Annotated in this window: 51 protein-coding genes and 3 pseudogenes (2 of these 54 cut by a window edge); 28 read left to right on the forward strand and 26 right to left on the reverse strand. The window is 61.5% G+C overall.

The features are described from left to right. Nucleotides 1-408: the 5' portion of a hypothetical protein gene (locus ACM6IP_RS01985; protein WP_182344408.1), read on the reverse strand. 237 nt of this gene lie to the left of the window's left edge; 408 of the gene's 645 nt are visible here — the first part of the coding sequence; it begins with the start codon at nt 406-408; its stop codon lies off the left edge, out of view. Nucleotides 409-774: 366 nt separating this feature from the next. Between ACM6IP_RS01985 and ACM6IP_RS01990 the strand changes: the two genes are divergently transcribed. From ACM6IP_RS01990 to ACM6IP_RS02040, 11 genes and pseudogenes are all read left to right on the forward strand, one after another. After that, nucleotides 775-1776 carry a helix-turn-helix domain-containing protein gene (locus ACM6IP_RS01990; protein ID WP_414860846.1) on the forward strand — a complete coding sequence of 334 codons (1002 nt, stop codon included), beginning with the start codon at nt 775-777 and terminating at the stop codon, nt 1774-1776. 374 nt (nt 1777-2150) lie between these two features. After that, nucleotides 2151-3062: an NmrA family NAD(P)-binding protein gene (locus tag ACM6IP_RS01995; protein ID WP_414860847.1), complete on the forward strand. Its 912-nt coding sequence runs from the start codon at nt 2151-2153 to the stop codon at nt 3060-3062. 88 nt (nt 3063-3150) lie between these two features. Then, on the forward strand, nt 3151-4506 hold the full coding sequence (locus ACM6IP_RS02000; protein ID WP_159996671.1) for a DUF1329 domain-containing protein: 1356 nt from the start codon (nt 3151-3153) through the stop codon (nt 4504-4506). A gap of 21 nt (nt 4507-4527) precedes the next feature. After that, nucleotides 4528-6390 (forward strand): DUF1302 domain-containing protein, encoded by a 1863-nt coding sequence (locus ACM6IP_RS02005; RefSeq protein WP_414860848.1) that lies wholly within the window; start codon nt 4528-4530, stop codon nt 6388-6390. 67 nt (nt 6391-6457) lie between these two features. Continuing rightward, a complete protein-coding gene (locus tag ACM6IP_RS02010; protein ID WP_414860849.1) occupies nt 6458-8818 on the forward strand; it encodes an efflux RND transporter permease subunit in 2361 nt (786 codons plus the stop codon). A gap of 14 nt (nt 8819-8832) precedes the next feature. Beyond that, nucleotides 8833-9804, forward strand: a complete 972-nt coding sequence (locus ACM6IP_RS02015) for a YCF48-related protein (protein ID WP_414860850.1) — start codon at nt 8833-8835, stop codon at nt 9802-9804. 738 nt (nt 9805-10542) lie between these two features. Continuing rightward, nucleotides 10543-10629, forward strand: a pseudogene (locus ACM6IP_RS02020) (LysE family translocator); the annotation flags it as partial. Nucleotides 10630-10638: 9 nt separating this feature from the next. After that, entirely contained in the window at nt 10639-11373 is a 735-nt protein-coding gene (locus ACM6IP_RS02025) for an SGNH/GDSL hydrolase family protein (protein ID WP_320332505.1), read from the forward strand. Continuing rightward, complete coding sequence (locus ACM6IP_RS02030; RefSeq protein WP_095170735.1) at nt 11366-11794, forward strand: nuclear transport factor 2 family protein; 429 nt, start codon at nt 11366-11368, stop codon at nt 11792-11794. Before ACM6IP_RS02025 ends, ACM6IP_RS02030 begins: the two co-directional genes overlap by 8 nt. A gap of 104 nt (nt 11795-11898) precedes the next feature. Continuing rightward, nucleotides 11899-12510, forward strand: coding sequence for a DNA-3-methyladenine glycosylase family protein (locus tag ACM6IP_RS02035; RefSeq protein WP_414860851.1), 612 nt, complete (start codon nt 11899-11901; stop codon nt 12508-12510). Beyond that, complete coding sequence (locus tag ACM6IP_RS02040) at nt 12507-12770, forward strand: Ada metal-binding domain-containing protein (RefSeq protein WP_414860852.1); 264 nt, start codon at nt 12507-12509, stop codon at nt 12768-12770. Before ACM6IP_RS02035 ends, ACM6IP_RS02040 begins: the two co-directional genes overlap by 4 nt. Here the strand turns inward: ACM6IP_RS02040 and ACM6IP_RS02045 are convergent, their stop codons facing one another. The 12 genes and pseudogenes from ACM6IP_RS02045 to ACM6IP_RS02100 all read right to left on the reverse strand — a co-directional run bounded on the left by ACM6IP_RS02045 (nt 12771) and on the right by ACM6IP_RS02100 (nt 27177). Continuing rightward, nucleotides 12771-14465 (reverse strand): BCCT family transporter, encoded by a 1695-nt coding sequence (locus ACM6IP_RS02045; protein ID WP_414860853.1) that lies wholly within the window; start codon nt 14463-14465, stop codon nt 12771-12773. It lies immediately after the preceding gene. A 241-nt stretch (nt 14466-14706) separates the two neighbouring features. Beyond that, nucleotides 14707-15951 (reverse strand): MFS transporter, encoded by a 1245-nt coding sequence (locus ACM6IP_RS02050; RefSeq protein WP_414860854.1) that lies wholly within the window; start codon nt 15949-15951, stop codon nt 14707-14709. A 39-nt stretch (nt 15952-15990) separates the two neighbouring features. Then, nucleotides 15991-16362 (reverse strand): ethanolamine utilization protein EutQ, encoded by a 372-nt coding sequence (locus tag ACM6IP_RS02055; RefSeq protein ID WP_401126861.1) that lies wholly within the window; start codon nt 16360-16362, stop codon nt 15991-15993. Further along, nucleotides 16359-17687, reverse strand: a complete 1329-nt coding sequence (locus tag ACM6IP_RS02060) for an FAD-binding oxidoreductase (RefSeq protein WP_320332507.1) — start codon at nt 17685-17687, stop codon at nt 16359-16361. Before ACM6IP_RS02060 ends, ACM6IP_RS02055 begins: the two co-directional genes overlap by 4 nt. A 10-nt stretch (nt 17688-17697) precedes the next feature. Then, nucleotides 17698-18942 carry an FAD-dependent oxidoreductase gene (locus tag ACM6IP_RS02065; protein WP_414860888.1) on the reverse strand — a complete coding sequence of 415 codons (1245 nt, stop codon included), beginning with the start codon at nt 18940-18942 and terminating at the stop codon, nt 17698-17700. Continuing rightward, nucleotides 18931-19095: pseudogene (locus ACM6IP_RS02070) on the reverse strand (rubredoxin); the annotation flags it as partial. The gene ACM6IP_RS02065 and the pseudogene ACM6IP_RS02070, both read right to left, overlap by 12 nt. Nucleotides 19096-19100: 5 nt before the next feature. Further along, on the reverse strand, nt 19101-20546 hold the full coding sequence (locus ACM6IP_RS02075) for an aldehyde dehydrogenase family protein (protein ID WP_414860855.1): 1446 nt from the start codon (nt 20544-20546) through the stop codon (nt 19101-19103). A gap of 12 nt (nt 20547-20558) precedes the next feature. After that, entirely contained in the window at nt 20559-21746 is a 1188-nt protein-coding gene (locus ACM6IP_RS02080; protein WP_174244582.1) for an aromatic ring-hydroxylating oxygenase subunit alpha, read from the reverse strand. A gap of 239 nt (nt 21747-21985) precedes the next feature. Continuing rightward, on the reverse strand, nt 21986-22903 hold the full coding sequence (locus tag ACM6IP_RS02085) for a LysR substrate-binding domain-containing protein (RefSeq protein ID WP_095170751.1): 918 nt from the start codon (nt 22901-22903) through the stop codon (nt 21986-21988). A 164-nt stretch (nt 22904-23067) separates the two neighbouring features. Continuing rightward, nucleotides 23068-24312, reverse strand: a complete 1245-nt coding sequence (locus tag ACM6IP_RS02090; protein WP_095170753.1) for a saccharopine dehydrogenase family protein — start codon at nt 24310-24312, stop codon at nt 23068-23070. A gap of 27 nt (nt 24313-24339) precedes the next feature. Next, nucleotides 24340-25437 (reverse strand): carboxynorspermidine decarboxylase, encoded by a 1098-nt coding sequence (locus ACM6IP_RS02095; RefSeq protein WP_095170755.1) that lies wholly within the window; start codon nt 25435-25437, stop codon nt 24340-24342. Between the two features lie 702 nt (nt 25438-26139). Then, nucleotides 26140-27177 carry an Ldh family oxidoreductase gene (locus ACM6IP_RS02100; RefSeq protein WP_095170757.1) on the reverse strand — a complete coding sequence of 346 codons (1038 nt, stop codon included), beginning with the start codon at nt 27175-27177 and terminating at the stop codon, nt 26140-26142. Nucleotides 27178-27307: 130 nt separating this feature from the next. Here ACM6IP_RS02100 and ACM6IP_RS02105 point away from each other — a divergent pair, with 130 nt between their 5' ends. The 7 genes from ACM6IP_RS02105 (at nt 27308) to ACM6IP_RS02135 (ending at nt 33151) form a co-directional block, all read left to right on the forward strand. Further along, nucleotides 27308-28183: a MurR/RpiR family transcriptional regulator gene (locus ACM6IP_RS02105; protein WP_401126848.1), complete on the forward strand. Its 876-nt coding sequence runs from the start codon at nt 27308-27310 to the stop codon at nt 28181-28183. A gap of 13 nt (nt 28184-28196) precedes the next feature. Continuing rightward, nucleotides 28197-28952: a transporter substrate-binding domain-containing protein gene (locus ACM6IP_RS02110; protein WP_095170761.1), complete on the forward strand. Its 756-nt coding sequence runs from the start codon at nt 28197-28199 to the stop codon at nt 28950-28952. Nucleotides 28953-29063: 111 nt separating this feature from the next. After that, on the forward strand, nt 29064-29783 hold the full coding sequence (locus tag ACM6IP_RS02115; RefSeq protein WP_095170769.1) for an ABC transporter permease: 720 nt from the start codon (nt 29064-29066) through the stop codon (nt 29781-29783). After that, a complete protein-coding gene (locus tag ACM6IP_RS02120) occupies nt 29780-30490 on the forward strand; it encodes an ABC transporter permease (protein ID WP_095170771.1) in 711 nt (236 codons plus the stop codon). Before ACM6IP_RS02115 ends, ACM6IP_RS02120 begins: the two co-directional genes overlap by 4 nt. Before the next feature lie 51 nt (nt 30491-30541). Next, complete coding sequence (locus ACM6IP_RS02125) at nt 30542-31783, forward strand: NAD(P)/FAD-dependent oxidoreductase (RefSeq protein ID WP_095170773.1); 1242 nt, start codon at nt 30542-30544, stop codon at nt 31781-31783. A 17-nt stretch (nt 31784-31800) separates the two neighbouring features. Next, entirely contained in the window at nt 31801-32589 is a 789-nt protein-coding gene (locus ACM6IP_RS02130; RefSeq protein WP_414860856.1) for an amino acid ABC transporter ATP-binding protein, read from the forward strand. A gap of 109 nt (nt 32590-32698) precedes the next feature. After that, the gene (locus ACM6IP_RS02135) at nt 32699-33151 is read left to right on the forward strand and encodes a hypothetical protein (RefSeq protein WP_414860857.1); all 453 of its coding nucleotides are present in this window, start codon (nt 32699-32701) and stop codon (nt 33149-33151) included. 11 nt (nt 33152-33162) lie between these two features. On the opposite strand, the gene ACM6IP_RS02140 is transcribed toward ACM6IP_RS02135, so the two are convergent. Then, complete coding sequence (locus ACM6IP_RS02140; protein WP_095170777.1) at nt 33163-33324, reverse strand: DUF2986 domain-containing protein; 162 nt, start codon at nt 33322-33324, stop codon at nt 33163-33165. A gap of 288 nt (nt 33325-33612) precedes the next feature. Here ACM6IP_RS02140 and ACM6IP_RS02145 point away from each other — a divergent pair, with 288 nt between their 5' ends. From ACM6IP_RS02145 to proC, 8 genes are all read left to right on the forward strand, one after another. Further along, on the forward strand, nt 33613-35037 hold the full coding sequence (locus ACM6IP_RS02145) for an FAD-binding oxidoreductase (protein WP_414860858.1): 1425 nt from the start codon (nt 33613-33615) through the stop codon (nt 35035-35037). A gap of 67 nt (nt 35038-35104) precedes the next feature. Beyond that, nucleotides 35105-36187, forward strand: a complete 1083-nt coding sequence (locus ACM6IP_RS02150; protein WP_095170782.1) for an ABC transporter substrate-binding protein — start codon at nt 35105-35107, stop codon at nt 36185-36187. A gap of 66 nt (nt 36188-36253) precedes the next feature. Continuing rightward, nucleotides 36254-37363 (forward strand): ABC transporter ATP-binding protein, encoded by a 1110-nt coding sequence (locus tag ACM6IP_RS02155; protein ID WP_095170784.1) that lies wholly within the window; start codon nt 36254-36256, stop codon nt 37361-37363. Further along, complete coding sequence (locus ACM6IP_RS02160; RefSeq protein ID WP_320332519.1) at nt 37360-39129, forward strand: ABC transporter permease subunit; 1770 nt, start codon at nt 37360-37362, stop codon at nt 39127-39129. Before ACM6IP_RS02155 ends, ACM6IP_RS02160 begins: the two co-directional genes overlap by 4 nt. A 32-nt stretch (nt 39130-39161) precedes the next feature. After that, nucleotides 39162-40079, forward strand: coding sequence for a 4-hydroxy-tetrahydrodipicolinate synthase (gene dapA / locus ACM6IP_RS02165; RefSeq protein WP_095170788.1), 918 nt, complete (start codon nt 39162-39164; stop codon nt 40077-40079). 98 nt (nt 40080-40177) lie between these two features. Next, entirely contained in the window at nt 40178-41008 is an 831-nt protein-coding gene (locus ACM6IP_RS02170) for an IclR family transcriptional regulator (protein ID WP_095170790.1), read from the forward strand. A gap of 102 nt (nt 41009-41110) precedes the next feature. Then, the gene (locus ACM6IP_RS02175; RefSeq protein WP_414860859.1) at nt 41111-42316 is read left to right on the forward strand and encodes an alpha-hydroxy acid oxidase; all 1206 of its coding nucleotides are present in this window, start codon (nt 41111-41113) and stop codon (nt 42314-42316) included. After that, nucleotides 42313-43101 (forward strand): pyrroline-5-carboxylate reductase, encoded by a 789-nt coding sequence (proC, locus tag ACM6IP_RS02180; protein ID WP_414860860.1) that lies wholly within the window; start codon nt 42313-42315, stop codon nt 43099-43101. The genes ACM6IP_RS02175 and proC overlap by 4 nt, the downstream gene beginning before the upstream one ends. Nucleotides 43102-43781: 680 nt before the next feature. Here proC and ACM6IP_RS02185 read toward each other — a convergent pair. The 7 genes from ACM6IP_RS02185 to ACM6IP_RS02215 form a co-directional block, all read right to left on the reverse strand. Then, on the reverse strand, nt 43782-44585 hold the full coding sequence (locus tag ACM6IP_RS02185) for an IclR family transcriptional regulator (protein WP_401126834.1): 804 nt from the start codon (nt 44583-44585) through the stop codon (nt 43782-43784). 124 nt (nt 44586-44709) lie between these two features. Then, nucleotides 44710-46263, reverse strand: coding sequence for an AMP-binding protein (locus ACM6IP_RS02190; RefSeq protein WP_414860861.1), 1554 nt, complete (start codon nt 46261-46263; stop codon nt 44710-44712). Nucleotides 46264-46266: 3 nt separating this feature from the next. Further along, nucleotides 46267-47970 (reverse strand): ABC transporter permease subunit, encoded by a 1704-nt coding sequence (locus ACM6IP_RS02195; RefSeq protein ID WP_401126830.1) that lies wholly within the window; start codon nt 47968-47970, stop codon nt 46267-46269. Beyond that, a complete protein-coding gene (locus ACM6IP_RS02200) occupies nt 47967-49037 on the reverse strand; it encodes an ABC transporter ATP-binding protein (protein WP_414860862.1) in 1071 nt (356 codons plus the stop codon). The genes ACM6IP_RS02195 and ACM6IP_RS02200 overlap by 4 nt, the downstream gene beginning before the upstream one ends. 12 nt (nt 49038-49049) lie before the next feature. Next, complete coding sequence (locus ACM6IP_RS02205; RefSeq protein ID WP_095170803.1) at nt 49050-50111, reverse strand: ABC transporter substrate-binding protein; 1062 nt, start codon at nt 50109-50111, stop codon at nt 49050-49052. A 156-nt stretch (nt 50112-50267) separates the two neighbouring features. Then, nucleotides 50268-51032 carry an enoyl-CoA hydratase/isomerase family protein gene (locus ACM6IP_RS02210; protein ID WP_401126827.1) on the reverse strand — a complete coding sequence of 255 codons (765 nt, stop codon included), beginning with the start codon at nt 51030-51032 and terminating at the stop codon, nt 50268-50270. Nucleotides 51033-51235: 203 nt separating this feature from the next. Then, nucleotides 51236-51715, reverse strand: coding sequence for a VOC family protein (locus tag ACM6IP_RS02215; protein ID WP_166591996.1), 480 nt, complete (start codon nt 51713-51715; stop codon nt 51236-51238). A 300-nt stretch (nt 51716-52015) separates the two neighbouring features. Here ACM6IP_RS02215 and ACM6IP_RS02220 point away from each other — a divergent pair, with 300 nt between their 5' ends. Then, a complete protein-coding gene (locus ACM6IP_RS02220; RefSeq protein WP_414860863.1) occupies nt 52016-54142 on the forward strand; it encodes a TonB-dependent receptor family protein in 2127 nt (708 codons plus the stop codon). 35 nt (nt 54143-54177) lie between these two features. On the opposite strand, the gene ACM6IP_RS02225 is transcribed toward ACM6IP_RS02220, so the two are convergent. From ACM6IP_RS02225 to ACM6IP_RS02240, 4 genes are all read right to left on the reverse strand, one after another. Then, entirely contained in the window at nt 54178-54417 is a 240-nt protein-coding gene (locus ACM6IP_RS02225) for a DUF2188 domain-containing protein (protein ID WP_414860864.1), read from the reverse strand. Nucleotides 54418-54699: 282 nt separating this feature from the next. Further along, nucleotides 54700-55089, reverse strand: coding sequence for a hypothetical protein (locus ACM6IP_RS02230; protein WP_414860865.1), 390 nt, complete (start codon nt 55087-55089; stop codon nt 54700-54702). Beyond that, nucleotides 55086-56048 (reverse strand): hypothetical protein, encoded by a 963-nt coding sequence (locus tag ACM6IP_RS02235; RefSeq protein WP_414860866.1) that lies wholly within the window; start codon nt 56046-56048, stop codon nt 55086-55088. Before ACM6IP_RS02235 ends, ACM6IP_RS02230 begins: the two co-directional genes overlap by 4 nt. Nucleotides 56049-56500: 452 nt before the next feature. Then, nucleotides 56501-56644 (reverse strand): hypothetical protein, encoded by a 144-nt coding sequence (locus ACM6IP_RS02240; protein WP_414860867.1) that lies wholly within the window; start codon nt 56642-56644, stop codon nt 56501-56503. A 210-nt stretch (nt 56645-56854) separates the two neighbouring features. Here ACM6IP_RS02240 and ACM6IP_RS02245 point away from each other — a divergent pair. Next, nucleotides 56855-57037: pseudogene (locus ACM6IP_RS02245) on the forward strand (hypothetical protein); the annotation flags it as partial. 30 nt (nt 57038-57067) lie between these two features. On the opposite strand, the gene ACM6IP_RS02250 reads toward ACM6IP_RS02245, so the two are convergent. After that, nucleotides 57068-57256 carry the final stretch of an ACP phosphodiesterase gene (locus ACM6IP_RS02250; RefSeq protein ID WP_414860868.1) on the reverse strand. It continues 390 nt past the right edge of the window, so 189 of the gene's 579 nt are visible here — the last part of the coding sequence; its start codon lies off the right edge, out of view; its stop codon occupies nt 57068-57070.

A 57256-nucleotide genomic window follows, 5' to 3' on the forward strand; every position in this document is an offset into this window, starting at 1 on the left:
GCAGAAGATTAAAAAGAGTACAGCTGCCAACATCGAGGCGACCGGTAGTGCCGCCCGCATGAAGTCCAGCGTTTCAAAGCCATAACTGAGAACAAGCGCGACGACAAAAACCAGAACCTCCTTACCTTTGGACAATTCAAAGTTATGCGTCACTTTCATTAAGCCGATGGCACCAATAACGGTAACACCAAATAGTTTTGAAAACGTATCCAGGTAATGCCAGACATAGGCGGAAAATTCAAAGACACCGGCCTTATCTAAAATCACGTTGGTTGCAGACACGGCGAGAAAGAACCACTCGTAGCCCAACATATCGTTTTTCAACTTGAGAAAGCGGTATCCGTAATAAAAGCCGACCCACACCAGGGACGAAACAGCCGTGTAAATCATCATATCTCTGCTAGACATTGCCGCTGTCCTTTTTGTTTTTTCGGGGAGTACTTTGATTACCCACCGCCACTGCAGCCTATGGGCTGGCTTAAGCAGCGCCAGCGCAGGTCATTGGCCTCATCGGCCAACGGGAATAACCTGATGGCCGTAGTGTCAGATCAACGCCCAGCCAGGTGTTACCCAATATCCGCATTGAGTAAATTGCGTTTATTGGCTAACGCTGGCACTGCCAATCGCTTAGGCTGCGCGAGACCGATCGTCAGTGCACTTTCAGCACGATGGGCGATTACAGGAGTAGTGGTGATACGCGCCGCATGGGATAAAGGCGCCTAGTGCTCGGCGGAGTAACCGCCAGGAATCATATGTTGTCCAAGGAGATTGCCAGTGAATACCAGCGGCGGCCTTTACTCCCCTACTCCATTGATCGCGACTAATCCCGTCGTCGTCAGCGTTGCAGAACTGCATGACGTTGATGACTATGGCGCGACCCTGCCTGGCTGGTCCAGTGAGGTCCAGCAGTTGAGCAACGGCTTCTTTGCCGGGCGCTGCAGCCTGGTAAGCTTTGCCGGCATGCAACTGTTTCGCGAAATCACCTCCCAGCGCATGTGCGTTAAGTTCGCCACCAAAGCTAATTCGCGCTCCATTGCCCTGCCGCTGTCGTTGTCCCAGCCTGCCCTGTTCAGTGGCACCGAAGTCAATCACCGGGAAATCGTCTGCTTTGCCGAGGATGAAACCTTTACCTATTACACAGCACATTCAAGCGACTTGCTGACCCTGAGCTTCGATACTGACGTCTTCGCTGCCTATGCCGATCAAATCAAAGATGCCGATGTCGCTCGCAGCCTTGATAAAACGGCCTTTCTAAAAGTCATGCCAGATCAGGCTGCTCAGCTGCAAACATTCCTGCAAACCGTGCTGACCGTTTTGCTGAACAATCCTGGCGCCTTGCAGCACCAGCATGCACAGGACTCGCTGACCGAATCGATTTACACACAGGTGCTCAAGCTGCTCGGCAACGGCGACAAACTGTGCGCATTCGCCATGCCCAAACATCGCTATGCCCTGGTTGCGCGAGCGCGTGAATATCTGTTTCACGACCCCCTGGGTGAGAGCTTCACCATTGCCAGGCTTTGTCACTACCTGGGAGTTGGCTCACGCACCCTGGAATATGCATTCCAGGACGTCCTGGGCATGACCGCAGTGGCTTACTTACGCGCATTACGACTCAACTATGTGCGACAGGACATCAAGTCTGGCGGCCCACAGAGTTCCGTGCTGGATATTGCTGCGCGCTGGGGTTTTTGGCATCCGTCGCATTTCAGCGCAGATTACAAGCGCCTGTTCGGCGATCTGCCATCCGAGACGCGCCGACGTTATGCCAGTTAACGTGATGTTGCTCCTGACTAACCAGCCCGCTACTCCAGTGCACTAACCTTTCGCCCAGTAATGCCCCTTTCGAATACATAGCTATTTATCAAATGAAGATGAGCGCTGGAACACTCACTGGCCGGCGCTAATTCTGCACGCGCGCAACACGTGTCGCCGAAGCATCGGTTAAGTGCGCCCGGCAATAATTCAAACATCGTAAACACTGCGATTTTTGGCTAACGCCTGCGCCACAACCACACAAATAATCGAACCAACGCATTGCAATGCACATTGAGACTTGATGCACCACTACAACTTGCGCGGGGGGCAGTGGTCATTCCATCGTTACCGGCAAGGCTGAATATTTAATCAATCATCAGGACTTATTGACTGTGAACAAAACAAACAGAGTGCTCATTCTGGGTGCCACGGGAAATATTGGTGGACTAACCGCTCAAGCGCTGGCGGTAAAATATCCATCTATAAACTTACGTCTGACCAGCAGCCGCGACGCCGGCTGCGATTTACTGCGTGCCCTGCATCCACAGGCTGAAGTACTTAAGGCCGACTGGTACGACCCCGGTAGTCTGCCCGCCGCTTTTACCGACGTAGACAAGGTGTTTATTGTCTCGCCGGATTTTTACACCGACGAAAATATTGTCACCCCCAACCTGATTAACGCCATTCAGGAAGCCGGCTGTGTTGCCCAGGTACTGCGCTTGATCTCCCTCCCGCCAGGGCTGACGGCTGATCAATTGGAGCCGGACATTCTGGCCACCCGATGTGGGGCCAACCTCTCGGTTGTCGCGAAGCCACTGTTTGATGCCAGTGGCTTACCCATGACCTACCTCAATGTTGCCAGTTGGCTGATGTTCAATGTGCCCTGGTTCCTGGCTGCCGAGATTAAACAACACCGGCGCCTGGCCATGCCGCAGGCCACCCATGCATCACGCCTGTGGTTGTCTGAGTGCGACGTTGCCGCAGCCGCCGCCAGGATCCTCGCAAGCGATGCCGCTCTCCATGTGGGTCACGAGTATCTGCTTACCGGCACTGAGCGCATCGACTTTACCCAACTCGCCGAGCTACTGGGCGAAGTGATCGGTGAGCCGGTCACGATGGTGGACGATGACCAGCCCCTGCGCACCGCCACCGGAGAGGCCTTCGATTTACTCATGACCTACTTCCGACATGAAACCCGCGATTACCTCGACATTCCTGTCACCGACAGCTTTGCGCAGTTGACCGGTCGACCTCCCATGGCCTTGCGCGACTATCTGATAGCCAATCGAACCCTGTTTATCTGATTCACTGGCGCCGCTGGAAAGCTGTGCGAACGCCGCCCAGCCCTGCGCTCCGACCTCTAACAATAATAGGAGACACCTCGTGAATAGCATGTTCAAACGGACTTTGCTGTTTAGCGCCCTGCTTGCATGCTGGGGCCTGAGCACGGCACAGGCGGCCACTTCAGCTGAACTGGAGCAACTCGGCAAAAAACTCACCCCCTTCGGTGCGGAGCGGGCTGGCACCGTGGATGGCAGCATCCCGGCCTGGGAGGGAGGCCTGGCCCGTGCCCCGGCTGGCTGGGAGCCCGGCCATGGTGACCCCTATGGGGCTGACAAGGTGCTTTTCAGCGTCAATGCACAGAATCTCGCTCAACATCAGGCAAAGTTGCCCGCCGGACAGATTGAACTGATCAAGGCCTATCCCGGCTACCGCGTGGACGTTTATCCGACCCATCGCAGTTGCACCTTCCCGGACGCCGTGGCGCAGCGCACCAAACAATTCGCCGCACAGAGCAAGGTTGGCGCTGACGGTTGGCAGTTGGAAGCCGCGGCCGGCGAAGCGATTCCGTTTCCGCTACCGGCCAGCGGTGTCGAGGCGATGTGGAACTACAAATTGCGCTACATCGCCAAGGGTCGGCAATTCGATGCCGCGTTTCTGATGCGGGACAAAGGGGGGACGCTGACACAAGTCGAGCAAAAATCCTACGAGTTCTACCCCTATAACGACCCGGCCGTAAAAGCCCCGGCAGATACCGGCAATATCGAAGCCAAGCTGATGTATGACCTGCTTTCACCCTCGTCCCGGGCGGGGGAGATGTACCTGGTGCATGCACAATTGGATAAGCCGCAGGATGCCTGGATCTACTTCCCTGGCCAACGCCGCGTGCGGCGTGCCCCCTCCTTTGCCTACGACAACCCGATTGCTGGCTCCGACAGCCTCTACTACGTTGACCAGATCAATATGTACACCGGTGCGCTCGATCGCTACGACTACAAGCTGGTCGGCAAAAAGGAAATGATTGTTGCGTACAACTCTTACAAATTGGTCGATAAGTCGAACCGCTATGAGCAGTTGATCGGTCAGGACTACCTCAATCGTGACGTGCAGCGTTACGAGCAGCACCGGGTCTGGGTGGTGGAGGCAACGGTGAAAGCTGACAAGCGTCACTCCCTGGCCAAGCGGGTGTTCTACTTCGACGAGGACAGCTGGGCATTGCTGCATGTCGATATGTTCGACGCCAAGGGCAATCTTTGGCGTGCCCAGGAAGGCAGCGTCTGGGCCAATCCACAGATCCAGGCATGCACCTCCATCGAGTACGTCAGCTATGACCTGATCGCCCGTCGCTACATCGCCGACGGCTTTACCCAGGAAGGCAAGGTGCTCGACCTGACCGCAGGCCTCGAAGGCCGGGTCAACGACAAGATGTTCAACTCCGACGAACTGCGTCGCCGCGGCGAACGTTAAGTCCGACCTGAGGAAAAGCTCATGCATAACAAAAATAAAGGCGCGGCCCCTGCCGCGCCGGGCTTCCCGCGTGTCAAAAACAACCTGACCCTGCTGATGATGGCGGCCTGCGGCCTGGTCTGGAGCGCGCCGGGCCACGCGTTTCGCTTCGGCTCGGACGCGGGGATATCCGGCAGCCTGGATTCGAGTCTGTCCTATGGCTTCGCGCAGCGCCTGGAGTCGCAGGACTGCCATATCCTCGGCGGCGATAGCGGTGGCTGTAACAACGGCACCCAGACTCAGACCGGGCGCTTCTACAATCTGAGCAAAGGGAATGGCTACGCCAACGCCGATATCAGCTACAGCAATGCTGACGATGGCAACCTCAACTACAACAAGCACGATGTCTTCTCGCACGTGATCAAGGGCAACCATGAGTTGAGCCTGAAACTCGGTGAGGGTTGGAGCGCACTCGGCCGGGTCGCCTGGGCGAAAGACTTCAAGATGGATGACACCCGAAACACCGAACTGGATGACGACGCCAAGCGGGAAGCCACCGAGCGCCTGGAGTTGCTCGACCTCTGGGTGGCGAAGAGTTTCGACCTGGGTGAGATGCCAGCCAAGGTCAAGGTCGGCAACCAGGTGATCAGCTGGGGCGAGGAAATCTTCGTGACCGGTGGCATCAACCAGATCAACGCCATCAACCTTGCGAACTACCACACCCCCGGCACCCAATTGAAGGAGGTGTTCATCCCGGCACCTATGGCTTCGTTCAACCTCGGGCTGAGCGAGACCCTCAGCGTTGAGGCCTACTACCAGTTCAAGTGGAACGCCTATGGCATCGACCCGGTGGGCACCTACTACTCGGGGAGCGATGTGGTGGGTGAAGGCAATCTGCCGATCTACCTCTCGACCAGCTTCGTCAACAATGTCTACAGCCCCTTGCTCGGCCTGACTTGCGCCGACCTGACGCCCACGGGACGCTGCGGCGCGCCAGGCATCAGCGGCCTGAGCGACGAGCAGATGTTCGCCACGGGGCTGGCGATTCCCTACGCCGGCAGGCATGAAGCGAAAAACAGTGGGCAGTACGGCATCGCCCTGCGCTGGACGGCGGAGGAGATCGAGACCGAGTTCGGCGTGTTCTACCAGCGCTACCATGACAAGTTGCCCTTCGTCGGCTACACGGCCACCCGCTCCCCCGATACCCTGCTGGTCGACAACTACTTCATCAACTATGGCGAAGACAAGAATCTGTTCGGCCTGTCGATGAACACCATGGTCGGACCGGTAGCGGTCGGCGCGGAGCTGTCCTACCGGCCGAACGACAGCGTCAGCATCGACCCTCTGGTCCCCTTTGGCGCGGCCTTCACCGGCCGGTTCAATGAATTCAGCGTGTACGACAACGGCGTCAGCAAGGGCTATGTCGAAGAGAAGAAATGGCAGGCACATGTGAATGCCGTCTACAGCTTCTCGGCTAGCGACCCGCTGGGTTTCATTCCAGGGAGCCTGGGCGCCTCCGACGGCTTCCTGCTGACCGAGGCGGTCGTCACCCACTACCCGGATCTGGACACCTCGGGCGAGACGCCATACCTGCTCCCGGACTATTCACTGCCGGACAAAACCTCCTGGGGCTACGTCGCCGAGATGGGCATCAACTACCCGAATGCGTTCGGTAGCGGTATCACCCTCACGCCGCAGCTGGACTTCTACCACGACGTCAACGGCACCACGCCGAACGCATCGCCGTTCGTCGAGGGCCGCAAGTCGCTGACCAGCGCCTTGCTGTTCAACTACCGCGACCGTTGGAAGGGTGGCCTGCAGTGGGTGCAGTACTGGGGCGGCGGCGACAACAACCTGATGACTGACCGCGATTTCATCAGCGGCAACATCTCCTACTCGTTCTGACCGCCGGCGCAAGGCGGGCCAGTCCCGCCCTGCTCCGTTCGCTTGGTAATTTCAGGAAGGCATAACCATGCTGACTTCCCTGGTGCTCGGCCTCGAGCGCTTCTTCTTCCGTCATCGTCTTGCCACCCTCGGCGTGCTGGCCTTGATTACCCTGGTGATGGGCGGCTTCGCCGCGCAGCTGCGCATGTCTGCCGGCTTCGACAAGCAGCTGCCGCAGCAGCACGAGTTCATCAAGACCTTCAACCAGTACCGCGACGTGCTGTTCGGCGCCAATCGCATCATCGTGGTGCTGCACGCCAAGGACGGCGATATCTGGAACAAGGAGGCGCTGACCAAGCTTAACGACCTGACCCAGACCCTGTTCTTCATGCCCGGCATCGACCGCCGCACGGTGACCTCGCTGTGGACCCCGAACACCCGCGCGGTACAGATTACCGAAGAGGGCATGAAGGCCGAGGATGTGGTGGGGGGCGACGTCACCGTGGCCACTCTGAACGACCAGGCCATCGCCGGCATTCGTGAGCGCACCCTGGTCGGCGGCTTCGTCGGCAGCCTGGTGGCCAACGATTACTCCGGGGCCATGGTGCTGGCCGAGCTGGCCGATCCTGACCCGCAGACCGGCCAACGCCTGAACTACCTGGAGTTCAGCCAGCGCCTGGAGGACGAAGTGCGGGCCAAGTACGGCGACGACCAATACGAGGTGCAAATCATCGGTTTCGCCAAGCAGATGGGCGACATCGGCGCTGGCGCCACGTCGGTGATGGGTTTCTTCGCCCTGGCGTTCCTGCTCACCGTGCTGGCGGTCTATTGGTACACCCGCTCCTGGGCGTTGACCTTCCTGCCGCTGTGCTGTTCGCTGGTGTCGGTGGTCTGGCAATTCGGCACCATCACGCTGCTCGGCTTCGGCCTCGACCCGCTGGCAATCCTGGTGCCTTTCCTGGTGTTCGCCATCGGCGTGTCCCATGGCGTGCAGCAGGTCAACTTCATCTCCAAGGAGATCTGCGCCGGCGCCGATGGCATGACCGCCGCGCGCCGCAGCTTCTCCGGCTTGCTGATTCCCGGCACGCTGGCGCTGATCACCGCCTTCGTCGGCTTCGCTACGCTGGTGCTGGTGCCAATCCCAATGATTCGCGAACTGGCGATCACCGCCTCGGTTGGGGTGGCCTACAAGATAGTCACCAACCTGATCATGCTGCCGGTGCTGGCCAGCTATTTCCGTTTCGATCAGACCTATGTGACACGCGTCGATCGACTTCGCCGCGGGCGTGACGGCGCCATGCTCAAGCTCGGGCGCATCGCCGAGACGCGTAATGCGGCAATCGGGGCGGTGCTGTGTCTGGTGCTGCTGGTCGCCGCCGTGTGGCAGAGCCAGGGTCGGCATGTTGGCCATGTCCTGCCGGGCGCGCCGGAGCTGCATATCGACTCGCGCTATAACAAAGACGTGGAAAGCGTGGTCAGCCATTTCGGTCTCGGCCTGGATCTCTTCACAGTCGCGGTGGAAACGCCGAAGAACAGCTGCTATCAGCACGAGGTGATGGCCTACATCGACCGGCTGACCTGGTACCTGGCCAATGTGCCGGGTGTTCTCTCGGCGCAGTCGTTGCCTGTACTGACCAAGCTCTCGGCCTCCGGAGTCAACGAGGGCAATCCGAAATGGGTGGCGCTACCGGCGGATGAGCTGTCACTCGGTGAAGCGGTACGCCAGGTACCCGAGGGGCTGCGGCTGTACAACGCAGACTGCAGCTTGCTGCCGGTCAACCTGTATCTGGCCGACCACAAGGCCAGCACCCTGAAAAGCGTGGTGGAGGCCGTTCAGCAATACCGCGCCGAGCACCCAATGGTGGGGGTAAACGTGCGCCTCGCCAGTGGCAATGCCGGGGTGCAGGCGGCCACCAACGAGATCGTCGAAAGCTCCGAGCTGCCGATGATGCTCTACGTCTACCTGACCATCGTGCTGCTGGTCTTTGTGGTTTACCGCGACTGGCGAGCGATGGTCGCCTGCTGCCTGCCGCTGACCTTGGCCACCTTTCTCGGTTACTGCTTCATGAAGGCCCTGGATATTGGCCTGACTGTCGCCACTTTGCCGGTGATGGTGCTCGCGGTCGGCATCGGCGTGGATTACGCCTTCTACATCTATAACCGTCTGCAGTTGCACCTGGCTGAGGGGCTGGACATCGCCAACGCCTTCAAGCTGGCGCTGCGCGAGGTCGGCGTGGCGACCATCTTCACGGCCATCACCCTGTCCATCGGTGTGGCCACCTGGTCGTTCTCGGCGCTGAAGTTCCAGGCTGACATGGGGCTGCTGCTGACCTTCATGTTCATGGTCAACATGCTGATGGCGATTACCCTGTTACCGGCCATCGCAGTGATGCTTGATGTGCTGATTCCGCGTCGGGGGCCGGTTTGCGCGCCTCTGGTTGCGCACTGATTGGAGGACACGAAATGCCCAAGAGAGACTTCACTCCCGTGCGTTTGCTGCTGGTTTGCGCCTTGCTGGCAGGCGCCAACATGGTCCTCTACAGCCGTGCCGCTGAACGGACTCCCGCCATGCGCCAAGCCCAAGCACAACACGCCCCGCTGGTGGCGGTGAGCCAGGCCGGCGAGCGCCTGGTCGCGGTGGGCGATTATGGCGTCGTGGCGCTCTCCGACGGGGGGCAGGACTGGCGGCAAGCCAGGGTGGTTCCTGTCGATACGCTGCTGACCGCGGTTAGTTTCGCCGACGCGCAAAATGGATGGGCGGTCGGTCACGGAGGAGTGCTGTTGCACACCAGCGATGCTGGCGAAAACTGGACTCTGCAGCAGCGCCTGGAAGACAAACCCGTACTGCTTTCCGTCTGGTTCGAGAACACCCGCCACGGCATAGTCACCGGCGCCTATGGCTACGCCAGCGAGACCCAGGATGGTGGTCAGAGCTGGCAACGCCTGAGCCTGGGTGCGAACGATGATGACTATCACCTCAATCACATCTTCTGCGCACCGGATGGCAGCCTGTTCATCGCCGCGGAGGGCGGCAACGCGTACCGCTCGCGCGACAACGGTGTGACATGGGAGACGTTGCATACCGGCGTCAGTGGCTCGTTATGGAGCGGCATCACATTGCGCGACGGCCGCGTGCTACTGGCTGGCATGAGCGGGCGGGTGCTGCTCAGCGAAGACCGCGGCGATTCCTGGCGCGAGTTGGACAGCGGCAGCCAGGAGGCGATCACCGCCTTGATCCAGTTGGTCGATGGCCGCGTGGTGGTGGTTGGTAATGGTGGGCTGGTGAGCGTCGCGGATGCTGAACTAAAGCATTTCAGTAGCGCGATTCGTGAAGACCGCGTGAACCTTTCTGCGCTGCTGGCTGTGGATGACGATCAACTGACATTGTTCAGTCCACAGGGTGTGTTGCATCAGCGGCTGTCATCGCGGCAATGAGTTGCTCAGGCCGACACAGTACCTGTACAGACGCGGCCATTTGCCTTGCGGTGATCCCATCGAGTTCATCGCAAGGCCTGTCTTAATGAAGCGATTCATTCAAGGCGAAATGAATCGCCTCTAGTTTCGTAGACACTTTTGAAGGCAGGTTGGACTACCCCCTGAACGGTAGACACCTCCAGGCCTTGAACTGAAGCCACTGGACAGTGCCCTGAGCAACCAGCGTTAGGCGAGTGATCGTGCCGTTGCGCAAATCACAGGCGCTGTCTCACGCCTTCATCTACACCGCTGTGACAAGGGCGCAGGCGCCGGTGATCCCGATGGGCTATGTGAAGGCTGCAAGGAAAGCAGTTACGAATGCACCTAAATGGGTGTCCGGTTTCATTTGACCACTACAATATGGACACAGGGAAACTCCGCCGAGCGGATTCGCGAGTAGCAGCCCTACACCTGCGCGCGCTGCTGGAATCCGAGTGGCTTGATCTTTTCCTGTTTTCCACGATGCAAGGATTTGACCAAACGTTTGTAAAGACACAGCTACCAGAGCGACAGATGCATTTTTAGCCGCGTACGGCGCCCCTCAATGATCTGGGCCGATGATGACCTGCTCTGAGCGGTTAGCAGTGTTGCGTACAACAACCCCACATGACCGACAATTTTCACTCGCCGATGAAGTTTATGGATCGAAAGCCTGCTCCTCAGTGCTACGAAAGTCAGGATGGACGCCCGCGCCCCTGCCAACCCCGTGGCAAACGGATTTTCAACCGTTGCTGCGCCGGGCTGTTGGCGGCGGCGAGTGTGCTGTTGATGGCGCGTCGGACGTGAGCCTCGGACATGTCTGAACCCTTGAGCAAACTGCTGCTGGGGCCCCTGCTCCTACTGCAAGGTCTCTACGTCCGGCGGGTCACCCCGCGGTTGCCGGAAGCCAGCGGTGCACGCCAGGGCTTGACCGGCAATGGTGTGCGCCTGCGCTTGCTGATAGTCGGGGATTCGGCCGTCGCCGGGGTGGGTGCCGCGACCCAGGACCAGGCCCTGAGCGGGCAACTAGTTGGACGGCTGGCTGCAGACTTCCAGGTGAGCTGGCAACTCTGGGCACAGACCGGGCTGGATTCCCAAGGCCTGCTGGAGCTGCTCGAAGCCAAGGACGCGGAGCCCTTCGACGTGGCGGTGCTGGGCATTGGGGTCAACGATGTCACCAGCAGCCTTGGCGCCGATCAATGGCTGGTGCGGCAACAGCGCTTGCTGGGGTTGTTGAGGGACAAGTTCGCAGTGCAACAGTTGATCATTTCCCCGCTGCCACCGATGCATCTGTTCCCGGCATTGCCCCAGCCTCTGCGCTGGTACCTGGGCAACCGGGCCAGGCGTTTCAACCAACGACTGGCCACCCTCACCGCCGCCCAGCCATCCTGTAGCCTGCTGACCCTGAGCCTGGCCCCGGAGGCCGGGATGATGGCCGTCGACGGTTTCCATCCCGGGCCGATGATCTACAGTCTCTGGGCAGAGCACGCCGCCCAGGCCATCACTGGGCGACGGCACAACAATAAAAACCCAGGAGTCGAACATGTCTGAACTCAAGCTGCATCCCAACGTCGCCGCCACCCTGGCGCAGTGGCACGCCATGCTCGATAAGGGCGACTTGCGCGCCCTGCCCGAATTGCTCGCTACCGAAGCCGTATTCCGTTCGCCAATGGCCCACACGCCCTACCCCGGCGCGCCGGTGGTGGCGATGATCCTCAACACGGTGTTCCAGGTGTTCGAGGACTTTACCTACCACCGCGAACTGGCGAGTGCCGACGGATTGAATGTGGTGCTGGAATTCAGTGCCCGGGTCGGCGCCAAGCAACTCAAGGGCATCGATATGATTCGCTTCAACGAGGAGGGGAAAATCGTCGAGTTTGAAGTGATGGTGCGACCGATGAGTGCCTTGCAGGCCCTGGGTGACGAGATGGGCCGACGTCTTGCTGCGTACCTGGCTGCGAGCAAGGCCTGAGCAGCAAGGCGCCATTGCGAATTTGAGCGCAAGACCCCGGGTGCACGGTGGCGGGCGGACGACTAGTCTGTCCACCAACCCCTCACTCCTGACCCGGATGACCCATGCCCTATCACCGCGCCCGCCAGTTCCTCGCCGCCCTCGACGACGACTGGGCGCGGCATATCGCGGCCATCGGCCCATGCCTGCATCAACCCCAGCCAACGCGCGATCCCTACGAAGCCCTGGTGCGGGCGATCGCCTATCAGCAACTGCACGTGCGTGCCGGCGATGCGATTGTCGGGCGCTTGCTCGCGCTGTTCCCCGGGCAGCCCTTCCCCACTGCTGCACAGTTGCTGGCCAGCGAGTTTGACGACCTGCGCCGCTGCGGTTTTTCCGCGAGCAAGATCGCGACCATCCAGGGCATCGCTGGCGCCACGTTGAGCGGCGTTGTCCCGGACTACCCCACGGCGCAAGCCATGGACGACGAGGCGCTGATTGCGCGCCTGACGCCGTTGCGTGGGGTTGGTCGCTGGACCGTGGAGATGCTGCTGATCTACACCCTCGAACGCTCGGACATCCTGCCCGCCGACGACTTTGGTGTACGCGACGGTTACCGCCGCCTCAAGGGCCTGGAGCAAACGCCCACGCGCAAGCAGATGCTCGACCTTGGCCAAGCCTGGAGCCCGTATCGGACGGTTGCCGCGTGGTATTTGTGGCGAGTGCCCAGGGGATGAAAACCTACTGGCTGCTCAACGAACAACGGCATAAGATCGCCAGCCCGGTGCCCGGCCTGTTGGGCGGCCACCGGCGCTCGAAGATCTACGGTCGCCTGGATTGCCCAGGCGCCTTGCGTGCCATCGCCCGGGGCGGCTACGTCATTCATCGGGTGTTTTTTGCCGATGAGGCAGCCGCCCTGGCGGCCGGTTTCCGGCCGTGTGCGGGGTGTTTGCCAGAGGCTTATCGGGCGTGGAAAAACGCCCGACAACCGCTCTGATCAGTAGGCTTCAGCTACCGGAAAAGGCACACGTTTACCCGTTACCACTTCAGGTTCACGTCGTTCTGCCAACGCAGCGTCCTGCTCCGATTTCGGCTGCGGTGCCGGGGTACGGTAGGCCACGGCCGGCATCTCCTGGCGCAAGCTGTGGATCAGGCTGTAGCAAATGACCAACAGCAGCATGGCGATCGGCAACCCTGCGGCAATACTCGCCATTTGAATCGCTTTCAATCCGCCGGCCAATAACAACCCCGCCGCAATGGCGCCTTCCAACAGGCACCAGAGCACCCTGATCCACTTCGGTGGATTGGTGCTGCCCAATGCGCACAAGGTACACAACACCTGGGTCCCGGCATCGGCGGTGGTGACAAAGTGCACCCCGAGCAACACGCAGACCAGGATCGACAGTGCCGCGCCGACCGCAGGGCCATCGAGCACTTGCAACAGGGTGAACATGGCCGCCGTGGTTTCTTTTTTGGTCGCCAACAGCACCGTGCCACCGCTGAACGGTGCTTGCTCCTGCACCACTTCCTGAGCCGCTACCGACTGCTGATAGGCTTGCCGATCGAGTTGCTCCTGCTTCAGGGAAGCACCACCAAAGACCGACATCCAGAGGATGGTGACCATGGTCGGCACAATCAACGCACCCACTACCAGCTCACGGATGGTCCGGCCTTTGGAAATTCGTGCGATGAACAAGCCGACAAACGGCCCCCAGGTCATCCACCAAGGCCAGTAGAACGCGGTCCACCAGTTTTGCCATTCGCTGTCTTTCTGGGCATCCATCCAGAAACTCAGGCCGACGATGTTCTGCACATAATCGCCGGTGGATTCGAACATCAAGTTCAGAATGTAACGGGTTGGACCTAACAGCAGCACCGCGAGCATTAACAGGAAAGACAAATACATATTAAGGGTGGAGATGCGCTTCATCCCCTTGGACAATCCCACCAGCAAGGAAACGCAGGCGAGAATACTGACCACCAGGATAATCGATAACTGCAGGCCGATACTCACCGGGACATCAAACACTTGATGTAAGCCGGTATTGATCTGCGCCACACCCAGGCCCAGTGACTGGGAAACACCAAAGGCGGTGATCACCACACCCATGATATCGACCACATGGCCGATCCAGCCGTAGATGCGGTTACCGATCAACGGATAGAGCAACGAACGCAGCGCCAGCGGCAAGCCCCGGCGATAGGCAAAGTACGCTAGGCCCAGGCCGATCATGGAAAAGATTGCCCACGGGTGCAGGCCCCAGTGAAACAGGGTGATGCGCATGGCGATGCTCGCCGATTCGTCGGTCAAACCCTTGGAAAACGGGTTGTCGGCGTAGTGCAGCATAGGCTCGGCAACCGACCAGAAGATCAGGCCGATGCCCATGCCGGCGCTGAACAGCATGGCGATCCAGGACGCGAAGCTGAACTCTGGCACATCCTCGTCGGCGCCCAGCTTGAGGTTGCCAAAGCGACTGACGGCAATATAAGCCAGCACCCCAAGTACAGCACTGATCAACGTGATGTAGTACCACTTGAAGTTGTACAGGATAAACCCGGAGGCCGTTTCAAACGCCTTGGCCGCTTGTTCATCTTGAACGGCACAAAACAGTACAAACAGGATCACGCCAACTAATGAAGCCACCGTCACTTTCGGATTCAAGCCTTTCAACATGCCAGATTGCGCACGCATTTTATTCCCCTTTTGTTTTTGTATAAGGGTGTAGAGAGTGTTCTGGAGTCAGGCGCTTGACGGGTTATTCAAAGCCCCGAAAAACAACGCTGTTCATCCGATGATTATTCCAGGCGTGTTTATCCTAATTACCACTGGCAAGATGGTGGAAACCCCACCCGCCTTCAAACCATTTTTCGTCACCGATTCATGAGAAAAACGCATCGATCAAAACCGTCGCTGTCCTCCCTGGCGACGGCACTTAGTGCCTTGCCGATTGCTCTACCGGCTCTGCCACCGCCACCCAGTTCGAACTTGCCAGACCATCCGGCGTGAGCGGTTGATGCAAGGGCGCGTCCGGGTTCAGGTGCAGACCGCTGACTCGCGTCTGGGTCACGCACAAGGCCAGCAACAGCGCACAACCGGCGTGGAAAAAATACAGGCTGGAGGCGCCCGCATATTCCATCAATAAACCTGCCACCAGCGGCCCGATACAGGCTCCGACGCCGAAGGTGATCAACAGCATGCCCGAGAGGGACACTCGCAAGCCTGCCTCCATATTGTCGTTGGCCAGCGCCACGCCCAGCGGGTACAGGCAAAACTGCAGGAAGCCAATCGCCGCGCCAAACAGCAACACGGTGCTGAACGAGGGCGACTGATTAAACCCCAACGGCAGGCTGGCCACGAGAAGCACCACCGCCACCCCACGGATCAGGCTCGCCCGTGGCAGCCGGTCCGAGAGCCAGCCCAGCGGTAACTGCGCCAGCAGCCCGGCGCCGATGGTCAAGGCCATGAACTGCCCGACCTGCGCCGTATCGAGTCCCTGCTTGCTCGCATAGATCGCAGCCAGGCCGTAGAAACTGCCATTGATCATCCCGGACACCAGGACGGTCACCAACGACTGGGGAATCCGCCGCACAAACAACCGCACATCAATCGCCGCACTGGGCACCACGCTGGGATGGGCGCTGCGGGTCAGCGCCACTGGCACCGAGCACAGGGCAAACACCATGGCCACGCCCAATAGCGCACGAATGCCCAAGCCGGTATCGAGGGTCAGGGCCAACTGGCCGAGCATCATGCCGACGTAGCTGGCAACCATGTACAGCGCCAGTACCGCGCCACGTTGCTCGGTGCGGGCCTGATCGTTGAGCCAGCTTTCGATCACCATCAGCTGGCACATCATCGCCAGCCCCACCAGCGCCCTGAGCAATAGCCAGAACGGCAGTGAATGACTGAATTCATGGGCCAGCACCGCTGCGGCAATAATCCCGGCGCACGCTGCATAGGTACGAATGTGCCCAACCGCGCCGATCAGCCAACGCCCGACCCAACCGCCCAGGACCATGCCCAGGGCATTGGCGGCCATCAAGGCACCGCCGGCCGCCTCGCTCCCGCCCATGCCACTCAAGCGCAACGCCAGATAGGTCATCAGCAGGGTCGAGCCCAATTGCATCAACAAGCTGGCCAGGTAAAGGGCCCCGAAAGTTCGCGTCAGTCCAAGCACGGTGCGGATTCCAAGAAGTCCAAGGGAGGGAAGTTGGCGTCACGCCAATCCGTGCAGCTCTTTCCAGTTGCCCGGGTGCACCACGTAGCCGAACAAGGCATGACCGCCATACACCAGCTCGCTGCCTTCAGGAATCCACAACACCTGGCCTGGCCTGACCTCGAACATTTCACCGTCGGCCTGCAGCTGCAGACAGCCCTCGATCACGAAGATCACCTCGTCATACAGCACCGTCCACCGCACCTCGGCCCCTTCCCAGCGGGCAAATCCCACCCCGATGTTCGGCGACACCTCGTTGCTCACGGCACGGGCGACATAGGCCGCTCCGGGCGGCCCACCACGCACGGTGAATGTCAGGTCCTGCTGGTCGATGCACAGCACCCGTGCCTTGCCTGGGACGCGCGGGCTCATAACTCACTCCGGCTGTTCCAGGCGGCCAGGCGAATGCGCGAGCGCACCCCCAGGCCGAGAAACGGTTCCGGCGGGTTGAGCGACGGCATGCCGGTCACCGCGCGGATATCGTTCAACTGCGCCGAATCGGCGCCCACCGCCAGATCGGCCAGCAAGGTCCCGGAGATCGTGCCCCAGGCCGCACCCACCCCGTTGTCGCACGCCGAGGCATGCAGCCCCGGTTCCAGTTCGCCAAAGAAGTTGGTGAAGTTGCGCGAGATCGCGTAGACCCCACCCCAGGTATGACTGAAAGGCACCTCGGCCAGTTGCGGGAAGCGCGCCAGGAACGCCTTGCGATGCGCCGCGCGCACGTCCAGGCGCATGGCATCGCTGGTGCTGCGCCCATACTTGGGCACATGTTTGTAGGTATTGCGGATAATCAGGCGACGATCCTCGGTCATGCGCACCGTGGTACCGGCGTGGTCCGCCGGGGTCAGCCCCCAGTCCACCTGACCGCCGTAGGCCGCCAGCTCGTTGTCGGTCAGCGGTCGGGTCCAACTGGCGAAGGTCATCACCGGCAGCAGGCGGTTACGCAAATAACCAAACTCCTGGGTGAAGATGCTGGTGCCGAGCAATACCTGCGGGCAGCGGATCAGCCCCTGGCTGCCATGCAACAGCCAGCCGCCCTTGCCGTCGCGCTCCAGGCGCTGGATCGGTGACTCTTCCAGCAACTCGACATTCTCCGGCAACGAACGCGCCAGCCCGGTGACCAGGGCCGCGGGTTGCATCAGGTAGCAGCCGGGGGTGTAGATCGCGCCACTGTAATGCTGGGTGCCCAGGACGCTGGACAGTTCTGCCGGACCCACCCGGCGAAACGGTTCGCCAAGGTCGCTCATCAGCCGCTCGAAGTGATCCAGGTAAGCCAGGCCACGCGCACCGACGGCACCTTGATACTTACCGGCATGGGACCATTGGCAATCGATCCCACGGCTCTGCACCAAACCTTGCAACTGCGCGATGGCGGCGCGATTGAGCCCCAGCAAGCGCTGCTTGTGTGCCGGGTCCGGATGCTCCAGGGCGAATTTGTGGGGCAGGTCAATCACAAACCCAGAGTTGCGCCCCGAAGCCCCGTGAGCCACCCGTTGGGCATCGACCAACAGAATCCGTGCTTGCGGGTGATGCGTTGCCAGGCGGCGTGCGGCCGCCAGGCCTGCAAACCCTGCGCCGACGATGGTGAAGTCGGCCCGCTGCTCACCGGACAGGCGCGTGCAGGCGGGTTGTGCAGGCAAGGCTGCGTACCAGCCGCAGCTGGCATCGTCATACGGCAGATTGATCGTGTTCTTCATGATTCGGGCCTCAGGCTACAGCCTGTTGGGAGTTCTGGCAGGACTGCAGCAAACGGCTGCGTTGGGCTTGCGCCTGGCGACCGAGCAGGACAAAACCTTGCAGCGCGCCGTCGACGTCATGGAAACCGGCACTCACCCCGTCCTCGGTCAAGGTGCAGCGCCATTCCCCCACGCAACCCGCCGCGGGCGGCAGCAGGCACAGCGGCGCTACCGGGGTCTTGACCGTCACCGGCATCAACGGGTAATCGACGGCCGTAGGCCGGCCGAGCAAGGTCTGGCTGAGTGCCTGGATACCCTGGTTGATCGGTGCCAGATACGGCAACAACTGCCCGGCGATTTCGATGCAATCGCCCAGGGCGTAGATCCCCGGCTGGGAAGTCTGCAACCGCGAGTCCACTTGAATGCCCCTGCCAACTGTCACCCCGGCACTCTCTGCCAGGCTGAGGTCCGGCCGCAGCCCGACGGCAGACAACACCAGGTCAGCCTCGATGCGTTGCCCGTCGGCGAGTTGCAAGCCGTAACCCTGGGCCGTTGGCTCGATGGCCTGCAGGGTGTTCTGCAGATACCAGTTCACTCCCAATTCGCTGAGGGCGTGCTGCAACTTCTGGCCGGCCTCGACCGGCAGCAGCCGCTCCATGGGCCAGCGACCGAGGCCGATGACATCGACTTGCACGCCGTTGCTGGCCAGGTCGTTGGCAAACTCGCAACCGATCAGGCCGTCGCCCAGGATGGCGACACGCTGCACGCTGCTCAGGCGCTGACGAAACTGTCGGTAGTCGTGCAAATTGTTGACGCTGAGCACGGCACTGGTGTCGCCCTCGATCGCCAGGCGCAGCGGCATCGCGCCGCTGGCGAGGACCAACTGGCCGTAGTCCATCTCACCCAAACTGGTGCTCAAGCGCCGCGCCGCGCTGTCAATGCGCTGCACCTGGCAATGCGCATAGACGCGGATGTTCAGGCGCCGCTCGATGGCCATCGGCGACTCGCTGGCCAATGCCTCGGCGTCTTTGCCCTGGGCCAGCCCGATCGACAGTGCCGGCTTGGAATACAAGTGCCCGCAGTCCTGGGTCAGCACGCAGATCTCCACCCTAGGGTCGGCCTTGCGCAATGCCTGGGCCAGGCCGTAACCGGCGTAACCGCTGCCGATGATGACGATCGGCTGGGTCGGCAACAGCGCGGCAGGAGCTATCACCGGGGTGGGCAACGGCACACTGGCGACGGCGGCCGGCGCAACATGCTCACTGATATCGAGCATCTCGAAATCCGCCTTGCCGACGTGGCATTCGGGGCACAGCCAGTCTTCGGGCACATCCTCCCAGCGCGTGCCGGCGACGATGCCGTCCTGGGGCCAGCCCAGCGCCTCGTCGTAGATCAGGCCACAGACGATACACAGCCAAGTCTTGTACATGGCGCTCACTCCCCCGCAACCCGGATCGCTACGTTCTTGGTGCGCACATAGCTGTACAAGGCTTCCTGGCCCTTTTCCCGGCCAAAACCCGACAGCCCGACGCCACCAAACGGGGTTTCGATTCCCCCGGCGTACCATTCGTTGACGAACACCTGGCCGGCCCTCAGGCGCCGGGTGCAGCGCATCGCCCGGCTGATGTCCTGGGTGAACACCCCCGCCACCAGGCCGAACTCGGTACCGTTGGCGATGGCGATCGCTTCCTCCTCGGTGTCGAAAGGGATCACCGCCAGCACCGGGCCAAACACCTCTTCCTGGGCAATGCACATGTCGGGACGCACATCGCGGAACACCGTCGGGGCCATGAAGTGACCGGCTCGGTCAGGCAATGCCTGGCCACCGGTGGCCGCTACCGCACCTTGCGCCACAGCGCGGCGACACAGGTCTTCGATACCTGCCAGTTGTCCGGCACTGACCACGGGCGTGAGGTCCGCGTCGTCCTGGCCGATCCCGACGCTGAGCCCTTCGGCCATGGCGACCACGGACTCGACCACTTGCTCATAAATCTCGCGCTGCACCAGCAGCCGGGACATCGCTGAACAGACCTGGCCGGCATTGAAGAAAATCCCCGACTGGACGCTGGCCAGCAGTTGCTCGGGGTCGGCATCGGCGAAGGCAATCGCCGCCGACTTGCCCCCCAACTCCATCACGCTGGGAATCGCGTGTTGGGCGGCATCCCGCAAGATCGACTGCCCGGTAGGCACGGAACCGGTGAACACAATCTGGTCCACCGCACGGTGGCTGACCAAGTGCGCCCCGACCTCACGGCCTCGGCCGCAGATCAGGTTGACCGCGCCTCGCGGCAAGCCCGCTTTGCTGATGGCGCCGATCAGTACACACAGGCCCAACGGTGAAAGCTCAGGCGACTTGATGACCACCGCGTTACCCGCCGCCAACGCCGGGGCCAGGGAACGCGCACAGATCGAAACCGGGAAGTTCCAGGGCACGATCTGCGCCGAAACGCCCATCGGGTCGTACAGGGTAAAGTCCATGTAACCGTTGCCCAGCGGGATCGAGGTGCCCTCGATCTTGTCCGCCATCCCGGCGTAATACTCGAAGTACCGCGCCGCCTCGACGAACTCGTCCCTGGCGTCGCACAGGCGCTTGCCGTTCTCCTGGCACAGCACCCAGGCGCCCTCGTCGGCCACGGCGCGAATTTCTTCGGCGATGCGCAGCAGCCAAGTAACGCGTTGCGCCGGGCGCACTCGGGTCATTTCACCGCTGTCGGCACAGCGCCGGGCCGCCGCCAAGGCGCGCTCGGCGTCTGCCAGACCGGCCTGGGCGATGGTTGCGAGCAACTCGCCATTGCCCGGGTTGTGGACTTTCAAGTGCTGGGTACTGTCGCTCCATTCACCGTCGATGTAGTTGAGCCAGTGCGAGGCTATCGGATACATGGGCGCTCCTCCTCAGGCAGACGGCGTGGTGGCGAGCAACTGACGTGCAGCCCACTGGTGGAAGAAGTGCGTCGGGATGTCCATTTCCGGAGAGAACGCGCCACCTTTGTAGCCTGGGGAGAAACGGCCTTTCTGCATGCCTTCCACCGAGCTGATGTCTTCCTGGAACACCACTTTCCAGGACTCGAGAATCGCTGCGCGGCAGGCGGCGAACTCATCGCTGGTGGCCGCTTCGTCACCCACATAGAACAGGCGCAGGTGCTCGATGGTGCGTCCCGGCGCAACCGGCTCAAGCTGCATGGCAAAGGCGTGGTCGGCCTGGATGCCCAGCAGCACGTTGGGGAAAAATGCTACATATTCGGCGTTGCGCAGACGGTCCTGGGGCCACGCCGGGAACTTCGGCAGGTGGGTCCCGGCGACATCCGAGAGGTTGTAGGCGTAGCTGCCCTGGCCGGCGAAATGCTCGTCGAACAGGATGTTGTAGTGGTCTTCCAGGCGTGAATAGGAGTTCAGGCTCGGGTGCACCCACGGCAGGTGATAGGCCTCGCAGTAGTTCTCCACCGCCAGCTTCCAGTTGCAGTTGATGTCCAGGGTGGTCTGGTCCTGGCCCGCACGGCGACGCAGCAGGCTCATGCCGTCCTCGCCAAGGAACTGGGTCCAGCGCGTGGTCAGTGGCGCGAGCATGTCCTCGAGTGGCTGGGCGTCGCCCGACAGGTTGATGAACACCATGTCCATCCAGATCGCGCTGCGGATGGCTTTCAGGCCGTGCTTTTCGCAGGCGAAGCGCTCGTCCTTGTGCTGATCGATCCCGCCGACGTGCGGCGTGCCACGCAGGCCGCCGTTGAGGTCATAGGTCCAGGAGTGGTAAGGGCAGCGAATCACCCCTTGCACCTCACCGGCCTCCTCCACCAGCTTCATGCCGCGGTGACTGCAAACGTTATGGAATACCTGCACCAGGCCTTCACGGTTGCGCATCAGCAGCAGGGGCAGGCCCATGAAATCAATCGGCTTGACCGAACCGGCCTTGACCAGGTCGCTGGCGAAACCGACACAGGCCCAGGTCTTGCCCATGACCTGATCACGTTCCAGTTCGAAGAAATGTTGATCGGTGTAGAACTCGTTGCTCAGCCCGGTGGCCTCATGGATCGGGTTAAGTACGGTTTCAAGGTGATGCACAGGAATTTGGCGGTTGTTGCTCATTATTGTTTTCCCCTGCTGGGCACGGTTTGGAAAGATCGGCAGGCCCACTGGCCACTGTCCGTTGGCAGCCAGTTTGGGAAAACAGGAGTGGTCTCGACAAACGATATTTGCGGGGCGATTCATGACTTTTAGTCATAAATTCGCCCACCTTGTTTTTTGCCTTGAAACTTGCTAATTGCAGGGGCGCGCGAATATATGAGCAACTTGTTGTTATCGGCAAGTTTAACTTTTTGCGATTCTTAGACGGAGTCTTTCGAAGGCGGAAGTTGATTCAACAACCAACTTCTAAAGCACTTCACACTCTGGCGCATAGCCCCCCGGGACAACGGTTCCAGCAAACAGAACTGCGCCTCGGTCGTTAATACCGCCTCCAGCGGTCGTACCAATGCGCCGGTGCGCAAAGGGTCATCGACCAGGTTCGACCAGGCCAGGGCAATGCCCTGCCCGTTGATTGCCGACTGGATCAGCATCGAGTAACTATTGATATTGATTCGGCGCTTTGGCTCGACCTTGTTCAGGCCCTGGCTGAGCAACCAGTCGGACCAGCCGATCCAGTCCCGCTGCGGGTCATCGAGGTACAGCCAGGTCAAGCCGGCCAGGTCTTCAGGCTTGCTCAAATGCGGGTGCTGGGCCAGGTAGGCCGGGCTGCAAACCGGGTACACCTCCTCGCAAAACAAGGGCGTTACCTGCATGTTCGGCGGCGGTGTACGGCAGTAATACAAGGCCAGGTCACAGTCCAGCCGGGAGAAATCCTTGACCTGGTCGTGGGCGATGATCCGCAGGTCGATCTCTTCGTTTTCGCGCTGGAACTGGGTGACTTTGGGCAATAACCAGAGTGATGCCATGGCCGTACTGGTGGCCACCGTTACTTGCTCGGCCCCCTGCCATTGGCGTATTTCGCCGGTGGCTTGCGCCACGCCCAGCAATGAATTGCGAACCGCTTCGTAATACTGGCTGGCGGCCGGGCTTAGTTGCAGAGTACGGGTCGTGCGTATAAATAGGGTTTTACCCAGGTAATCTTCGAGCAAACGGACCTGGCGACTGATCGCGCCTTGGGTAACGTTTAATTCATGCGCCGCCAACGTGAAACTCATGTGCCGCGCTGCGGCCTCAAAAGCAATCAAACTATTGAGGGGTGGAAGTGGATGGATTCTCATGCAGGCAAGTCACGTCGTTATTGTGGTTATATGCCACTAGTCTAGCCCTTGTAATAAGAAGTGCACAGAGGGACGCTCGCCCACCGGTCCTGTGCTGGAAAACAAAACGCCGCTCAATGAGCGGCGTTCTTGTGCGCGGGGCAGTTACCAGGACCTGGAAGGCCTCAGGCTTTGCTGTCCCATGGACGATCGCCACGCTCATCCTTGATGCGGGTCGGCAAGCCCATCACGTCCAGCGCCTTGAGGAACGGCTCGGCTGGCAGCTCCTCGACGTTGACCATGCGTTGCACGTCCCACTCGCCACGGGCGACCAGCAAGGCGGCGGCTACAGGTGGCACGCCAGCGGTGTAGGAAATGCCCTGGCTGTCGGTTTCGGCATAGGCCTCCTCGTGATCAGCCACGTTGTAGATGAACACTTCACGCGGCTGGCCATCCTTGGTGCCCTTGACCAGGTCGCCGATGCAGGTCTTGCCGGTGTAGCCAGGCGCCAGCGAACTTGGGTCTGGCAGCACGGCCTTGACCACTTTCAACGGCACCACTTCCAGGCCTTCGGCAGTCTTGACCGGTTGCTCGGAGAGCAGGCCAAGGTTCTTGAGTACGGTGAACACATTGATGTAGTGCTCGCCGAAGCTCATCCAGAAACGCACGTTGGCCACGCCGAGGTTCTTCGACAGGGAGTGCACTTCATCGTGACCGGTGAGGTAGAGGTTCTGCGCGCCGACCACTGGCAGGTCGTCGGTGCGTTTGACTTCGAACATGGTGTTGCTGGTCCACTGGCTGTCCTGCCAGCTCCACACCTGTCCGGTGAATTCGCGGAAGTTGATTTCCGGGTCGAAATTGGTGGCGAAATATTTGCCGTGGGAACCGGCATTGACGTCGAGAATGTCGATCGAATCAATGCGGTCGAAATACTGTTGTTGCGCCAGGGCTGCATAGGCGTTGACCACACCCGGGTCGAAGCCCACGCCGAGAATGGCGGTGACGTTCTTCTGCTGGCATTCCTCGAGGTGTTTCCACTCGTAGTTGCCATACCAGGGCGGCGTTTCACAGATCTTGCCCGGCTCTTCGTGGATGGCGGTGTCCAGGTAGGCGACACCGGTATCGATGCAGGCACGCAGCACCGACATGTTGAGGAACGCGGAACCAACGTTGATGACGATCTGCGATTCGGTTTCGCGGATCAGCGTCTTGGTCGCTTCGACATCCATGGCGTCCAGGGCAAAAGCCTGGATATCGGCGGGCACTTTGAGGCTGCCCTTGGCCTTGACGCTGTCGATGATGGCCTGGCATTTGGAGATGTTGCGCGACGCGATAGCAATACGACCGAGTTCATCGTTGTGCTGCGCGCACTTGTGGGCCACCACCTTGGCGACACCTCCTGCACCAATGATAAGTACGTTCTTCTTCAATTTTTCTCTCTCTCCTTCTGCGCCAGCTTACGAAAGGCTGGACAAGTAATCGTCGAAACCAAACTCACGAACCAGCTCGACACTACCATCGAGTTGTTTCACTACGATGGACGGCATTTTCAGGCCGTTGAACCAGTTTTTCTTGACCATGGTGTAACCCGCGGCATCGACAAACGACAGACGGTCGCCAATCGCCAACGGTGCAGCAAACTGATACTCACCAAAGATATCCCCGGCCAGGCAGGATTTGCCGCACACCATGTAGGTGTGTTCACCCTCGCTCGGCGCCAGCTTGGCGTTCAGGCGGTAGATCAGCAGATCGAGCATGTGCGCTTCGATGGAGCTGTCCACGACGGCCAGGTGCTTGCCGTTGTAGAGGGTGTCGAGCACGGTGACTTCCAGCGAAGCGCTCTGGGTGATGGCAGCTTCGCCCGGCTCCAGGTAGACCTGCACGCCGTACTTCTGCGAAAAAGCCTTGAGGCGCGCGCAGAACTGGTCGAGGGCATAGTCTTCACCGGTGAAGTGAATACCGCCGCCCAGGCTGACCCACTCGACCTTGTGCAGCAGGTGACCGAAGCGCTCCTCGATGGTGCACAGCATCTGGTCGAACAGGCCAAAGTCGCCGTTCTCGCAGTTGTTGTGGAACATGAAGCCGGAGATCTGCTCGATGACCGCCTCGACCTTGACCGGGTCCCACTCGCCCAGGCGGCTGTATGGACGCGCCGGGTCTGCCAGCAGGTAGTCGGAGCTGCTCACCTGCGGGTTGACCCGCAGACCGCGAACCTTGCCTTCGGACGCCTCGGCAAAGCGCTGCAGCTGGCCAATGGAGTTGAAGATGATCTTGTCGCAGTTGGCGAGCATCTCCTCGATCTCATCGTCGGCCCAGGCCACGCTGTAGGCGTGGGTCTCGCCGGCAAATTTCTGGCGGCCGAGCTTGAGCTCGTAGAGCGAGGACGAGGTGGTGCCATCCATGTACTGCTCCATCAGGTCGAACACCGACCAGGTGGCGAAGCACTTGAGCGCCAACAGGGCCTTGGCCCCGGACTGCTCGCGCACATAGGCGATCTTCTGCATGTTCGCCAGCAGCTTTTGTTTATCGATCAGGTAGTACGGCGTCTTAATCATTTCGAGGCCTCCGGCAAGGCTAGCCAAAAAAGGATGCGCATTGTGCCTTCACTGACTGCAGATCGAAAGAGCAGAAAGCGTTTGCGCCCTGGCCAGGGCATGGGAAGGGGTCAGTTATAACGGGGCGGGGCATGCAGGACGGCAGTTTCAACCCACCAAACCGGTGGGGGTGTCAGGTGCCATGGATGTTGACTGTGCCGGCCTCATCGCGGGCAAGCCCGCTCCCACAGTGATTTTGGCTGTTCACAGATTTTGTATATACCACATCAAACCTGTGGGAGCGGGCTCGCCCGCGATGGCGGTGTGTCAGGCGCCAGCGATGTTGGCTGTGCTGGCCTCATCGCGAGCAGGCTCGCTCCCACAATGAATTTGGCTACTCACAGATTTTGTATACACCCATACCAAACCTGTGGGAGCGGGCTTGCCCGCGATGGCGGTGTGTCAGGCGCCAGCGATGTTGGCTGTGCTGGCCTCATCGCGAGCAGGCTCGCTCCTACAGTGAATTTGGTTGCTCACAGATTTTGTATACACCACATCAAACCTGTAGGAGCGAGCCTGCTCGCGATAGCGGTGTGTCAGGCAACATAGATGTTGGCTGTGCTGGCCTCATCGCGAGCAAGCCGCAAGCGGGCGCTCGCTCCCACAATGAATTTGGTTGCTCACAGATTTTGTATACACCTGCAAGGTCGGATACACCTTTGCCTAGCGCGCGCTCGCCAGTTCACGCAGCCGCGCCAACTCGGCTGCAGGCAGGCTGATGCCATCGGCCAGGGATTTGGCCCGTTCCTGATACCGTCGGTCGCCTGGCATGCGTTGCAGGCCGACGCCGCGCATCTGCTGCACCAGTTCTTCGCTACGGCTGGCGAAGTGGTTGCCGGCGGTCTTGCTCGGATCGATCACGATCAGCAACTGACCGGTCCAGGGGGTTTGTGCCCCGGGATGGTTCGACCAGTCGAACTCGAACGAGAAGTTGCCGCCGGTCAGGGCCGCCGCCAACAGTTCCACCATCATCGACAGGGCCGAACCCTTGTGCCCGCCAAACGGCAGCAGCGCGCCGCCGTTGAGGATTGCCTTGGGGTCCCGGGTCGGCTGGCCCAGGCTGTCGACGCCCATGCCCTCGGGCAGCAATTGACCCTGACGCGCGGCGATCTGCACATCGCCGTGGGCGATGGCGCTGGTCGCCAGGTCAAAGACGATCGGCTCGCCACCGGCACGCGGTGCGGCAAAGGCAATCGGGTTGGTGCCGAACAGCGGCCGTTGCGCGCCATGGGGCACCACGCAGGTCATGCTGTTGACCACGCTCAAGGCCACCAGGCCCTCTTCGGCGAAGGGTTCGACGTCCGGCCAGAGCGCGGCGAAATGGTGCGAGTTGCGGATCGCCAACACCGCGATGCCGGCACTGCGGGCCTTTTCGACCAGCAAGCCACGGGCTGCGGCCAAGGCCGGCTGGGCAAAACCTTTGGCCGCGTCGACCCGGACAAAACCCGAAGCCACATCCTCCACCACCGGCACGGCCCGACCATCCACCCAGCCACTGGCCAACGACGACAGGTAACCGGGAATGCGGAACACCCCGTGACTGTGGGCGCCGTCGCGCTGGGCGCTGGCACAGTTGTGCGCCAGTACCTGGGCGACTTCCGACGAGGTGCCGTGCTGTTCAAAGATGCGCTGCAGCAGCTCAGTCAGGTCGGCAAGTGAAAGGCTTTGCACTTCGGGCAAAGCGGTGTTGGCGTGGGACATTCTGAAGCTCCGGGCGATTTGTTGTTATGGGCGAACTATCCGGCGATGACAGTTATCTGTCAAATATTGACTTTATGACAGAAAACATCCATTTTCCTTCCCAAGCGCTGAATAACAACAGGAAACAGCCTTGAGCCAGCCCATCAAACAACGCCTTGAAAGCAGTCTGTCAACCGCCGCCGCCTCTGGCCGGGCGATTGCCAACTACATGCTGGCCAACCTCTATGAACTGCCGTTCCAGACCGCTGCCGACATTGCCGCGAAGTTGAACGTCAGTGAATCCAGCGTCGGGCGCTTCTGTCGCTCCATCGGCTACAGCCACTTCAAAGACCTGAAAAACGACCTCAAGGCCGACCTGGGCGATGGCCCGTGGCTGGTAGGCGACCGTTTGCAGGAATTCCGCCAGCAGGCCAGCCAGGGTCCGCAGGGCCTGCCCCGCAGCTTCGAGCTGGAAGTGGCGGCGCTGGTCAAGGTCTACGAATACAGCCTGACCCCCACCTGGCACGCCGTCAGCCAGCGCCTGGCCAGCCGGCGCAAGGTGTTCGTCGCCGGGTTCCAGACCGAACGGGGCATCGCCGCCTCCATGGTGCACTTGCTGCAGTACCTGCGCGATGACGTGCACTGGGTCGACGGCGCTGCCGGGCATTACGCCGACGTGCTGCTCAGCCTGCCCGATGACAGCGCCCTGGTGGTGTTCGAAGCCCGCCGCTATTCACGCCATGCCCTGACCCTGTGCCGCAAGGCCCGCGAGGCGGGCATCCCGGTGACGCTGGTCACCGACACCTTTTGCGACTGGGCCGAGCAGAACGCCGACGAAGTGTTCCGCGTGCCCACCGAGTTCAACCTCTTCTGGGAGTCGACCGCCGCGATGCTGTCGTTGGTGCACCTGCTGGTCAACGACGTCTGCAAACAGCTGGGCCCGGAAGTGGAAAAACGTCTTGCCGCCGTTGCGCTCCTGCACAACGAGTTCGTTGGATACACATCATCACCAAGCTCAAAACAATAAATCGAGGTGCTAGATGAAACACGTCATTCGCTTTGCCAGTGCATGTGCAATGGTCCTGGCCGGGGCCTCCGGCGCGCAGGCTGAAGTCCTGAAGATCGCCACCGAAGGCGCTTACCCGCCGTTCAACTATGTCGACTCGGACAACAAGCTGCACGGTTTCGATGTGGACATTGCCAACGCGCTGTGTGAACGCATGAAAGTCCAATGCAAGATCGTCGCCCAGGACTGGGAAGGGATTATCCCGGCGCTGATGGCGAAGAAATACGACGCCGTGGTCGCCTCGATGATCGCCACCGACGAGCGCAAGCAGAAGATCGATTTCACTAACCACTACTACCGCACTCCGCTGTCCGTGGCCGTGCCCAAGGACTCGGACATCTCCGACGCCCAGACCGATTTCAAAGGTCGCACCGTGGGTGCCCAGGCCTCCTCGACCCAGGCCATCTACGCCGAAGATCACTACGGCCCGGCTGGCGCCGACGTCAAGTTCTACCCGACCCTGGATGAAGCCAACAGCGACCTGGCTGCCGGCCGCGTCGACGGGGTGATTGCCGACAAGTTCCCACTGCTGGCCTGGATCGACAGCGCCGGCAAGGACTGCTGCAAGATCATCGGCGATGTCAACGGCACCACCGCCGACGCCTCCATCGCGGTACGCAAGGGTGACGATGCACTGCGCGAACGTTTCAACAAGGCGCTGGATGAAATCGTCGCCGACGGCACCTACAAGAAGATCTCCAGCCGCTACTTCGCGTTCGACATCTACTGATCCCCTGCCCCCCAGGCCAGCCTGCGGGGCGTTCCTTGCCGACCTGCTGCACCGCGCGCCCACCGGCGGCGGTGCACGCGTGCGGGCCTAATTTACCGAGAGGGTTCGAGCATGTTCGAAAACCTGTCACTGCTTTCCTTCGCCAGCGGCGGCTGGGGCTCAGCCTTGCTGGCCGGCGCCCTGGTGACCATCGTCCTGGCCTTGAGCTGTCTGCCGATCGGCTTGCCACTGGGGTTGGGCCTGGCCTTGGCCGCCCGCTCCCGACGTCGCTGGCCGCGCGCCATGAGCACGGTGTTTGCCACCGTGTTCCGTGGCCTGCCCGAACTGTTGACCCTGCTGATCATTTACTACGGCTGCCAGATCGGCGCGCAGAAACTGTTGTCGGTGATGGGCTACGAGGCTGAAGTGGCGATCAACCCCTTCGTCGCCGCCATGATCGCGTTCAGCCTGGTGTTCGCTGCGTTCTCCAGCCAGATCTGGCTGGGCGCCTTCAAGACCGTGCCCAAGGGCCAGTTCGAAGCCGCTGCCGCCCTCGGCCTGTCCCGGCGCACCACCTTTACCAAAGTGGTGCTGCCGCAACTGGTGCGCATCGCCCTGCCGGGCCTGTCGAACAACTGGCTGTCGTTGCTCAAGGACACTTCGCTGGTGTCGACCATCTCGCTGGTCGACCTGATGCGCCAGACCAACCTGGCCGTCAGCGTGACCAAGGAACCGATGTTGTTCTACACCGTGGCCTGCTTTGGCTACCTGTTCTTCTCGGCGATTTCCGGCCGCCTATTCCAGTACCTGGAACAGCATTTCAGCCGCCATCAACGGAGCGTGCGCCCATGAGCCTGGCTGAATTGCAGAGTCTGTTCCTCAGCCCTGAGTTGCTGGAACGTTATGGTCCACGCTTCATAGACGGGCTGTTGGTCACCGCCAAACTGGTGGCTATTTCCTTCACCCTCGGTGCCCTGCTCGGCCTGCTGATTGCCCTGGCGCGGTTGTCGGGCAACCGCTTTCTCAGCCGTTTTGCCGGCGTCTATGTGTACTTCTTCCGTGGCTCGCCGCTGCTGGCCCAACTGTTCATGCTGTATTACGGCCTGGGTTCGTTCAAAGGCTTCTGGCAGGACGTCGGCCTCTGGTGGTTCTTCCGTGACGCCTGGTTCTGCACCCTGCTGGCGTTCACCCTGAACACCGCGGCCTATCAGGCGGAGATCCTGCGGGGCAGCATCATGGCCGTGGCCCAGGGGCAACGCGAAGCCTGCAACGCCCTGAGCCTGTCGCGCTGGACCACCTTTCGCAAAGTCGTCCTGCCGCAATCGCTGCTGGTGGCCATCGGCCCCCTGGGCAACGAACTGATCCTGATGATCAAGGCCAGCGCCATTGCCTCGCTGGTGACCATCTACGACTTGATGGGGGTGACCAAACTGGCCTTCTCGCGCAGTTTCGACTTCCAGATCTACCTCTGGGCCGCGGTGCTGTACCTGCTGATCGTGGAAGTGGTGCGACGCAGCCTCAAAGCCCTGGAAGGCCGCCTCGGCCGCCACTTGCAGTAAACCGGTTTTTTCTCGGGCTGCCGTGGGCGCCCCAGCATCAAGGATCTACCCATGCATTGCCAAACCATCGTTCTGGGCGCCGGGATTGTCGGCGTCAGTACCGCCCTCCAGTTACAGGCCCGTGGCCGCCAGGTGGTGCTTATCGACCGCCAGCAGCCGGGCAAAGGCACCAGCCACGGCAACGCCGGGCTGATCGAGCGCGCCAGCGTGATTCCCTATTCGTTCCCCCGCGAGCTGTCGAGCCTGCTGCGCTACGCCCGCAACCAGCAATCGGACGTGCGCTACAGCCTCAAGCACCTGCCCAAGGCCGGTCCCTGGTTGCTGCAATACTGGCGGCACTCCGGGGCCAAGGGCCTGGCCATGGCGACCAAGGCCATGCTGCCGCTGGTGGAACGTTGTGTCAGTGAACATGACCTGCTCTCGACGCCAGCCGGCATGGACCATTTGATCCAGGCCGGCGGTTGGGTCGAGGCCTACAGCTCGATCCCGGCTTTCTTCAAGGCGCAGCAGGACGCCGCAGCACTGCAGCGCTTTGGCCTCAATTACCAGGTGCTCGACCGCGACGAACTGCGGGCGCGCCAACCCGGCCTGCACAGCAGCGTGATCGGTGGCATCCACTGGCTCGACCCCAAGACCGTCAGCGATCCCGGCGGCCTGACCCGTGGGTACGCCGAACTGTTCGTCGAACGCGGCGGCGTGTTTGTCCTCGGCGATGCCCTCTCCCTGCGCCAGGGCGAAGGCAAATGGCAGGTACAGACCGAGCAGGGCCTGGTGATCGGCGACGAAGCCGTGGTCGCCCTCGGTCCGCAAGCCCGAGGCGTCTTCGAACCCCTGGGCTACAAGATTCCGCTGGCGATCAAGCGCGGCTATCACATGCACTATGCCGCCCTGCCAGGCAGTTGCCTGCAACAACCCTTGCTCGACCCTATCGGCGGTTACGTGCTGGCGCCGATGGTGGGTGGCGTGCGTCTGACCACCGGGATCGAGTTCGCCGACAGTGACGACCCGATCAACGAAATCCAGTTGCGCCGCTGCGAAGAGCTGGCGCGCAAGTTCTACCCGCTGGGCGAACGCCTGGACGCCGAACCTTGGCTGGGCCGCCGCCCGTGCCTGCCGGACATGTGCCCGGTGATCGGCCCGGCAGCGCGGCACCCGGGCCTGTGGTTTAACTTCGGCCACGCCCACCACGGCCTGACCCTCGGCCCGGTCTGCGGCCGTTTGCTGGCCGAAATGATGACCGGCGCCACCCCGTTCACCGACCCTGCCCCTTACAGCGCCGAGCGCTTCCATTGATTGCCGGAGACCCGACCATGCCTGCCCTCTCTGCCCGTATCGATACGCCGCTGGCCGTGCAACCCGACACCCGTAAGGTAGTGGTGGATATCGCCGCCCTGAACAAGTTCTATGGCGCCTTCCATGTCTTGCACGACATCAACCTGCAAGTGCGCGAAGGCGAACGCATCGTCCTGTGCGGGCCTTCCGGCTCGGGTAAATCGACCCTGATCCGCTGCATCAACCGCCTGGAAATCGCCGAGAAAGGCCGGATCCTGGTGAATGACACCGACCTGTCCCAGAACACCCGCGAGGCGGCCAAGGTGCGCAGCGAAGTGGGCATGGTGTTCCAGCATTTCAATCTGTTCCCGCACATGAGCGTGCTCGACAACTGCACCCTGGCACCGATCTCGGTGCGTGGCCTGAGCCGCAAGAAAGCCGAGGAACTGGCCGAGCACTTCCTGCACAAAGTCGGGATCGCCAGCCAGGCCGGCAAGTACCCCAGCCAGCTCTCCGGCGGCCAGCAACAGCGCGTGGCCATCGCCCGGGCGTTGTGCATGGAACCGAAAATCATGCTGTTCGACGAGCCCACTTCGGCGCTCGACCCGGAGATGGTCAGCGAAGTGCTGGACGTGATGGTGAAACTGGCTGGCAGCGGCATGACCATGCTCTGCGTGACCCACGAGATGGGGTTTGCCCGGCAAGTAGCCGAGCGCGTGCTGTTTCTCGACGGTGGCCAGATCATCGAGGACGCCCCGCCGGAAGACTTCTTCAACGCCCCGAAAAGCCCACGGGCCAAGGCCTTCCTGGCGCAGATCGTGCATTGACACAGGCCAGGCCCGCAGGGTGCTGCGGGCCTGGCTGACGAACGTCAGGCGACTATTGGGCGATACCCGCTAATCTCCCATGGCAATTCTTCAACACTGGAGGTTGGTCATGAATCCCAGATATCCACTGGTCGCCCTGCTGGTCAGCGCGAGCCTGTTTGGTTGTACCACGTCAAGCGAGCACGGGATCAGCATTCCCCTGGCAGCCACTCGGCACAACGTCGGGCAAATAGCCAATACCACCCTGGCCAATTGGGACCAGAAGACCGGGTTCGACTTTTTTATCAGCGGCGTGCCCACCGGCACCTCCCTGCCCCTGCGCATCTACACCTTCATCCATAAGGGCAGTTGCCAGCAGCCCGGCCCGGTGGCCTATGCGATGAACGACAAGGTCAATACCGAACGCACCGTCGTTGCCGGCTGGACCTTTTCCAGGAGCGCCCCCATCGCCTTGCCAGAGTTGCTGGCCGGCCAGTACTCGATCGTCCTGCGATCGGCACCGGAGGACGGCAATCTCGATCTGTTCTGTGGCGATATTCCCCAGGGCGGCACAGCAAAATAGTCGAGGCGCGATCAGCTCTCGACCGGGCTGCTTGGATCCTGACTGGCTTCAGCCGCCAGCTTCAAGCGGTCGGCTTTGCTGATGTACTTGTCCTTGTTGACTGGGGCCAGCTTGGCGCTGGCCTTTTTCGCGTGGGCTTTTAACAGCTGCTTGATTTTCTTACGGCGATTCATGGTGCTCTACTCAGGGTGACAATGGCGCGATGGTAGCAGCTTGCGATATTCAAGCTGGTGCCCGTGGCACCGCCTGAGTCGATAAAGTTGCCCATCAGCGATCACCCTCCTCCCTTCCCGCCTGGTTCCGGCAGCGCAATGGGCGCTCCGTTGCCCGGCCGTGAGCCATATCTAAAAACGACATACCTAAAAACGACACACCCCAGAATCCCTATTGCCAATGAGGGGAGAAGCGCTCTACTATTTTTGCAATTACTTTAATTGCATTGAGATTACTGGAGTCAGCGAATGTCATTGGTCGACGAGCTCATCGCTCTGCTTGGTGCAAACAACCTGATTACCGACGCCGGCGAAATGGCCGCTTCCCTTGAGGACTGGCGTGGGCGCTACCGTGGCGCGGCGCTGTGTGTCGCCCGTCCGGCCAGCACCGCAGAAGTGGCAGCGGTAGTGGCCTGCTGTCACCGGCACCGCGTGCCCGTGCTGCCTCAAGGTGGCAACACCGGCCTGGTCGGTGGTTCGGTGCCGCCTTCCAGCGGGCCGGCTCCGGTGATCATCAATCTGCAGCGCATGCGCCGCATCGGCCTCGTCGACCCCGTCAACAACTCCATCGAAGTGCAGGCCGGCTGCGTCCTGGCTAACGTGCAGCAAGCGGCGCGGGACGCCGGACGCCTGTACCCGGTCAGCCTGGGGGCCGAAGGTTCCTGCCAGATCGGCGGCACCATCGCCACCAACGCCGGGGGCATCTCCGTACTGCGTTATGGCAACACCCGCGACAACGTCCTGGGCATTGAAGTGGTACTGGCCGATGGCACCATCTGCTCGGAACTGCGGGCCCTGCGCAAAGACAATACCGGCTACGACCTCAAGCATCTGTTCATTGGCTCCGAAGGCACCCTGGGGATCATCACCGCCGCCGTGCTCAAGCTGCATCCCCTGCCCACGCGCTGCGCAGTGGCCTGGGTCGGCGTCAGCAGCCCGGCCCAAGCGATCGAGCTGCTGGTGCTCACCCGCCAGCTGTCGGGCTCATCGCTGTCGGCCTTTGAGCTGATGAACCAGTTGCAACTGGACCTGGTAGTGGAGCACGTGCCGCAGCGCCGCTCGCCACTGGATACCCGGCATCCCTGGCACGTGCTGATCGAGCTGGCGGATACCGCGGGCAGCGCCGACCCCGAGGCGGCCCTTACGGCCATCCTCGAGCAGGCGTTCGACCAGGCCATCGTCGACAACGCCAGCATCGCTTCCAGTCAAGGCCAGCAGGCCGCCATGTGGGAACTGCGCCACAGCGTGTCGGAAGCCAACAAGAAAGGCGGCATCGGCCTGACCACCGATTGCGCTGTGCCGGTGTCCACCATCGCGACCTTCATCGAGCGGGCCAACGCCGCGGTGGCGAAGCTTGCTCCGCAAGCGCAGATCGTGATCGTCGGGCACATGGGTGACGGCAACATTCACTACATTCCGTTCTTCCCGTTCGCGGTCTGGGACGGACTCGAGCAAACCGAAGCCCTCGCCCGTGAACTGCGTCGCGCGGTCAATGACGTGGCCGCCGAACTGGCCGGGACCTTCAGCGCCGAACATGGCGTCGGGCAAACCTCGCTCGATGAAATGCATAACTATAAATCCGCGGCTTCGCTCGCCCTGATGCGGGCGATCAAACACGCCGTCGACCCCCTTGGCCTGTTCAACCCGGGCCGACTTATACCGCCTGAAAAATAAAACCCACAACAAACATCCCTAGTGACGATAGCGACTATCGACAATATCGCGAAGAGAGGTCAGGAGTATGGGCAACAACATTAATAACTGGTCACGCCGCAGCGTGCTCAAGGCCAGTGTGGTCGGGGCCGTCGCACTGTCGACGAGCAGCATGTGGTCGTCCTTGCGGGCGCAAACCAAACGCATCGTGGTGCGCGATGATGGCGGCGTCTACACCAAGGCCTACACCGAGGTGTTCTATCGGCCGTTCCAGGAGGCGACGGGAATCGAGGTGATTGGCGTACAGGCCAACGCCGAGCCGACCGCGCAGATCCTGTCGATGGTCGATGCCGGTTCCTACACCTGGGACATGGCCAAGATCAGCCAGCCGGCAATCAAGATGCTCACCCAGGGCCAGAAGAAATACCTCGAGGCCCACGGCCTGGGCAACGACCCCATCGTGGCGCAGATGCCCGAGCACTTCATGTCCGAATACGGAGTCGGCACCAACGTCTACACCACCGTGCTGGCTTATCGCAAGGACGCCTTCGAAGGGCGCCAGGCACCTACCTCCTGGAAAGACTTCTACGATGTGCAGGGTTTCCCCGGTCGCCGCGCCCTGCGCCGTCACCCCTTCGACACCATCGAGCAGGCACTGCTGGCCGACGGGGTTGCCGTGGCCAACGTCTACCCCTGCGACCTGGAGCGGGCATTCTCGGCACTCGACAGAATCAAGAATGACGTCTCGGTGTTCTGGACCAGTGGCGCGCAAGTCGAGCAATTGCTGGTGTCCGGCGAAGTCGACATGGTGCCGGTCTGGGTCTCGCGTGCGCAATCGGCCCGCAGCTCCAATGCCCCGGTCGGCATCGTCTGGGACCAGAACATCTGGGGCCTGGACAGCTGGGCCATCCTGGCGGGCACGCCCAACGCCGCAGCCTGCCGCGAGTTCATCAAGTTCACCTGCGACCCCGAGCGCCAGGCTGCACTGACCAAGTACTTCCCCGCCGGTGTGACCCATCCCCGGGCCTTTGACTTCATCGACCCGGCCGTGGCCGCCGATTGCCCCTCCTACCCCGACCACATCGCCAAGGGGCTACCGATCGATGCCCAGTATTGGACAGAAAAACAGGGCACGGCGCTGGAACGCTATAACGCATGGCTCCTGAGCTGACCCCGCTGACGGGTCCGCCACGCGGCGGGCCCGATATTTCCTGCCCCTTGTCTTCAGGTCTTCGCCATGTCCTCTTCCAGCCTAACCGTAAAGAAGCTCGCTAAAAATTATGGCCAGTTCGTGGCCCTCGCCCAAACCGACCTGACCGTCGCCGATGGGGAGTTCCTGACCCTGCTCGGTCCTTCCGGCTCCGGCAAAACCACCTTGCTCAGCCTGGTGGCCGGCCTCACCCATCCCGATGGCGGCGAGGTGTCCATCGGCGACAACGATGTGACGTACCTGGCGCCCCATCATCGCGACATTGGTGTGGTGTTCCAGAACTACGCGCTATTTCCCCACATGACGATCCTGGAGAACATTGCCTTCCCGCTGAAGATGCGCAAGGTCTCGGCGACTGAGGCCCGTGAGCGGGCCATGGCCGCCCTGGACATGATCAAACTGCCGCACATCGCCCAGCGTTATCCCAAGGAGTTGTCCGGCGGCCAGCAACAACGGGTCGCGCTGGCGCGCTGCATGGTCTATCGCCCCTCGATCATCCTGATGGACGAACCCCTGGGCGCGCTCGACAAGAAGCTGCGCGAACACATGCAACTGGAGATCAAGCGCATTCACCGGGAGCTGGGAACCACCATCATTTATGTGACCCACGACCAGGAAGAGGCGATGACCATGTCGGATCGCATCTGCCTGATGAACGCCGGGAAGATCGAGCAACTGGGCACCCCCGATGACCTGTACTTCCGCCCGCGCACGCTGTTCGTTGCCGACTTCCTCGGTGAGTCGAACCTGCTGCCGGCGCAGATCGTCGCCTCCCAGGACGGGGTGCTCGATGTGCTGGTCGGCAGCCGTGGGATCAAGGCCAGCGCCACGCCAAACGGTGAGAACCTGCCGGGCGCGCACATCCACATCATGGTCCGCCCACAGAACATGCTGATTGCCAAAGCCACGGACGGCGACGTGCGCCATCTGCAGGCGAGCGTCAGCGATGTGATGGTCACCGGCAGCCTGACCAAGGTCTACATGAGCACCGAGGAGGAAGGCATTCCCGCGCTGGTCTCGGCCTTCCCGACCCGGGTCAATGGCGAGAGCTTCCAGCGCGGCGACAAGGTCTCCCTGTCCTGGCACGCCTCGGACGCCGTTGCCATCACCGAACAACCCAAGGCGGCGTTCCCATGAGCCTGTTTACCTCTCGCGCAGCCTCTGCGCCGATGCCAGCCTGGGCCAAGAACAGCCTGATGATCGCGCCGTTGCTGGTGCTGCTGGCGGTGTTCCTGGCCTATCCGGTGGGCCGCCTGCTGTCGTTGAGCATCCTCGGGCCGGAGGGCTTTTCCCTCGACGCCTACCGGCACCTGTTCGCCTCGAGCCTGTACCTCAACGTGCTGTGGATCACCTTCAAGATCTCCCTGGCCACCACCGTGCTGTCGGTGGTGCTGGGCTATCCGGTGGCCTACCTGATCTCCACGGCGCCGGCCAAGCTCAAGAGCCGCCTGGTGTTCCTGGTGCTCCTGTCGTTCTGGACCAGCTTCCTGGTCCGGGCATTCGCCTGGGTGGTGATCCTGGGACGCAACGGGGTGGCCAACAACTTCCTGATGTCCCTGGGCCTGATCGACAGACCGATCAACCTGCTCTACGGCACCGGCGCGACCCTCACCGGCATGGTGCACGCGATGCTGCCGCTCGCCGTCATGACCATGCTCGCAGTGATGGAGAACATCGACCGCAGCCTGCCCCGCGCCGCTTCGACCCTGGGCGCGCGTCCGGGCACGGCCTTCTGGACGATCTACTTCCCGCTGTCGATGCCCGGCGTGGCCGCCGCCACCATCATGGTGTTCGTCACTGCCATCGGCTTCTTCATCGTTCCGGCGCTGTTGGGTGGGCGCAAGGAAACCATGATCACCCAACTGATTATCGATCAGGTGCAACAGACCCTGAACTGGGAACTGGCCGGGTCTATTTCCGTGCTGTTGCTGGTGGTGGTGCTGGTGGTCTTCGTGATCTATGACCGGATCTTCGGCTTCGCCACCCTCACCGGCGAAGACCCGTCCGCCCAAGCCCGCCGCGACACCCTGGCGCGACGTGCAGGCAGTGCGGTGCTGGCGGGCATTGGTGCGGTCAGCGACTGGCTGATCGCGCGCCTGTCGTTCAAGCGCCGGCGCAAGAGCGCTGAAGGTACGCCGCTGGTGCTCAGTGTCTTCGTCTGGACCGTGCTGGTGCTGATCAGTCTGCCGGCGCTGCTGATGATCCCGATCTCCTTCAGCAGTGCCGGCCTGCAGTGGCCACCTTCGGGCATGACGCTGCAGTGGTACGAGCAAATGCTCAATACCCCGGTCTGGACCCAGGCCCTGGTGCGCTCCCTGACGGTGGCGACCGGCGCGGGCATTCTGTCGATGCTGATCGGCGTTCCCGCAGCGTTTCTCCTGGCCCGCGGCAGGATCCGTGGCAAGGCGATCCTGCTGGCGTTCCTGCTGTCGCCGATCATCGCGCCACGAGTGATCATTGCCCTCGGCCTGTTCTACATGTTCGCCGAGCTGAAGCTGGTCGGTACGTCCATCGGCCTGATCATTGGCCACACTGTGGTGTGCGTGCCCTACGTGGTGATGACCATGATCGCGGTGCTGCGCAACTATGACCAGCGCCTGGACCTGGCCGCGCAGAGCCTGGGGGCCAGCCCCCTGAGAACCCTGCGCCACGTGACCTTCCCCCTGCTGGGCGCCGGGATGTTTTCCGCGTTCCTGTTTGCCTTCGCCACCTCGTTCGACGAACTGACGATTGCGCTGTTTTCGTCGGGCGGCCTCAACGCCACCTTGCCCAAGCAGTTCTGGGATGAGGTGACCTTGCAGGTTTCACCGGTGATTGCCGCCGTCTCCACCTGCTTGCTGATTTTCATCACCCTGCTGATTTTCGGCGCCGATCGCCTGCGTCAGCGCAGCCTGGCGCGCTGAGCCCGTAACCCATGATCAAAGGAGAAACATCCATGCTCAGTTCTGAACACCTCAAAGGTATTTTCCCGGCCATTACCACGCCGGTGCAGAGTGATGACACGATTGATGTAACCGCCACCGAAGCGCTGTTCAGTTGGTTGACCGGGCAAGGCGTGGACGGCGTGGTGCCGTTGGGCGGAACCGGCGAGTACGGTGCCCTGTCCAGGCATGAGCGGGTGCGCTTCGTCGAACTCTGCGCCAAGCTCGCCGACCAGCGCATGCCGGTGATCTGCGGGGTGCTGGACACCGGCTATCACGACGCGATGACCGCGGCGCAGGACTTTGCCAAGGCCGGCGCCGATGGCCTGCTGGTGATCACGCCCTACTACACCAACCCGACCCAACTGGGCATCCGCGACTACTTCCTGCGTTACGCCGATGAGTCGCCGCTGCCGATCCTGATCTACGAGATTCCTTATCGCACGCGGATCTCGATCGATCCCGAGGTGCTGCACGAACTGTCCCGGCATGAGCGCATCATCGGCATGAAGGCCTGCAACACCGACATGTACCACTTCCTGCGGGTGATCGCCGGCGTCGATCCTGAGTTCGCCGTACTCAGCGGCGAAGACACGCTGTTCCCGCTGCAAGTGGCGGCGGGTGCAACAGGCGGGATCGTGGTCACGGCCAACCTGCTGCCGAAAACCTGGCGCCGGGTGTTCGACCTCGCCAGCGCCGGCAAAACTGCCGAGGCGCTGGCGCTGCACCGGCAATTGATTCCGCTGATGAACCTGGCGTTTTCCGAAACCAACCCCGGGCCGATGAAGTCGGTGATGGACCTGATCGGGGTCAACGCCCCTGCCCTGCTCGCGCCCCTGCGTGAGCCGAAGGAAGATCTGCGTAATGCACTGAGAGTCGAATACAGCAAACTTCTGGACATGTTCGAGAAGGCCCCAACCGCGGCCCGCTAGTTCAAAACAACGGCTGCCACGCCAGTGCCCCTGCGCTATGCAAGGGCACAGGTGAATGCCACAATCCAATGTCATGACATTTATGGACCGCTCAACAAATGCCGAATTCTCGCCCAACCAAAACCACAAAAAAAACTGCAAAAGAAGCAGTTGGCGATCCTCGTAATTCGTCATTGTATGTCGGCTCTACTGAAAAGACCTTTCAGATACTGCATGCCTTCGACCATCCGAAACGGCAAATGCCGCTCTCGGAAATAGCCACCTTGTCGGGGCTTGATCGCAGTGCCGCACAACGCCTGGTATTTACCCTGGAAGCTCTGGGATATCTACGCCGCGTACACAACACTCGGGATTACGCACTGACTTCCAAAGTGCTGCAGTTTTCCTACAACTTTCTTTGTGCCCATGAGTTGCTGCACAAGGCCGCGCCGTACCTGGTGGACCTGAGCAGTACCCTGGGCGAAACCACTAACCTGCAAGAGCTCGATGGCCACGAAGTGGTCTACGTGGGGCGCTATCCGGGCCGGCACTTGATCAACGTCGACATCATGGTCGGCAGCCGCCTGCCCGCGATATTCACCGCCTCGGGCACCGCCATCCTGTCCCACTGCAGCGCTGAAGAGCGGGAAGCGGCGATCGAGGCCACCCAACTGCGGGCACTGACCCCGCATACCGTCACCGACAAGGGTTTATTACTCGAACGCATGCAACGCGCGGCTGAAACCGGCTACGCGATCATCGCCAATGAAACCGTACTGGGAGATATTGCCGTGGCCTCGGCCATATTGGATGAACATGGCCATGCAATCGCGGCCATTACTATCGCGGTACCGACCACTCGCTGGACTAAAGAACGCGTCGAAGAAGAACTCGCCCAACATGTTCAAGTGGTGGCGACTTCCATTTCCGCGAAGAAGTTTTTCTCCTGAAACCCGCATCAATTTCATAACTTAGCGCGTACATCGGCAATCAATAACAACCGGGCTTTATAAGTCTCGGTTGCGTTTGCCTGCATGTCTGGACGAGGGCTTATGTCATCCTTATTGAACTTTATTGATTACCGGGCCCGGGCCAGGCAACGGTTGCCGAAGGCACTGTTTGAATATATCGATCGCGGCAGTGAGGATGAACAGGCACTGCTACGCATCCGATCCAGCCTGGACCAGATCACGTTGACGCCTTCCCTGCTCAATGGCGTCGATCAACCGGAGCTGCGCACCCCGTTGTTGGGGCAAGCGCTGGCCATGCCGCTGGTCATCGCGCCCACGGCATTGGCGGGACTGGTGTCGTTCCAGGGGGAGATAAAACTGGCGCGCACCGCGCGTGACCTGGGCATTCCCTTCTGCGTTTCCACCCAGTCGGTGACCACGGTGGAAGAGATCCGCAAGCAGGTGCCGGATACCAATCTGTGGTTCCAGTTGTACGTGTGGAAAGACCGCAACCTCACTCGCCAGTTGCTCGAACGCGTCCAGGCGGCCGGGGTCGATACCCTGGTGATCACCGCCGACACGCCGGTCAGTCCGAAACGCGAATACAACGTCAGGAACGGCTTCTCTATTCCCTTGAAACCCAGCCTCGCGCTGCTGCTGGATGTGCTGGGCCATCCCTCTTGGCTGGTGTCGGTCTGGTTGCGCCAATGGCTGGCGAGCGGGATGCCTTCCTATGGGCATTACCCGGCACAGTTTCGCGGTGCGGTCACCCAACAGGCAGTCCATGAGGCGGTGCGCCTGGAAAATCGCCTGACCTGGAACGACATCCGGCAGATCCGCAGTGGCTGGCACGGGCGTTTGGTCATCAAGGGCGTGTTGAGCCCCCAGGATGCGTTGCTTGCCCGGGACGAAGGCGCGGATGCCATCGTCGTCTCGGCCCATGGCGGACGTAATCTCGACATCGCGCCCGCGCCTATCCAAGTCCTGCCGGCCATCGCCGAGGCCGTCGGCGGCGACCTGCAGATCATCGCCGACAGCGGCGTGACCCGCGGCAGCGATGTGCTCAAGTACCTGGCGCTGGGAGCGGATGCGGTGATGGTCGGGCGTTTGCCGCTGTGGGGCCTGGCAGCCGCCGGCCAGCAAGGCGCCACCGACAGCCTGCGGATGCTGCGCAACGAAATGGAACTGGCCATGACCCTGCTGGGTGCGCACTCGGTGCGCGACTGCAGGAAGGCCAATGTACTCGGGCGGCAACGCGCCCTGTTTGTCAAACCAAGCCCTGGGGCTTATCCGGAGATCACCGCATGAACGTACTTTTTATCGGTTACGGACGCATGGGCAGCGCCATGGGCGAAGCCTGGCTGGCCAACGGTCTGGTTGACGCAGTTAGCGCCGTCGATCCGCATCCACAGGCGGGCCTGCGGGCAACCCTGTACCCGGATCTACAGGCCATTGCGCCGCAAGCCTTTGACCTGATTGTGCTCGCGGTCAAGCCCGACAAAGTGTGCAGCGTCGCGGCGTCCCTGCCGGACCTGATCTGCCAGGACGCGGTGGTCATCTCCGTCGCCGCCGGCATCACCTGCGACGCCCTCGATCAGGCGCTGGCCCGTCGCTGCCCGGTGATCCGGGCGATGCCCAACACCCCGGTGCTGGTGAATGCCGGCTGCACCGGGCTGTACGCCGACGCCCGGCTGGATGCGACACGGCGCGCCCAGGTCGGCCAACTGTTCGACAACGTCGGACGTAGCTACTGGCTTGAACAGGAAAGCCTGCTGGATGCCGTCACCGCGATCTCCGGCAGCGGCCCGGCCTACTACCACCTGTTCAGCGAAGCCCTGGCCCAGGCCGGCGTCCTGCTCGGCCTACCACCGCAACTGGCACTCAACCTGGCCCGCCAGACCGCCCTGGGCGCCGCACGCCAGCAAACCCAGGAAAACGCAGACCTGGTCGAACTGCGCACCGCCGTCACCTCCCCCAACGGCACCACGGCAGCGGCCATCAGCGTGTTCGAACAGGACCAGGCCCTGCGCCAACTGATTCAAGCCGCAACCCAGGCAGCCCATGCCCGTTCCCAGGCGTTATCGGCGGTGTAGTAGCGAGCGCCCGCTTGCGGCGCCCGCTTGCGGCTTGCTCGCGATGGGGCCAGCACAGTCAACATCGATGCTGCCTGACACACCGCCATCGCGGGCAAGCCCGCTCCCACAGGTTTCGATGGGTGTACGCAAAATCTGCGGGCACCACAAACCACTGTAGGAGCGAGCCTGCTCGCGATGAGGCAGGCACAGTCAACATCATTGGTGCCTGACCCACCGCCATCGCGAGCAGGCTCGCCCCCACAGGTTTCGATGGTGTACGCAAAATCTGCGAACAGCCAAAATCACTGTGGGAGCGAGCTTGCTCGCGATGAGGCAGGCACATTCAACATCATTGGTGCCTGACCCACCGCCATCGCGAGCAGGCTCGCTCCTACAGGTTTCGATGGTGTACGCAAAATCTGCGAACAGCCAAAATCACTGTGGGAGCGAGCTTGCTCGCGATGAGGCCAGCACAGTCAACATCGATGCTGCCTGACCCACCGCCATCGCGGGCAAGCCCGCTCCCACAGGTTTCGTTGGGTGTATGCAAAATCTGCGGGCACCACAAACCACTGTAGGAGCGAGCTTGCTCGCGATGAGGCCAGCACAGTCAACATCGATGCTGCCTGACACACCGCCATCGCGGGCAAGCTGCTCCTACAGGGCTAGCGGGGGTATGCAAAACCGGTGGCTGGGACTCAGCTTTTGCGTTTCGCGGAGATCGAGGAGGCGGTGGAGATCAGTAGGTCGGCGTAGCGGCGCATGTCCCGCTCAGCGACCCAGCGCGAACGTGACACTGCCACGTTGACCGCGCCAATCCCGCGCCCGGAACCGTCGAGAATGGCTGCCGCGGTGGACACGTCGCCGTAGAAAAACTGGTCCTCGACGTGGGCAAACCGCTGCTGGCGCACCTGCTCCACGTTGGCCCAGATCTGCCCACGATCAGTGATGGTGGCCGGGGTGTGCTGGACGAACTGGCTGCGGTCGAAGATGTCGTTGACCTCGTCATCCGGGTAAGTCGCCAGCAACGCCAGGCCCGGTGCGGTGCACCAGGCTGGCAAGCGGGTGCCGACAATTACGTTGGCGTTGAACACATGGCGGCTGACGATCCGCTGGACAAACACAATGTCGGTGTCGTCCATCACCGTGAGGTTGGTCGCCTCCTCGGTTTCCGCGCTCAACTGCTGCAAGTACGGCGCGGCACGGTTCACCAGCTCACTGGAGCTGAGGTAATGAAAGGTGAAATCCAGCAGTTTGGGGGACAACTCATACTTCTTGCCCTGGTCCTTGTTCAGGTAGCCCAGGGTGGCCAGGGTATGGGTGAAGCGCTGCGCCGCGCTGAGGTCCATGCCCGTCAGCCCGGCAATTTCCGACAGCGACAGTTGCCGCTGGCTGCCATCGAAGGCCATGAGCACTTTCATGGCCTTCTCCACGGATTGCACGTACAGCGAGGAAGCGGTGGGATCAGTTGCCGGTTTTTTCGGCGAGCGGGGGTTGGCCATGGGTGCTTTACATCGCGTCGTGAAATGAAGGAATGCGGTTTGTTGGACACAGTCTATCGCTATTCACTGACAGCCTGTCACCTGGCACGAACTCTTAGTGAAATTCCCCCGCCTGAACCTGCCTCTACGCTCGCTGCCCCTGCCCGTCCCACGCACCGTCGAGGGTGCGCGCCAGCAGGTGTTTCTTGATCCGCTCGCTGGGGGTCATCTCGAAGCTGGCGATTGCCCGGTAGTACCGCGGCTGCTGGTACGACGCCAGGCGTTGGCTCGCCCACTCCACGATGGCGGGCCAGTCGACCTGTGCATGCTCCTCGAACTGCACATAGAGGAGGATTTCCTGCTCGCCAATACTCGATTGCACCCCCACCGCCGCACAAGCCCGCACCGCCGGATGACTGCTGAACACCCGCTCCACTTCCCAGGCCGACACGTTCTCGCCGCGTACCCGCATGCTGTCGGTCCGGCGCCCGACGAAGAACAGGTCGCCATCGGCATCCAGGCGCGCCATGTCACCGGTGTACAAACGTCCGTTGCGCAACGCCTGGGCAGTGGCCGTAGGGTTATCCAGGTAGCCAGGCAGAAACACGCCCTCCACGCTGCTCGACAGCACGATCTCGCCCAACTGCCCAATACCGACCGGCTGGTTTTCGGCGTCCAGCAATTCCAGGGTCAACCAGGGTAGCGGCTGGCCCACAGAGCCCGGCTTGTTGTTGCGATTGAGGGTGGCGAAGCTGGCGCATTCGGTCATGCCGTAGCACTCGCGCAACTGGCAGCCGAAACGCTGTTCGATGGCCGCCCAGTTGTTCACGGACACCCCCGCCCCCCACAACGTGCGCAGGCTATGCGCGGTCGGCCAGGTGGCGGCATCCTGCTGCATGAGGATGTCCAGCACCCCGCCCAGGTAATGCAACTGCGTGGCCCCGACCGCCGCGCACTGGTCCCAGAAACGACTCGCGGAAAAACGCTGCACCACGTTCAACTGGACGTCGGCCAGGAATGGCAGCAACAACATTTGCGCGCCACCGATATGGCACAGGGGCTCCCACAACAGCAGGCGATCGCCCGCCTGCACATCGGCCACCAGCAACACTGCCTCGCCGGCGATGCGCATCATCCGATGGGTAAAGATCACGCCCTTGGGGGCACCGGTGGTACCCGAGGTGTAGATCAGGCACAGCGGCGCATCGCTGGCGCTATCCAGCCATTGCAACGGCGCATCCGGATACTCCTCGGCGGCACGGTGCAAGGCCGTGATCGACTGGTACGGTAAAGCAGCGGCCGCACCCTGGCGCAGCAGCGGCTCGAACTCGGCGTCCGCCACCACCAGTTCGGGCCGAGCGTGTTCGAACGGATAATCCAGCCCCGGGCCGCGCAGCCGGGTATTGATTGGAATCCACACCAGCCCGGACAGGATCAACGCGTAGATCAACACGATCTGCTCGTCGCTGTTGCCCAGCATCACCGCCACCCGTTGCCCGGGGCGCAGCCCTTGCGCGGCCAGCACCGCCTGCAGGGCCGCGACCCGGGCCCGCAGTTCGGCGGTTTGCAGCGAGCGCCCCTCGAAGGTGATACGCACCCGGCTGTCATCGTTCATCAGGCCGGCATGAATCAGCGGCGCGGCCGTCAATGGGTCGTGGGTGATGCGCTGGGGGAAAAATTCGCTAGGAAAGTTTTGCATCGTTCAAGAGCCTTGGCGTTTGGAAAGAGAGCGTCGCGCGACCCATTGGGCGACCACCACGAACAGCACGATGAAGCCCAGCAGCGTGGTGGATACCGCCGCCAGCGTCGGCGTGAGCGCCAACTGGATGCTGTCCCACATTTGCTTGGGCAAGGTGGTGTTGATCCCGCCGCTGACGAAGATCGCGACAGTCAGGTCGTCGAACGAGGTAATGAACGCCAGCAGGAATGCCGACATCAGGCTGCCCGCCATCAACGGTAGGGTCACCGTGCGCAACCTTGTGAAGGTCCCGGCACCGAGGATCCGGGCCGCATCGTCCAGGCGCATGTCGTATTGGCGAAAGGCCGCCGCCAGGGTCACCACCACGTAGGGCAACGCCAGCACCGTATGCCCGAGCACCAGGCCCAGGTCCTTGCCGGCCAGGCCCAGGCGGGAGAACAGGTACAGCAACCCGAGGGCGATGACGATGCGCGGCACGATCAGCGGTGCGATGAACAAGGCGAACAGGCCCTTGCGCCAGCGCGCCGACATGCGGGTCATGGCCATGGTCGCGCCAAACCCCAGCACCAGCGCCAGCAACGCCGTCGCCACCCCCACGCCAAAGGAGCGCAGCAATGCCGCCTGCCATACCGGCGAGGTAAAGAACTCGATGAACCACTTGAAGCTGTAGAGCTTGGGCGGGAACGCAATGAATGGACTGCTGGTAAAGGCCAGCGGAATCACCACCAGCACCGGCAGGATCAGCAGCAACACCAACAGCACGCTGTAGCCCGGCAGCATCACCCCATCACCACCGCGCGGGCGCCCGGAGCTGAAGCGTGAACAGAAATGGCCGATGGCGAACAACAGCCGCAGGCCCAGGCCGGACTGCCGGCCCTTGGGTGCTTCGCCGCCGAGGGAAGACAACCCCGCAACCCGGTCGTAGATCACGAACACCAACAACGAGCAGATCAGCAGCACCACCGACAGCGCGCCGGCAAAGTGCATGTCGAACAGGTCGAGTACCGAGGAAATGACCAATTGGGCGACCATCATTTCCCGTGGCGAACCCAGCAGCGCCGGAACGATGAAAAAGCCCAGGCTGGTAATGAACACCAGCAGCGCAGCGGCGGCGATACCCGGCGCCGACAGGGGCAGGAAGATACTGAAGAAACTCATCGGGCCACTGGCGCCGAGGGTTTGCGCGGCGGGTGCCAGGCGCTGGTCGATGCTGCGCATGATCGGCAGCAAGGTGATGACCGCCAGCGGCAGCATCGAGTGGACCATGCCGATCAGCACGCCGGACAAGGCCGGGACCATCCCGGACGGATTATCGATGAACTGCGCCACCAGGCTGGTGACCAGGCCCTTGCGCGACAACAACAGCATCCAGGCGTACGTCTTGACCAGGTAACTGGTCCAGAACGGCAGCATGATCCACAGCATCCAGCGCTCGCGGCCCTGGGGCGACAAGCGCGTCAGCAGGTAGGTCACCGGGTAGGCCAGCAGTACCGAGAGGATCGCAGTCAGCGCCGAAATCCAGAAGGTGATACCCAGCACCCGGCCATAGACCGGCGTCGAGGCGATGCGTTCGAAGTTGCTCAGGCTCAGGTCGCCGGCGCTGTCCTGGAAGCTGCCCATGAGCATTTCGGCGACCGGCAACAGAAAGAACACCGCAAGGAACAATAGCGCCGGGATCGCCGGCAGCAGGCGTCTAGGCAGGCTCATGGCTGCACCTGCGCAGGCAACAAGGTGGCACGGTGGGCGTCCCAGGTGATGCCGACGGCGTCGCCGACCCGCGGGGTGATGTGGCGCGCGCAGCGCACGCTGAACCGGGCGCCCGAAGGCAGGCGAATCAGCGCTCGCGTATCGCTGCCGAGGAACACGCATTCGTCGACACTGCCCACCAGCAGACCGGCACTCGGTTCGGTCAGGCGCGCCGCTTCCGGGCGCACCAGGACGAAGTGGTCCGTGCTGTCGACCTTGGCCGACACCTCGTGGCCTATGCAGCCGCTGAGTTCCAGCAGGCGCCCTTCGACGTGCAGTTGGCTGGCACTGGTGCGCTTGCCCTGTAGCACGTTGGAGTGGCCGATGAACTCGGCGGCGAACAGGCTGGCCGGGCGGTCGTAGAGCTCCTCGGGAGTCGCCAGTTGCTCAATGCGTGCCTTGTTCATCAGGCAGATGCGGTCCGACAGGGTCAGCGCTTCTTCCTGGTCGTGGGTCACGTAGATGAAGGTCGCGCCCAGCTCCTTGTGCATGCGGCGGATTTCCAGCTGCATGTGCTCGCGCAGATTCTTGTCCAGCGCCCCCAGGGGTTCGTCCAGCAGGATCACCGAGGGCCGATAGGCGAAGCAGCGCGCCAGGGCAATACGCTGCTGTTGGCCACCGGAAAGTTCACTGGGATAACGATGGGCGAACTCGTGCATGCGCACCATTTCCAGCGCCGCATCGACTGCGGTTTCCAGTTCGCGCTTGGGGTACTTGCGCATGCGCAAACCGTAGGCGACGTTGTCGCGCACGCTCATGTGGGGAAACAGCGCATAGCTTTGGAACACCAGGCCGATTCCGCGTTTGCCGGGAGCAATGTGGGTGGCCTCCTGGCCGTCGATCAGCAACTGCCCACTGCTGGGTGGCACCAGCCCGGAGATCATTTGCAGCAGGGTCGACTTGCCTGAGCCCGAAGGCCCCAGGAGCGTCAGGAACTCCCCTTCGCGCACCTGGATATCGGTGGGCTGCAGCGCGACGAACTGGCCATAGGTTTTGCCCAGGCCACGTGTTTCGAGTTTTACGCTCATGCAACGACTCCCTTACGACAAGATCCAGGCGTTAAACCGTTCAGTCACCTGAGTGCGGTTGGCTTCCCACCATTGCGGGCTGGGCAGGCGCATGTTCTTCAGGTTCTGCGGCGCGGTGGGCAGCAGCGCGGCCCGTTCGGCGGGGATCTGCTCGAAGGATTTGCGGTTGGTCGGACCGTAGGCCAGGTCATTGGTGAAGGCGGCCTGGCGTTTGGCGTCGGCGCAAAACCGCACGAATTGCTTGGCCATCTCGGCGCGCGGGGTGCCTTTGGGAATGGCCCAGCCTTCGATGGAGTACAGGCCCTGGTTCCACTCGATCTGCACCGGTGCACCGTTCTCCAGCGCGGCCTGGGCGCGACCGTTCCAGATCGAGATCAGGTCCACTTCGCCGCTCTGGATCGCTTGCATGGCCTGGGCTCCGGAGGTCCACCACAGGTCGATGTGCGGCTTGATCCGGTCCAGGCTCTTGAAGGCCCGGTCGACGTCCAGCGGATACAACGCGTCCAGCTCGACGCCGTCCGCTAGCAGGGCCTGTTCCAGGGTGTCCAGCGGACTGCGGCGCAGGCAGCGGCGGCCGGGAAATTTCTCGACGTTCCAGAAATCCGCCCAGGACTGCGGGGCGTTGTTGGCAAAGGTGTCGGTGCGATAGGCCAATACCGTGGAGTACACATCGACGCCGAGGAAGTTCGGGGTAATGGCCTCCGGCAGCAGGTCCGGAAACTCTTCGCTGCTCAAGCCGATCGGCTCGAGGAAACCCTGGCTCTCCAGGTAGGGGATGTCCGCCGAGATCGTCAGCGTGGTGACATCCCAGACGAAGTTGCGGGTCTTGACCATGGCCGCGAGCTGTGCCACCGGCTGTGCTTCGCGGGCGACGCTGATCACCTTGATCCCGGTGGCTTGCTCGAAAGGGTCGTAGAACGCGATGCGGTAGGCCTTGGTGTAGGGGCCTCCGGGGTCGGAAACAATTATTTGCCGCGCACTGGCGCGGACCACGCTCGGCAGGCTGCAGGCCAGTGCGAGGGTCATGCCGGCCTTGAGCAGATTTCGACGGTCAGGGCTTTCTGGATTATTCATGAAGGACTCCTGCGAAAAACGAAAGCATCGATAAAAGGCGAAGACATCGGCAGTTCACAAGGTCGTGGGGGTTGCCGGTGAGGGTACGTTGCCGCCGCCGTGCGCATTGTTGTAGCCACCGACCCACTAGGCCGGCGGCGAGTTACCAGGGGTGAATCAGGCCTGTTTGGCCCGTTGCTGGAAGAACGCTTCCATCATGCGCGCCGGCTCACCGGAGTCGTACGCCTCTTTCTGCAGGCGCTGGCCGGCTTCGATGGCGCTCTTGAAATCGGGGTCGCTCATTTCGCGGAAGCGCTGCTTGTCCAGGCGCATGGCCACCGGCGGTTTGTTGGCCAACTCGTTGGCCACCTGCAGGGCTTTGGCGAACACTTGTTCGGCCGGCACCATGTAGTGGATCAGGCCGATGCGGTGGCACTCCTCGGCGTCCATCAGGCGCCCGGTCAGGGTCAGCTCGATGGTGCGCGACATGCCCAGCATGCTGTTCATGATCCACGGCCCGGTGGTGCTTGGAATGCCCGAGTTGATTTCCGGCTGGCCCATGCGCACGCCCGGATGACCGACCCGGATATCGCCCAGCAGCGCGACCTGGAAAGCCGAACCCGCCGCCGTGCCGTTCAGGGCCATGACCAGTGGCTTGGACAGCCCCCGCAGGGTGGCGTAGTAGCGTTCCCACTCACCGACCCATTGCACAGCGCGCTCACCATCAAAATCATGGGCTTCGGAGAGGTCCTGCCCCGCCGAAAAAGCACGGTCCCCCGCGCCGGTCATGATCACTGCCTTGATCGACGCATCGGCGTCATAAGCCAGCAAGGCGTCGATGATTTCGTCACGCATGGCGGTGGTCCATGCATTCAAGACTGCCGGGCGATTGAGGGTGATAACTGCCACGGAACCTTGAGTTTCTAGCACAATGTTTGACATGGTTATCTCTATGCAATAGTTGATGTCTAATTACGATATAACCATATTGATTTACCCGCAAGCGGAAAGATCGCGCTCGCGGCTGCTTGGTGCAAGGTCGGGTAATCGGGGGGATAAGGCTGGGGGGGTCAGGCTGGCGCAGACCGGGTGCTGCAGATGTCGGGGCCAGGACAGTCGGCCTGCCCTGCCCCAGTTGACGCGGGTTAACCCTTGATCGCGGCCTCAATGGCGGCGACATCGATTTTGCCCATCTCCATCATTGCCGCGAAGGCGCGCTTGGCCACCGCTCGGTCGGGGTGGGTGAAGGCCGCCGTGAGCACTCGCGGAGTGATCTGCCACGACAGACCCCAGCGGTCCTTGCACCAGCCGCAGGCGCTGGCCTCGCCGCCGTTGCCGACAATCGCGTCCCACAGGCGGTCGGTTTCAGCCTGATCGTCAGTCGCGACCTGGAACGAAAACGCCTCGTTATGCTTGAACGCCGGCCCGCCGTTGAGCCCCAGGCAAGGGATGCCCATCACATTGAACTCCACCGTCAACACATCGCCCTGTTTGCCCGCCGGGTAGTCGCCGGGCGCACGATGCACAGCGCCCACCGTGCTGTCGGGGAAGGTCTTGGCGTAGAAGGTCGCGGCGTCCAGGGCATCGCCGTTGAACCACAGACAGATTGTATTTTTGCTGACCATTTTGTTTCTCCAGAATTGGTACAGACCGGTTCATTCTAGCTGCACCGTTCATCGCCCCATGGCAGCATGGCGGTTTACCCAGGATCAGGAAGATCATGCTTATTCGACTGACGCAGGTTTCGTCTTCATCGATGAGTGGGAGCCCTTGGCCAGTCATCCGTAGACCCTGGTCCAGACCATGATCTGGCAGGCAAGCCACTGAAATTCACGGTAAAAAACCGCGTTTGCATGTGTTCCCCGGGGGCTCCCCGGCGTCGCAGTTGTTTACTGCCCGCCCCCTTTCCGTCTGGAGTTCGCCCGATGCCCGCGTCCAAATCCTTGCCCACTGCATTACTGGGCCTGGCCCTGGCCTGTCCGGCCATGGCCGAGGCGCAGGGCCTGGAATTGGGCCAGGTGCTGATCGGTGCCGAAGAGCGCAGCGGCGAAGACGCCTCGGTGGAAGAAGCCAAGGCTCGGCTGGCCCAGGTGCCCGGCGGCACTAACGTGGTCGACCTGCGCCGACCGCTCCAGGGCCGGGTGGCCAGCAACCAGGATGTGTTGGCCTATCAGCCGGGGATCTATGCCCAGTCCGCGGGCAACGAAGGGGTCAAGATCTCGATCCGTGGCTCGGGGATCAACCGCGCCCCGGGCGCCCACGCCTCGGGACTGTACGCCATGCTCGACGGCCTGCCTTTGACCGGCCCAGGCGGCACCCCCTATGAACTGCTCGAGCCGCTGTGGCTCGATCACGTGGAAGTGCTGCGCGGCGCCAACGGTTTCGACCGCGGCGCCCTCGCCCTGGGCGGCGCCATCGACTACGTCAGCCACACCGGCTATGACTCACCGCTGTTGCAGGTGCGCTACGGGATCGGCAGCCACGGCTACCAGCAGCGCCAGATCAGCTCCGGCCAGGTGCTGGGCGACTTCGATTACTACCTGGCCGTGACCGATGCCCGCTCCGATGGCTACCAGGACCACACCGCCAGCGACAGCCAGGGGTTCATCGCCAACGTCGGCTATCGCTTCAACCCGAATCTGGAAACCCGCTTCTACCTGCGCTACCGCCAGACCGACAACGACCTGGCCGGGCGGGTCAGCAAGTACTCGATCGAGCACGACCCACGGGCTGCCAACCCTGCGTACGTGACGCGCGACGATCGCCGCGAGCAACCGGGCAGCACCTTCATCGGCAACAAGACCACCTACTACATCGACGACGATTCGAGCATCCAGACCGGCCTGGTCTACCACGACTACCCGATGGACCTGCGCGAAGGACCCAACCGCCTGAAAGTCGCCTACAGCGATGTCAGCGGCACCTTCGACTACAAGCGCCGCGACACCCTCTGGGGCCTGGAAAGCCAGAGCACCCTGGGCCTGCGCACCACCAAACACCTGCCCAACGCCGGCGCCAGCGAAGAAGTGCGCATCCCCACCGGCAACACGGCAGGCTACGTCCCGGGCACACCGATGCGCGACTTCACCTACCAGGGTTCGGACTCCGTGCTGCACGCCGGCAACGACCTGGAAATCGCCGACGACCTGTGGCTGACCACCGGCCTCGCCGCCCTCTACACCCGCCGCGAAAGCGCCGTCACCTACCCCGAGGAAGGCGGCAAGACCAGCCAACACGACTGGGACTACGCCGCCCGCCTGGGCCTGCGCTACCAGTTGACGCCCGGCGTGCAAGTGTTCGGCAACCTCAGCCGCTCGGTGGAAGCGCCCCACCCCTGGTCGCTGATCTACAGCTCGAACATTCGTTTCCCGCAAGGCAGCGGTCCCGCCACCGGCACCCAGCGCGACCCGATCGAACTGCAAAACCAGACCGCCACCACCCTCGAACTCGGCGGACGCGGCGATGCCGCCCTCGGACAATGGAGCCTGTCCTGGTATTACGCCCAGGTCCGCCATGAACTGCTCTCCGTCCTGCCGGACGCCAACACCGTCACCCCCTACGAACTCAACGCCAGCCCCACCGTGCACCAGGGCGTGGAAGCCAGCCTGCAAAGCGCCCTCTGGGCATCGCCAACCGGCGAGCAACTGAGCCTGCGCCAGAGCTACACCTTCAGCGACTTCCACTACCGCGACGACGACCACTTCGACGATAACCGCCTACCCGGCCTGCCGATGCACTACTACCAGGGCGAACTGCGGTACGACTGGCCCCAGGGCTTCTTCGCCGCAATCAACAGCCAACTGGTCTCCAAAGTCGCCGTCGACTACGCCAACAGCGAATACGCCGACCCCTACGCCCTCTTCGGCGCCACCCTGGGCTACAACGCCCCGAAGGGCGACTGGCAAACCTGGCTGGACCTGCGCAACTTGACGGATAAGCGGTACGCGGCGACGGTTACGCCGGGGTATGACGATAGGGGGTTGGATGCAGCACGGTCGACGCCTGGGGAAGGGTTTGGGGTTTATGCGGGGGTTTCTTGGAGTTTGCGGTGAGGGCAAATAAAAAGCCCCCGTCAGGGGGCTAAAATTTAGCCTTTCGGCGGATTTGGGTCATTACCAGGGGCTACCGTATCTTTGTCGCGAATTCGTCCATCAACTCCCTTTGTCGTCAGTTCGCCTCCCCCTTGATTTTTGAGCATCTCACGAGCGGCTTTTTGGGCCTCCACTTGGGTGTCATGGACGCTTGATGCGCGGCTTGCGTCATTACGCTTGTTTTCCCAGGTTCCGTCGGATCGCTTGGATATTGTCCTATCTCGATCTTTACTCATGGTCGCCTCCTTTGCAATGTGGCCATTGAGGTATAGCCCAAGTTATAGAAAACACATGCGAGCCGATAACGACGGTTTTCCACGACAGGGGGCTATCAGCTATTAACTGCCTGTCATACATCACGAATCTGACTGTTTACCCCCGAGTTTTTTACTAATTAGGCAGTATCAACAGGCTGGTAGTCTCGCGATGCTTACTATGGCATATACCCGGTATCTGTCCCGGTGCTCCAGCCTTATCCCAGTGATGTGCCAGGCTTCGGCTGGAAATACCGAGGGCCGTTACTTAAACTTTATCAGCACGGCTGTAATTGAAAGCCAAACAGCAGTAGTCACTAGCATCAATGATTTGATCTTCAGTAGCCGTTTAAGATGAGGGGGGAAGTTTTCAAGGTCGACAGGATCCAACTCACCGATACGGATTGATGCCTTTGGCATCATTATCATCCCGGAAATTTTTGCTATCTCCAGCACGGACCAAATCAAACCCCGCTTCCCCAGGCTTGGGCCCCAAACATAAATGTAACGACTGTTCTTCAAGGCCTCTTTAATGGCGTCCAGATGACAGCGACTTAGGTACAGACTGAATACAAGACCCGCAGCTGCAAGCAGGCTCCAGCCTCCAATAACAATGATCGCAATCCAGGGAGACCACGTATCGATACTGGTCATGGTTGTGTAGCTTCGTAAATTCTCTCACCCAAGAGCTCGCCAGCTATACCGCCGACAGTCGTACCCACCCATGCGCCAGTCCCTACTAAGGCCGCGACGCAGACAACACCCCCTACAGCTGTAGAGACACCAAGCGCCAGGCAGATCGGCATACTAGCTAATTTGCCTATTTCCCCCCCAACAGCACCACCAAAGGTGGACAAGCCAAACTTCCCTCCTTCAGTAAATCTGACCTTCTCGCAAGCCGCCCCCGAATCGCCAATACATACCTCCTGAATCGCCAACAACGAAGACACCCCGCCAATACCAATCCCGATGTAACCGCCCGACTGCATATATTGCGCAGCACGACTGCTTGCACTGACATGCGTGGCATACCCCGGTATCTGTCCTGGCGCCCCGGCCTTGTCCCAATGATGGACCAGGCTTCGGCTGGAAATGCCGAGGGCTGTTTTTAACTTGGGGTGATCGCCCAGGGTGGTCTGGCCTCGCAGGCGAGTCGAGTTCAGCAAATGCGCATCCAACTGGCTGATCAGGTGCCTGCGATCGGCGAAGAACTGCGGCGATTTGAGATGACCATGCTGGCGATAGCTTTCCTGATGCAAGCGCTCCATGGCCTGGAGCGTGTCACGCAGCCTGCTCACGTGGTTTTCCATGACCAGGGCACTGACGCCAAGCCAGGTTGAGGTGTGACCGGTAAAGCTGGCGATTTCAGCGCCGTGGCGAAGCAGAAAGTCGGCCTGTTGCGGCGTGAGAGGATCAAGAGTTGCCTTGACCTGTTGAGCCGCCTGCATCAGTTGCGCTTCCTGGTAGGTACAGGAAGTGTTGCTCGGATCGCTGAGCACGACCATCGAACCCGCTTTGACCTCCCCCATACCTGGGTTGAGCGCCTGAAACTTGCTCATCACCGCCCTATCGCGCACCGGAAAAAGCGTGGCTTCCAGTGCTTCGCGGGTCATGCTCTTGGGGACCACATAGAAGCCTGGCTCCTGAGGCTCCAAACGGTTGAACACTGGCGCAGCTGGCTGGCTCGACGGGGAGAAGGCGGATTGCCGCGGCGCTTGCGAGGGGCTGGTGCCTGCTGAAGAAGCTGGCTGAGCGGCTGCTCTTGTCGTTTGCGGTGCAACGCTTGATTGCAGAGGCGCTATCACGCGGTTGCGACCCTTGGGGCAGCCGCAGTGGATGCCTGCGCCATCCAGCACCGTGGCAATCCCCATCCACTTCATGGCGGGCAGGCTATCAACGATTACGCCGATTTCTCCGCATAGCGGACAAGGGGTGGTTTTATCCCCGAGTCGCAGCACGCCCCGTGCGCCTTGTCTCGCGTTGGGCAGGCTGCTGAGACACACCGCGCCAGTGGTGGTCAGATCACCGTGCAGACCTTGGCCTCTACCGTTGACACTGCCTCGACTCATGACTCAGCCCTCACTCGAGGTAGCCAGGCTGGTTCGTTGATACCGGCAAACTGCGGCTCGGCAAAGGGTAGTTGGTCCAGTGCGCGGAGAAACTCAGGCGAGACGTCGTGGGTGTACAACAGGGGCAATGCAGCGTTCATGTTGATGATCCAGATCCTTGGGTATTTTTTGCTTATCTCTCTTCACTCCAGTGAGCGCGATGTACACGAAACGTATCGGCCGATGACCATGAGTAAGAGGTTGTGAACAACAAGCAGCACCCTGAAGATGTGAATGTCGGGAGTAAATAGGACGTTTCCCTGATGCTCGTGGGAAACGTATCAAGTTAGTCCGCGTACGAGTGGAACTTCACCCTGGGCTACAACGCGCCAAAGGGCGACTGGCAAACGTGGCTGGACCTGCGCAATTTGACGGATAAGCGGTACGCGGCGACGGTTACGCCGGGGCATGACGATAAGGGGTTGGATGCGGCGCGGTCGACGCCTGGGGAGGGGTTGGGGGTTTATGCGGGGGTTTCTTGGAGTTTGCGGTGAGGCGGCAGAAAGCGTGTCCGTCTTTCAACTTCAAATCGCCGGACCACACTTCGCAAATCGCATAAGCGATGGATAGAACTCTTCGAAATCTGAACTGAGCGGCACATACAGGTTGGTCATTTCTTCAAACGCATCACGTAGGTTCTCAGGCCCGGATAAGCGTTCGGATATGACGTCTAGTCCGTGGCCGATCATTGAAAAATCCCCGTACGCTCCAAG

This window comes from Pseudomonas sp. IT-P176, from assembly GCF_949767245.1.
Lineage (GTDB): Bacteria > Pseudomonadota > Gammaproteobacteria > Pseudomonadales > Pseudomonadaceae > Aquipseudomonas.

What these genes read in the sequence shown, in the direction of transcription:
- ACM6IP_RS02000 (WP_159996671.1), top strand. Translation starts at nt 3,151, where the DNA reads ATGTTCAAACGGACTTTGCTGTTTAGCGCCCTGCTTGCATGCTGGGGC.
- ACM6IP_RS02005 (WP_414860848.1), top strand. Translation starts at nt 4,528, where the DNA reads ATGCATAACAAAAATAAAGGCGCGGCCCCTGCCGCGCCGGGCTTCCCG.
- ACM6IP_RS02010 (WP_414860849.1), top strand. Translation starts at nt 6,458, where the DNA reads ATGCTGACTTCCCTGGTGCTCGGCCTCGAGCGCTTCTTCTTCCGTCAT.
- ACM6IP_RS02015 (WP_414860850.1), top strand. Translation starts at nt 8,833, where the DNA reads ATGCCCAAGAGAGACTTCACTCCCGTGCGTTTGCTGCTGGTTTGCGCC.
- ACM6IP_RS02025 (WP_320332505.1), top strand. Translation starts at nt 10,639, where the DNA reads ATGTCTGAACCCTTGAGCAAACTGCTGCTGGGGCCCCTGCTCCTACTG.
- ACM6IP_RS02030 (WP_095170735.1), top strand. Translation starts at nt 11,366, where the DNA reads ATGTCTGAACTCAAGCTGCATCCCAACGTCGCCGCCACCCTGGCGCAG.
- ACM6IP_RS02035 (WP_414860851.1), top strand. Translation starts at nt 11,899, where the DNA reads ATGCCCTATCACCGCGCCCGCCAGTTCCTCGCCGCCCTCGACGACGAC.
- ACM6IP_RS02040 (WP_414860852.1), top strand. Translation starts at nt 12,507, where the DNA reads ATGAAAACCTACTGGCTGCTCAACGAACAACGGCATAAGATCGCCAGC.
- ACM6IP_RS02045 (WP_414860853.1), bottom strand. Translation starts at nt 14,465, where the DNA reads ATGCGTGCGCAATCTGGCATGTTGAAAGGCTTGAATCCGAAAGTGACG.
- ACM6IP_RS02055 (WP_401126861.1), bottom strand. Translation starts at nt 16,362, where the DNA reads ATGAGCCCGCGCGTCCCAGGCAAGGCACGGGTGCTGTGCATCGACCAG.
- ACM6IP_RS02060 (WP_320332507.1), bottom strand. Translation starts at nt 17,687, where the DNA reads ATGAAGAACACGATCAATCTGCCGTATGACGATGCCAGCTGCGGCTGG.
- ACM6IP_RS02065 (WP_414860888.1), bottom strand. Translation starts at nt 18,942, where the DNA reads ATGCTCGATATCAGTGAGCATGTTGCGCCGGCCGCCGTCGCCAGTGTG.
- ACM6IP_RS02075 (WP_414860855.1), bottom strand. Translation starts at nt 20,546, where the DNA reads ATGTATCCGATAGCCTCGCACTGGCTCAACTACATCGACGGTGAATGG.
- ACM6IP_RS02080 (WP_174244582.1), bottom strand. Translation starts at nt 21,746, where the DNA reads ATGAGCAACAACCGCCAAATTCCTGTGCATCACCTTGAAACCGTACTT.
- ACM6IP_RS02085 (WP_095170751.1), bottom strand. Translation starts at nt 22,903, where the DNA reads ATGAGAATCCATCCACTTCCACCCCTCAATAGTTTGATTGCTTTTGAG.
- ACM6IP_RS02095 (WP_095170755.1), bottom strand. Translation starts at nt 25,437, where the DNA reads ATGATTAAGACGCCGTACTACCTGATCGATAAACAAAAGCTGCTGGCG.
- ACM6IP_RS02100 (WP_095170757.1), bottom strand. Translation starts at nt 27,177, where the DNA reads ATGTCCCACGCCAACACCGCTTTGCCCGAAGTGCAAAGCCTTTCACTT.
- ACM6IP_RS02110 (WP_095170761.1), top strand. Translation starts at nt 28,197, where the DNA reads ATGAAACACGTCATTCGCTTTGCCAGTGCATGTGCAATGGTCCTGGCC.
- ACM6IP_RS02115 (WP_095170769.1), top strand. Translation starts at nt 29,064, where the DNA reads ATGTTCGAAAACCTGTCACTGCTTTCCTTCGCCAGCGGCGGCTGGGGC.
- ACM6IP_RS02120 (WP_095170771.1), top strand. Translation starts at nt 29,780, where the DNA reads ATGAGCCTGGCTGAATTGCAGAGTCTGTTCCTCAGCCCTGAGTTGCTG.
- ACM6IP_RS02125 (WP_095170773.1), top strand. Translation starts at nt 30,542, where the DNA reads ATGCATTGCCAAACCATCGTTCTGGGCGCCGGGATTGTCGGCGTCAGT.
- ACM6IP_RS02130 (WP_414860856.1), top strand. Translation starts at nt 31,801, where the DNA reads ATGCCTGCCCTCTCTGCCCGTATCGATACGCCGCTGGCCGTGCAACCC.
- ACM6IP_RS02135 (WP_414860857.1), top strand. Translation starts at nt 32,699, where the DNA reads ATGAATCCCAGATATCCACTGGTCGCCCTGCTGGTCAGCGCGAGCCTG.
- ACM6IP_RS02140 (WP_095170777.1), bottom strand. Translation starts at nt 33,324, where the DNA reads ATGAATCGCCGTAAGAAAATCAAGCAGCTGTTAAAAGCCCACGCGAAA.
- ACM6IP_RS02145 (WP_414860858.1), top strand. Translation starts at nt 33,613, where the DNA reads ATGTCATTGGTCGACGAGCTCATCGCTCTGCTTGGTGCAAACAACCTG.
- ACM6IP_RS02150 (WP_095170782.1), top strand. Translation starts at nt 35,105, where the DNA reads ATGGGCAACAACATTAATAACTGGTCACGCCGCAGCGTGCTCAAGGCC.
- ACM6IP_RS02155 (WP_095170784.1), top strand. Translation starts at nt 36,254, where the DNA reads ATGTCCTCTTCCAGCCTAACCGTAAAGAAGCTCGCTAAAAATTATGGC.
- ACM6IP_RS02160 (WP_320332519.1), top strand. Translation starts at nt 37,360, where the DNA reads ATGAGCCTGTTTACCTCTCGCGCAGCCTCTGCGCCGATGCCAGCCTGG.
- dapA (WP_095170788.1), top strand. Translation starts at nt 39,162, where the DNA reads ATGCTCAGTTCTGAACACCTCAAAGGTATTTTCCCGGCCATTACCACG.
- ACM6IP_RS02170 (WP_095170790.1), top strand. Translation starts at nt 40,178, where the DNA reads ATGCCGAATTCTCGCCCAACCAAAACCACAAAAAAAACTGCAAAAGAA.
- ACM6IP_RS02175 (WP_414860859.1), top strand. Translation starts at nt 41,111, where the DNA reads ATGTCATCCTTATTGAACTTTATTGATTACCGGGCCCGGGCCAGGCAA.
- proC (WP_414860860.1), top strand. Translation starts at nt 42,313, where the DNA reads ATGAACGTACTTTTTATCGGTTACGGACGCATGGGCAGCGCCATGGGC.
- ACM6IP_RS02185 (WP_401126834.1), bottom strand. Translation starts at nt 44,585, where the DNA reads ATGGCCAACCCCCGCTCGCCGAAAAAACCGGCAACTGATCCCACCGCT.
- ACM6IP_RS02190 (WP_414860861.1), bottom strand. Translation starts at nt 46,263, where the DNA reads ATGCAAAACTTTCCTAGCGAATTTTTCCCCCAGCGCATCACCCACGAC.
- ACM6IP_RS02195 (WP_401126830.1), bottom strand. Translation starts at nt 47,970, where the DNA reads ATGAGCCTGCCTAGACGCCTGCTGCCGGCGATCCCGGCGCTATTGTTC.
- ACM6IP_RS02200 (WP_414860862.1), bottom strand. Translation starts at nt 49,037, where the DNA reads ATGAGCGTAAAACTCGAAACACGTGGCCTGGGCAAAACCTATGGCCAG.
- ACM6IP_RS02205 (WP_095170803.1), bottom strand. Translation starts at nt 50,111, where the DNA reads ATGAATAATCCAGAAAGCCCTGACCGTCGAAATCTGCTCAAGGCCGGC.
- ACM6IP_RS02210 (WP_401126827.1), bottom strand. Translation starts at nt 51,032, where the DNA reads ATGTCAAACATTGTGCTAGAAACTCAAGGTTCCGTGGCAGTTATCACC.
- ACM6IP_RS02215 (WP_166591996.1), bottom strand. Translation starts at nt 51,715, where the DNA reads ATGGTCAGCAAAAATACAATCTGTCTGTGGTTCAACGGCGATGCCCTG.
- ACM6IP_RS02220 (WP_414860863.1), top strand. Translation starts at nt 52,016, where the DNA reads ATGCCCGCGTCCAAATCCTTGCCCACTGCATTACTGGGCCTGGCCCTG.
- ACM6IP_RS02225 (WP_414860864.1), bottom strand. Translation starts at nt 54,417, where the DNA reads ATGAGTAAAGATCGAGATAGGACAATATCCAAGCGATCCGACGGAACC.
- ACM6IP_RS02230 (WP_414860865.1), bottom strand. Translation starts at nt 55,089, where the DNA reads ATGACCAGTATCGATACGTGGTCTCCCTGGATTGCGATCATTGTTATT.
- ACM6IP_RS02235 (WP_414860866.1), bottom strand. Translation starts at nt 56,048, where the DNA reads ATGACCCGCGAAGCACTGGAAGCCACGCTTTTTCCGGTGCGCGATAGG.
- ACM6IP_RS02240 (WP_414860867.1), bottom strand. Translation starts at nt 56,644, where the DNA reads ATGAACGCTGCATTGCCCCTGTTGTACACCCACGACGTCTCGCCTGAG.